Here is a 57,671-nt window from a genome sequence, read left to right on the forward strand (position 1 = left end):
CGGTCTCGACCACGTTGAGCGACAGCAGTCGGTCGTCCTCCTTGAACCGCATGCCCTGCACACCCGAGGTCGCCCGGCCCATGGGTCGCAGCGCCTCGTCGGTGGCCGAGAAGCGGATGGACTGACCCTTCGCGCTGACCAGCAGCAGGTCGTCCTCGGCCGAGCAGAGCACGGCACCGACCAGTTCGTCACCGTCGCGCAGGTTCACCGCGACGATGCCGCCGGAGCGGTTGGAGTCGAAGTCGCTCAGCTTGGACTTCTTGACCAGCCCGTTGCGGGTGGCCAGCACCAGGTACGGCGCATCCTCGTAGGTCTGCAGCTGGATGACCTGGGCGATGCGTTCCTCGGGCTGGAAGGCCAGCAGGTTGGCCACATGCTGACCGCGTGCGGTGCGCGAGGCCTCCGGCAGCTCGTAGGCCTTGGCCCGGTACACCCGACCCTGGGTGGTGAAGAACAGGATCCAGTCGTGGGTCGAGCAGACGAAGAAGTGGTTGACGATGTCGTCCTGCTTGAGCCCGGCGCCCTGCACACCCTTACCGCCGCGCTTCTGGCTGCGGTACAGATCGGTCTTGGTGCGCTTGGCATAGCCGGTCTCGGTGATGGTGACCACCACGTCCTCGCGGGCGATCAGGTCCTCGTCGCTGACCTCGCCGTCGGCGGGCACGATGCGCGAGCGCCGGTCGTCGCCGTACTTGTCGGCGATCTCCTTGAGCTCGTCGCGGACGATGGCACGCTGCCGTTCCGGCTTGGCCAGGATGTCCTCGAGGTCGGCGATCTCGGCCTCGATCTTGGCCAGATCGTCGACGATGCGTTGCCGCTCGAGCGCGGCCAGGCGGCGCAGCTGCATGTCGAGGATGGCCTGGGCCTGGATCTCGTCGACATCCAGCAGCTCGATGAGGCCCTGGCGAGCGATATCGGCGTTGGCCGAGGCCCGGATCAAGGCGATGACCTCGTCGAGGGCATCGAGGGCCTTGACCAGACCGCGCAGGATGTGGGCCCGCTCGTTGGCCTTGCGCAACCGGTAGCGGGTGCGCCGGTTGATGACGTCGAGTTGGTGTTCGACGTAGTAGCGGATCATCTGGTCCAGGCGCAGGGTGCGCGGCACCCCGTCGACGATGGACAGCATGTTCGCACCGAAGCTGGTCTGCAGCTGGGTGTGCTTGTAGAGGTTGTTCAGCACGACCTTGGCGACGGCATCGCGCTTGAGCTCCACCACGATTCGCAGGCCGACGCGGTCGCTGGACTGGTCCTCGATATTGGAGATGCCGGTCAGCTTGGCGTCACGCACCTGCTCGGCGATAGAGGTGATGAAGTTGTCGTGGTTGACCTGATACGGCAACTCGGTGATGACGATCGAGGTGCGCCCGCGCGAATCCTCTTCGATCTCGACGACACCGCGCATCCGGATCGATCCGCGTCCGGTGGTGTAGGTGTCGTTGATCCCTTGGGATCCCACGATCAGGCCGGAGGTCGGGAAGTCCGGACCCTTGACCCGTTCACAGCACGCGGCCAGCGTCGCCTCTTCGTCGGCCTCGTGATTTTCCAGGCACCAGTAGACGGCCTCGGCGAGCTCGCGCAGGTTGTGCGGCGGGATGTTGGTGGCCATACCGACGGCGATACCGCCCGAACCGTTGGCCAGCAGGTTGGGAAACCGGCTGGGCAGCACGGTCGGCTCTTGCACGCGACCGTCGTAGTTCGGGATGAAATCGACTGTCTCCTCGTCGATTTCACGCAGCATCTCCATGGCCAGCGGGGTCAGCCGCGCCTCGGTGTACCGCATGGCGGCCGGCGGATCATTACCGGGCGAGCCGAAGTTGCCCTGACCGTCGACCAATGGGTAACGCAGCGACCACGGCTGGGCCATCCGGACCAGGGTGTCGTAGATCGACGAGTCACCGTGCGGGTGATAGTTACCCATCGTCTCGGCAACCGAACGCGCGGACTTCGCGTGCCCGCGGTCGGGCCGGAACCCGGAGTCGAACATGGCGTAGAGCACGCGGCGGTGCACCGGCTTGAGGCCGTCGCGGACCTCCGGCAGCGCGCGGCCCACGATGACGCTCATCGCATAGTCGATATAGCTGCGCTGCATCTCCTGCTGGATATCGACAGGTTCGATGCGGTCGGTGGTTGCGCCGTCGTCACCAGGCGGCAGGGTGGTATCAGTCATCTATGGTTCCTAAACCTGGTATTCCTGGTTAAACGTCAAGGAAGCGAACGTCTTTGGCATTACGGGTGATGAAGCTGCGGCGTGCCTCGACGTCCTCGCCCATCAGAATGGAGAACAGCTCATCGGCCGCGGCTGCGTCATCGAGGGTCACCTGCCGCAGCACCCGCACGCTGGGATCCATGGTGGTTTCCCACAGTTCCTTGGCGTCCATCTCACCCAGACCCTTGTACCGCTGGATACCGTCTTCGGGGTTGATGCGCTTACCGGCCGCGCGACCGGCCTCGAGCAGACCGTCGCGCTCCCGGTCGGAGTAGGCGAACTCCGGCTCGCTGCGCTGCCACTTCAGCTTGTACAGCGGCGGCTGAGCCAAGAAGATATGACCGTTCTCGACAAGCGGTTTCATGAATCGGAACAACAGGGTCAGCAGCAGCGTCGAGATGTGCTGGCCGTCGACATCGGCGTCGGCCATCAGCACGATCTTGTGATAGCGCAGCTTGGCCAGGTCGAACTCGTCGTGGATGCCGGTGCCCAGCGCGGTGATGATGGCCTGCACTTCGGTGTTCTTCAACACCCGGTCGATACGCGCCTTCTCGACGTTGATGATCTTGCCGCGCAGCGGGAGGATCGCCTGGAACATCGAATCGCGACCACTCTTGGCCGAGCCACCGGCCGAATCACCCTCCACCACATACAGTTCGGACTTGCTGGGATCGGTGGAGCGGCAGTCGGCGAGCTTGCCGGGCAGTCCGCCGATATCGGTCGCACTCTTGCGCCGGACCAGTTCACGTGCCTTGCGTGCGGCGATACGCGCCTGAGCCGACGAGACCGCCTTGTTCACAACGGTTTTGGCCTCGGCAGGGTTGGCGTCGAACCAGTGCTGGAGCTCTTCGTTGCAGATCTTCTGGACGAAGGACTTCACCTCGGTATTGCCGAGCTTGGTCTTGGTCTGACCTTCGAACTGCGGCTGGGAGACCTTCACCGAGATGACCGCGGCCAGACCCTCACGGATATCGTCGCCGGTGAGGTTCGGGTCTTTCTCCTTGAGCAGCTTCTTGTCCTTGGCGTACTTGTTGACCACCGTGGTCAGTGCCGCCCGGAAACCCTCTTCGTGGGTGCCGCCCTCGTGGGTGTTGATGGTGTTGGCGAAGGTGTGCACCGATTCGGAGTATCCGGCGTTCCACTGCATCGCGATCTCGACCTCGTGCCCGGGACCCTTGCCCTCGAAGTCGATGACGCTGGGTTGGATCGCGGTCTTGGTGCGGTTGATGTGCTTGACGAAATCGACGAGGCCGCCGGGGTAGTGGAACACCCGGTGCTTCACCTTCTGCGGCGCGGCGTGTTCGGCGGCCTTCTCCTCGGCGGATTTCGGCGCTTCGGCGTGGTCGCTGACCACCTCGTCGACGACCTCTTCGGGTGCGACGCGCTCGTCGGTGAGTTCGATGGTCAGGCCCTTGTTGAGGAAGGCCATTTCCTGGAGCCGTCGCGCAATGGTCTCGAAGTCATAGGTGGTGGTCTCGAAGATGTCCGGGTCGGCCCAGAATCGGATCGTCGTACCGGTCTTCTTGGAGGGCCCGCCCTGGCGCAGGGTGCCCGGCACCGAGCGGTCATAGCTCTGGTGCCATTCGAAGCCGTCCTTGTGGATATCGGCCTCGAGCCTGGTCGACAGCGCATTCACCACGGACACGCCGACGCCGTGCAGACCGCCGGATACCTGGTAGGCGCCCTCCTCGAACTTGCCACCGGCGTGCAGCACGGTCATCACGACGTCGACGGTGGGGATGCCGGTGGAGTGCATCGCGACGGGAATGCCGCGGCCGTCATCGGTGACCTGAACGCCGCCGTCCTCGAGGATGCGGACGTCGACCTTGGTCGCGAATCCCGCCATCGCCTCATCGACGGCGTTGTCGACGACCTCCCAGATCAAGTGGTGCAGACCGCGCTCTCCGGTGGAGCCGATGTACATACCCGGCCGCTTGCGGACTGCTTCCAGGCCTTCGAGTACCTTGATCGAGTCGGCGCCGTATTCGGCCGGGGCATTCTTGTCTTGGGCAGCCACGTTGGACGCGTCTCCTTGGGGTTGCGCGCAGGTGGTTCTGTCACCGCCTGCAAAAGCTCCCCACAGTCTACCGCGACATACCGTCAGGACTGACTCTGCGCCGGTGTTTCCAGCCAGCTATCTGCGCCGTGCACGGAATTTCCGGCCCATCGGAAAGTCAGGACGCTCCAGACCCTTGATTTCTGGCGTCTCGACGTTCTCAGTCGACGGTGCCGAGCGTGCGCGAACTCGGCCGGAAGCCCGCGCGTCGGGCCGCAGACACGCACACTCGCCGGAATGGGGACTAGCCGTAGGTGTCGCGGGGGCCGCGGCCGGGCACGTTGAGCTTGCCTTTTCGCCAGGACGGCGCCGTCGGGCCCTGGATCTTCAGTGATGTCACGATCCCGTCGCCGACCGCCGCGGCGATCTTGGCCAACAACTGCGCCTGCACCATGCGCAGCTGCGTCGCCCAGGCCGTCGACTCGGCCGACACCGTCAACACACCGTCGCGCAGACCGGTCGGGATCGCGTGGTCGGCGATCTGATCGCCGACCACCGTCGTCCACTGGCCGAGCACCGCGCCCTCGGCGACCTGTCTGGTCCAGCCCCTCGAGCGGGCCAGATCACGAGTGGCGGCGCTGAAGGTCTGGGGGTCGCGGGCGTCGGGGCCCGGTCCCGACCAGCGGCGCCGGCCCGCCCCCGCCGGTTTTCGGGCGGCCGGCGCGGTGCGCCCGCGGCCGACATCCTTGCCCTGACTGCGTGCCGCGCCGCGGGCCTCCTCGAGTGCCCGGCGCACCATGTCCATGCCCGGCAGGCCCTCGAGGTGCTCTGGCGGTCCGTCCGACCGATCGTCTTGGTCGTTCACGTGATCACCTCCGACACCCTGCCTCCGTCGGCATCTCGCATCGTCACTTCCATCCGGCGGACATCCCAATCTGGCGGTAGATCCTCCGGGACAGCGGCGGTGACCAACACCTGCTCGGCCGAGCCGGCCACCTTGGCCAGGGCCCGACGGCGCGCACTGTCCAATTCGGCGAAGACATCGTCGAGCAACAGCACCGGGTCGGTGCCCTCGGATCGCAACAACTCATATGAAGCCAGCCGCAAACCCAATGCCATGGACCACGATTCACCGTGGCTGGCGAATCCTTTGGCCGGCTGATCGCCGAGTCGCAGCTCGAGGTCGTCACGGTGCGGTCCCACCAGGCAGACACCGCGTTCGAGCTCCGCGCTGCGCTTACGCCCGCATTCCTCGAGCAGTGCCGCCTCGTAGACCGTCGGGTCGACCGTGCCGTTTCCGGCCTCGGTTTCCACGACCTGCACGCCGCTGCGGTAGCCGATGGCCGCCGGTCGCGAGGCGGGCGCCAGCAACTGATAGGCCTTCTCCACCTCGGGGCCGAGCTGGTTGACAAGGTCCACGCGAGCCGAGATCAGCTGCGCGCCATGGGAAGCCAGGTGACCGTCCCAGATCTCGAGGGTGTCCAGGACGCTGGTGTCGCCGCGGTGGCGAGCAGGCCCTGCGGTCTTGAGCAACGCGGTGCGTTGGCGCAACACCTTGTCGTAATCGGCGCGCACCCCCGCGATCCGCGGTCGCAGCGAGGTCGCCACCTCGTCGAGAAAGCGACGCCGCTCCGATGGGTCGCCCCGCACCAACGCCAGATCCTCCGGTGCGAACAACACCGCGCGCAACACCCCGAGGATCTCCCTGGGGCTGCGCACCGGCGATCTGTTCAGCCGAGCCTTGTTGGCACGGCCGGTGGTGACCTCGAGATCGACGGCCAGCTCGCGACCATCGTTGACCACGACCGTCGACACCACGGCGCGATCGGCGCCCGCACGAATCAGCGGCGCATCGGTCGATACGCGATGTGAGCCCAGCGTCGCCGAATACCAGAGGGCTTCAAGGAGATTCGTCTTACCGAAGCCATTGGGTGCGACGAACACCGTGTGGCCGGGCTGCAGGTCGATCTCGGCCCGTGGCCACGACCTGAAGTCCGTCAATCCCAGATGCCGTACGTACAAAGCTATCCGGATTCCGAGATGCGCTTGACCGCATGTCCACCGAACTGGTTGCGCAGTGCGGCAACCGCTTTCATGGTGGGGGAGTCCTCCTGGCGGGAGAGGAACCGAGCGAACAGCGACGCCGCGATACTGGGTACCGGCACCCGGAGGCGGATCGCCTCTTCCACCGTCCAGCGGCCCTCACCCGAATCATCGGTGTAGCCGCTGATATTGGCCAGCTCGGGATCCTCTTTGAGCGCCTTGGCCAGCAGTTGCTGCAGCCACGACCGGACGACGGTGCCGTTGGTCCAGGCCTGATACACGGCTTGGGGATCACGCACCAGATCCTCGGCGGCCAGCATTTCGTAACCTTCTGCATAGGCCGTCATCAACGCGTACTCGACACCGTTGTGCACCATCTTGGTGAAATGGCCTGCTCCGACGGGACCGGCATGGACGAATCCGTCGGCGATATCGCCGGCCGGGCGCAGGGTGTCGAAGATCGGCATGGCCCGCGCGATGTCCTCGTCACTGCCACCGACCATCAGCCCGTAGCCTTCGGTCAAACCCCAGATGCCACCCGAGACACCGGCATCGATGAAGGAAATTCCCTTCTGGCCCAACAGATCTGCGTGCGGTCGATCCTCGGTGTACCGGGAGTTTCCGCCGTCGATCACCAGGTCACCGGGGGAGAGCACATCGGCGAGCTCGGCGATCGTCTGCCGGGTGACCTCACCGGAGGGCACCATCACCCACACCGTGCGCGGCGCTGCCAACGACTCGGCCAATGCCGCCAACGTCGGGACATCGGTGACCTCGGGGCGCGGATCGAAACCGATGACCTCGTGGCCTCCGGCACGCAGGCGCTCCCGCATGTTGAAGCCCATCTTGCCAAGACCGATCAAGCCCAGCTGCATCGCACGTACCTCCTTGGGCCGGTCAGCCAGGGAGCCGCACCGGCATCAACAAATAGACGTAGTCGGTCTGTGCCGCCGGGAACGGCCCGGTGGCATCTACATCGTTTCCAGTGTCCCCCGCCGGACGCAGAACCGCGGGACGGCTCGGTGTCGTGAAACCGAACGTCACCCGCTCCGAGTGCAGCGATCCCAGACCATCGGTGAGGTAGGTCGGGTTGAAGGCGATGGTCAGCGGCTCACCGACGAACTCGACCTGCAGGTCCTCTTCGGCACGGCCGACATCGTCGGCACCGGCGGACAATCGCAACCCGTCGACGCTGAATTCCATCCGGACCTGGGCACCGCGGTCGGCGACCAGGGCCACACGCTTGATCGCTTCGGTCAGTTCGGCCACCCCGACGGTCGCGATGGCGGTGTGCTCGGAGGGCAGCAACTGACGGAATTTCGGGAACTCGGCGTCCAGAAGTCGCGTCGTGGTGCGCTTGCCGTTGCTGCGGATACCGAGCAGCCCCTCCTTGCCGACGGCCGCGCCGGCACCCAGCGCAAGATGCACCTCGGTGCCGTCGGTGCCGGTCTTGGCTGCTTCGGACAACGTCTTCGCCGGCACCAGGACCGCAGCTTCGACTCCCGCCGAATCGGTCGACCAGGTCAGCTCGCGGACGGCCAGCCGGAACCGGTCGGTGGCCGCCAAAACGACCTTGTCGCCGGAAATCTCGACGCGGATGCCGGTCAGCATCGGCAGCGTGTCGTCACGGCCGGCAGCGACCGCGACCTGGCTGATCGCCTGGCCGAACAGGTCGGCCGAAACCACACCGGTTTCGTCGGGCAGCGCCGGCAGCGACGGGTAGTCCTCGACGGCCATGGTGGGCAGTGAGAACCGCGCGCTCCCGCAGGTCAGCGCGACTCGAGTGCCCTCCACGGTGACGTCGACGGGTTTGGCCGGCAGTGACCGGGTGATGTCGGAAAGCAACCGCCCGGACACCAAAACGCTTCCCGGAGAAGCGATTTCAGCGGCCACGCGCACCTCTGCGGAGGTCTCGTAGTCATAACCGGAGATGGTAAGGCCGTCATCGGAGCCGGTCAGCAGTACTCCCGCCAGTACCGGCACGGTCGGCCGGCTGGGCAGACTGCGGGCGACCCATGCCACGGCGTCGGCGAAATCCTCGCGTACCAGACGGAACTTTAAATCGGTGAGACCAACATTCGTCGTCACCACGTCCATAACGTCCCTTCGATCTACCGCGTCAAACGAGCATCAACCAGCGGATTCCCCGTGTACCCACCGAGCGTAGTCGCGATCTGACCCGCGACCGCAGGAGGGCGTATCGAATCACCACCGTAGAGCGTCGGCGGCGAACTTGAAAGCGATTCGCTCGGCGCCGACGGGACGGTGCCGAACCGCACGGAGGTGGGTGTTGATGCTCTGTCCCCACCGGCCTGTTTTCAGAAGATGAATCTCTAGAGATAAAAGCAACAGTATTAGGGGCTGTGCATTCTGTGGATGAACCCTGACAGTCGCTGGTCACCGGGCTCGAGGGCATGTGGGCAGATTGTGGAGGACCGGGCGGGTCGGCAGTGGACGAATGTGGAGAACATCCCGGGTGTGTAGTGGACGGGGGGTTGCCACGAGGTTTCTCCCAAGTTGTCCACAGGTGCGTCCACATCGTTCGGCTGTGATTCGGCGGACAGATGTGACAAAAGTTTTTCGGATCTGGGCGACCCATTACGGCGTTTCGTGCGCGTGTCGCGGGTACGACAAAGCTCGCCGGTGACACGGCGAAGGGTCTGCAAGGGCGGAATCAGCGCTTGGAGCGCTGCCGGATCCGGGTGGTGAGTTCCTTGACGTGATCGAAGATTTCGCGTCGTTCGGCCATGCCGTCGCGAATCTTGCGCTCGGCGTACATCACAGTGGTGTGGTCACGACCGAATGCTTCGCCGATGCGCGGTAGGGAGAGGTCGGTGAGCTCACGGCACAGATACATGGCGATCTGGCGGGCCTGTGCCAATGCACGGGTCTTACCCGGCCCCCGCAGCTCCTCGACCGATGTCTCGAAGTATTCGGCGGTGGCCGCCATGATCGTGGCTGTGCTGATCTGCATGGTGCCGGCATCGGCGATCAGATCACGCAGGACGATCTCGGCAAGCGATTTGTCGATCGTGGTCTTGCTCAGCGAGGCGAATGCCGTCACCCGGATCAGGGCGCCCTCGAGCTCGCGGATATTGCGCTCGATGCGGCTGGCGATGAGTTCCAGGACGTCATCGGGCACATCGAGGCGGTCCATCTGCGCCTTCTTGCGCAGGATCGCGATCCGGGTCTCCAGCTCGGGGGGCTGGACGTCGGTGATCAGACCCCATTCGAAACGTGTCCGGAGGCGGTCCTCGAGCGTCGCGAGCTGCTTGGGTGATCGATCCGAAGAGATGACGATCTGCTTGTTCGCGTTGTGCAGCGTGTTGAAGGTATGGAAGAACTCTTCCTGGATGCCGTCTTTACCCTCGATGAACTGGATGTCGTCGACCAGGAGGATGTCGACATCGCGATAGCTGCGCTTGAACGAGGCCTTGCGGTCGTCGCGCAGCGAGTTGATGAAGTCGTTGGTGAATTCCTCGGTGGAGACGTACTTCACCCGCATGCCGGGGAAGAGACGTTGGGCATAGTTGCCTGCGGCGTGCAGGAGATGTGTCTTGCCCAACCCGGATTCACCCCAGATGAACAGCGGGTTGTAGGCACGCGCCGGTGCCTCGGAAATGGCGAGCGTCGCGGCGTGGGCGAACCGGTTGGACGAGCCGATGACGAACGTCTCGAAGGTGTAGCGCCGGTTCAGCGTGACGGAGTTCGCGGCCTCCGGGGCCGGGGTCTGCGATCGTTTGAAGAACGTCGGCCAGCTGGCCTCGGCGCTTTCGATCGCGGCCAGATCGTCGTCGACCTCTTCGGTGTCCGCGGAATCCTGCGGAGTCTCGGGCTCGGTGTCGGTGTCGTCGTCGGGCGGGGGAGTGGCGATGCGGACACCGAGTTCGACTCGCTGTCCGAGCTGCCGACTGAGCGCCGCGATGATCGGCTCGCGAAGTCCGCGTTCGATCTCGTTCTGCACGAACGCCGTCGGCACCGAGAGCAGCGCGAACCCCTCGGTGATGACCAGCGGGCGGACCAGTTTCAGCCAGGCACGTTGCTGTGCGGTGAGGGTGGATTCGCGGGGTCCGCCGTTGACGGTCTCACCGAACGGGGTTTCACCGTTGAGCTCGGCGACGACGTTGTTCCATACCGTGACGAAGGAGGAGTCTGGGTCCGCGGTCAACGACGCCTCCCCCTTTTTTCGGATTCCTCGGGACTTCCCGGGGGCGACAGTAACAAACCATCCACATAGTTATCCACAGCCTGTGGAAAGCGCGCATGAGCTGCTGTCGCATTAAGTTGCGGCGTGGATGCCTGGTGTCGGAGCTCGGCACATCCCGTTCGATCGGTCTGTGGGCTCGCGGCCGGTGGTCGTCCCCGCTCTATGTCCGGCGCCGCCTCAGGTACGAAACGGCTCTGGCAGAAGCTAACAGTTTTCTCTCGGAGTGCCAACCGTTCGGCAACATTGCCGGCGTGATCTCTTGCGGCCGTGGATCGTCAGGGGCAGATGTGACTTCTGGGTTCGATGATGCGCAGTTCGGGGGCGGTGGTGACGGGTCCGACCAGGTTTGACCCAGACAATTCTCGTCAGTACCCTCGAACAGTCGCCCACACGTGGCGATACGGCCGGGCTCATACCCTCGAAGCAATTCGGGGCGGTGCCTCGGCTAAGTACGCAAGATCGATGAGCTTACCAACGGTGCTCGCATCTTCGGCTGTCATGACATGCATGGCGGTCGCGGGTGTCGACACCAGACCGAACGAGGAGAGACAGCCGTGGCCAAGGGCAAGCGGACTTTTCAGCCGAACAACCGCCGCCGGGCCCGTGTGCACGGATTCCGGTTGCGGATGCGGACGCGCGCGGGTCGCGCGATCGTTTCGGCACGCCGCGGCAAGGGTCGTCGCTCTCTCACTGCGTGATTCGACGCAGGGTCTGCGGCGGTGCTTCCGGCCCAGTACCGAATGACACGGTCCACGGATTTCAGTGTCACGGTGCGGCAAGGCGTCCGGGCGGCGCAGCCTGATCTGGTTGTGCACGCCTGGCGCGACGCGGCCGGCGACGAGAATGTCGTCGGCCCGAAGATAGGTCTGGTCGTGTCCAAATCGGTGGGGACAGCGGTGCAACGGCACCGCGTCGCGCGCCGGTTGCGGCACGCGGCCTATCGCATTCTCTGTGACGGTCAGTCCGGTCTCGACGCTGACGACCGCGTGGTCATCCGTGCGCTTCCCGGTAGCCGCGATGCGCTTTCGGCGCGATTGGAGACCGAGCTGCGCTCGGCCTTGACACGCACCCACATGTTGCAGCAGGCCCGATCGTGACGGGACTGCCGGCCAGGTGCGTGATTTTCGTTATTCAGCTGTACCGAACGATGATTTCGCCGCTGCGGCTGCCATCGTGCCGGTTCACTCCCACCTGTAGCGAGTACGCGGTGGATGCCTTGACCGAGTTCGGTCTGATCCGCGGAAGCTGGCTTGCTCTCGTCCGGCTTGCGAAGTGTGGTCCATGGCATCGCGGAGGATGGGACCCGATACCCGAGCGCGGCGAGAAGGCCGGCGATAAGACTTCGGGAGAAGTCGTCAGGAGCGATTCTGTTGTTTAACTGGTTCAGCCTCGACATCATCTATTACCCGGTGTCGGGGATCATGTGGGTCTGGTACAAGGCATTCGCTTTCCTGCTGGGACCGTCGAACTTCTTCGCCTGGGCCTTGTCGGTGATGTTCCTGGTCTTCACCCTGCGCGCGATCTTGTACAAGCCGTTCGTCAAGCAGATCCGCACCACGCGGCAGATGCAGGAACTACAGCCCCAGATCAAGGCTCTGCAGAAGAAGTACGGCAAGGACCGGCAGCGCATGGCGCTGGAGATGCAGAAGCTACAGAAGGAACACGGCTTCAATCCGATCCTGGGCTGTCTGCCGATGCTGGCTCAGGTTCCGGTCTTCATCGGACTGTTCCACGTGCTTCGTTCGTTCAACCGGACCCAGGGTGGCTTCGGTCAGATCAAGCTGTCGGTGGAACAGAACCGGGCGACCGGCAACTATGTGTTCAGCCCGACCGACGTCGCGCACTTCCTCGATGCGAATCTGTTCGGCGCTCCGCTGGGCGCGACCATGATCCAGAAGACGGGTCTGGACGCGTTCACCGAATTCAGCCGACTGGCTGTCATCGGCGTGGGTGTGCCCATCATGATCCTCGCCGGTATCGCGACCTACTTCAACAGTCGCGCATCCATTGCACGGCAGAGCCCGGAGGCGGCAGCCAATCCGCAGACCGCGCTGATGAACAAGCTCGCGCTCTATGTGTTCCCACTCGGCGTCGTCGTCGGCGGTCCGTTCTTGCCCCTGGCGGTGATCCTGTACTGGTTCGCCAACAACATCTGGACCTTCGGTCAGCAGCATGTGGTGTTCGGCAAGATCGAGAAGGAAGAGGAAGCCAAGAAGGCCCTCGAGCTCGAACGCCGGGCTGCCAACGCCCCCGCCCCAGGCGCGAAGCCGAGTAAGGGTCGTAAGCAACCGAAGGATGCCGCCGGCGGCGAGGACTCCGCGGCGACCAAGGCGCCAGGGGAGGCGGACTCGGATGACGAGGCCGACTCCGGTGCGGCTGAATCCAAGAGCCCCAAGAATCAGAACGCTGCGAAAAATGCCGCGCCCCGGACGGCTGGGAACACCCCGCGGCCGGGAAGCCGACCTAACAAGCGCAAGCGCTAGAAGCCAAGCCGAGAGAGCCGATGTACCCGGAAACAGACTCCGGGGGCGGCCACGGCGAAGTAAGGAGAACCGATATGACTGACGCAGAAACTGCCGATCGCACCGACGAGGTGTCCGACGAGTCCGTGACCGAGGAGAACGCGCCCGAGCCCGCCGAGGACGATCTGGAAGATCGACTCGTCGCCGAGGGCGAGATCGCCGGCGACTATCTGGAAGAGCTCTTGGATCTGTTGGACTTCGACGGCGATATCGATCTGGACGTCGAGGGCGACCGCGCCGTCGTGAGCATCGACGGTGGCAGTGATCTGAACAAGTTGGTGGGTCGCAAGGGAGAGGTCCTCGACGCCCTCCAGGAGCTGACCCGGCTTGCCGTGCACCAGAAGACCGGTGAGCGAAGCCGGTTGATGCTGGACATCGCGCGGTGGCGTCGTCGTCGTCGTGACGAGCTGGCAGCGCTGGGGGACAAGATCGCCCGCCGGGTCGTGGAGTCCGGTCAGCGCGAAGAGCTGTCGCCGATGACGCCATTCGAGCGCAAGATCGTTCACGACGCGGTGGCGGCCGTCGACGGTGTGCGCAGCGAGAGCGAGGGCGCCGAGCCGTCGCGCCGCGTTGTCGTGCTCCCGGCCTAGGCCGAGTTACACGGATGTAGTTCTAGCGAGAAGTTCAGGGCCGTCGGCCTGGGGCACTACCGGAGGATGTTTCACGTGAAACATGGTGAATTGAGTCCGGCGCCCCAGGCGGCGGCTCTTTGCTTTGGCGAGCGGGTTGCTGTCGCCGAACATTACGGACGGATCCTGGCCGGCGCCGGGATCGAGCGAGGTCTCATCGGACCGGCCGAGGTGGACCGGCTGTGGGAACGGCACATCCTCAACAGTGCCGCGATGGCGGAGCTCCTCGATCAAGGGGAGCGAGTGGCCGATATCGGAAGCGGAGCGGGACTGCCCGGTATCCCGTTGGCGATCGCTCGGCCGGACCTTCGGGTGACGTTGGTCGAGCCGCTGCTGCGTCGCAGTGAATTCCTGCGGGAGGCGATCGAGGAGCTCGGGCTTGACGTCGACGTCGTCCGCGGTCGGGCCGAGGACAAGGCGATTCGTGTGGAGGCAGGCGAGATGGACGCGGTGGTGTCCCGTGCGGTGGCTCCGCTGGACAAGCTGTCCCGGTGGAGCATCCCGCTGCTGCGCGTCGGTGGCCGGATGCTGGCCCTGAAGGGGGAGCGGGCCGTCGACGAGGTGGAGCAGCACCGGCGGACGTTGAGTTCGCTTGGTGCTTCGGAGGTAAGGGTGGTGAGATGTGGCGTGGACTTTTTGAATCCACCCGCCACCGTGGTCGAAGCACGACGCGGAGCGGTGGACACTCGGACGGGGCGACCCGGCAGGAGGAAACGATGACGGGCCAGCGTGATGTTTCACGTGAAACATGGACGGCTGAACCCGAGGCGTGGCCGACCATCGACACTCCTATAGCGGCCGAGGCGGAGCGGGCCAGCCGGCTGCTGCACAACCGCGAGCGAGGGCTGCCACGTCCCGCGCGTCAGCGCATCTTCACCATCGCCAACCAGAAGGGCGGCGTCGGCAAGACTACGACGGCGGTGAATGTGGCCGCGGCGCTCGCACGCCAGGGATTGCAGGTGTTGGTGATCGATCTCGATCCCCAGGGCAATGCCAGTACGGCCCTGGGCATCGAGCACCGTCAGGGCACGCCGTCGTCCTATGAGGTGCTGATCGGTGAGATCCCGCTTGCCGAGGCGCTCCAGCGCAGCCCCCACAACGACAAGCTGTACTGTGTGCCGGCCACCATCGACCTGGCCGGTGCCGAGATCGAGTTGGTCAGCATGGTGGCGCGGGAGGGCCGGCTGCGCGCGGCGCTGGCGGCCTTGCGTGATCACAGCTTCGACTACGTCTTCATCGACTGCCCGCCGTCGTTGGGTCTGCTCACCATCAATGCGCTCGTGGCCGCGCCCGAGGTGCTGATCCCGATCCAGTGCGAGTACTACGCACTGGAAGGTGTGGGGCAGCTGCTCCGCAATATCGAGATGGTCAAGTCCCATCTCAATCCCGAACTGAACGTCACGACCGTCGTCCTGACCATGTACGACGGCCGTACCCGATTGGCCGACCAGGTGGCCGAGGATGTGCGTGCACACTTCGGCGACAAGGTGCTGCGAACAGTTATCCCACGCAGCGTGAAGGTGTCGGAAGCGCCCGGGTACGGGATGACGATCCTCGATTATGACCCTGGCTCACGAGGAGCGATGAGCTATCTCGATGCCAGCCGCGAGATCGCCGAGCGCGGGCGATCGGCCAAGTGATCCAGGTAGTTCCCGAGCAGAAGATCAGCAGGAGAGGTCGATGAACCAGGCGAAGAAGCGCAGCGGACTGGGACGCGGACTGGCGTCGTTGATCCCGACCGGACCGGGCGAGGGGGAGGCGCTGGGCGCTCCGCGGATCGGCGACAGTGCTGCCGATGTCTTGATGGGGGGCGCGCCGAAAGCCGCCGCACCGGCACCGACGGCTGCCGAGGCAGCGTCCGTCGCGGAGTTCGGTGCGGTGTACCGAGAGATCGATCCGAAGTCCATCGATCCGAACCCGCGCCAGCCGCGGCAGGTTTTCGATGAAGAGGCGCTCTCCGAGTTGATCCACTCCATCAAGGAATTCGGCGTCATGCAGCCGATCGTGGTGCGCGCGATGCCGGCCGTCGACGGCGCCACGCGCTATCAACTGGTGATGGGGGAGCGACGCTGGCGGGCGTCGCAGGAAGCCGGACTGAGCGCGATCCCGGCGATCGTCCGAGAGACCGCAGACGACAGCATGCTGCGCGACGCACTGCTGGAGAACATCCACCGCGCTCAGCTGAATCCGTTGGAAGAGGCCGCGGCCTACCAACAGCTTCTCGAAGAGTTCGGGGTCACCCACGACGAGTTGGCGTCCCGCATCGGTCGATCGCGTCCGTTGATCTCGAACATGATCCGACTTCTGCGCCTGCCCATCGCCGTCCAGCGGCGGGTGGCGGCAGGTGTGCTGTCTGCCGGACATGCCAGGGCGCTGCTGGCCCTGGAGGGCGGTCCCGAGCGACAGGAAGAACTCGCGGCGCGGATCGTGGCAGAGGGTCTGTCGGTACGGGCGACCGAAGAGGCCGTCACCCTGGCGAACCGAAACGGTCCGGCGGACCCCCCGGCACCGCGACGTAAGCCGATCCAGATGCCGGGTCTGCAGGATGTCGCCGAACAGCTGTCGACGGCGTTCGATACGCGGGTCACCGTGAGTCTGGGTAAGCGTAAGGGCAAGATCGTGGTCGAGTTCGGCTCCGTCGATGATCTGCAGCGCATCGTCGAGCTGATGAACTCCGCCAAGTAATGATGGGGCAGTTTTCGCGCTGTTTTTCCACGACCGGGGACAAGGGCGAATTACGTCACTGTGACACTGACCGCTCCGGAACCCGACGCACATCGACCCAATTGCGGAGATCACATGTGTGACAACGTATTTGGTGCAGAGCATCGAATCGGCCGCATTTCTCCTATCCTGGAGGTCCGTGCGCTCTCCAGAATCGAAGGGTGAGGACTCGAAGTGTCAGCGCGAATCAGCTCGCTTCGGCTCGAGGCGTTCGATCAGTTGCCCAAGCACGCGCGACGCTGTGTGTTCTGGGAAGTCGACCCTTCGACGGTGCAGGGTGAGGACCACCTGGCCGACCCGGAGTTCGAGAAGGAAGCATGGCTGTCCATGGTCATGTTGGAATGGGGTTCGTGCGCGCAGGTGGCACTGGTGGGACCGGATGCTCCCGGCGAACAGGACTCCTCGGCGCTGACCATCGATGCCCCGTGCTCGGCATACGCCTTCTACGCACCGCCGGGTGCGGTACCGCGCGCCACCCGTTTCCCGACCGGGCCGGTGAGTGCCGACGCGGTCTTGCTGACCTCGCTGGGTGTCGACTCCGCCGAAGACGGCGACGACCTTTCTCGGGCATTGGTCGCGGCCGTTGCCGCCGATCTGATTCGGCGCGGGGTGCGCGCCCTCGAGGCATTCGGGCGGACGGCACTGGTCGATGACCTGCGCGCGGACGGTGCGACTGCGGAGCTGGCATCGGTGATCGAGGCGCTCGGCGATTGTTCGGCCGGGCAGTGCATCGTGTCGGCGGAGTTCCTCAGCGCGGTAGGTTTCGAGGTTGTCGCGCCCCATCCGTACTTCCCCCGGCTACGACTGGAGCTCGAGCAGGGACTGGGCTGGAAGGCCGATGTCGAGGCGGCCCTGGAACGGCTGTTGGAAAGCGCTCGCCTGCAGGTACCCGTCGGTGCCGCAGCCGCCGTCTGTTGAGCGGCGTCGCTCGAGGCGGCTGAAGCCGCAGAGGTCAGCTGGGGGCGACGCGGCCGGCCTCGACCGACAGCTCGTGGGCCAGTAGCTCGGCAAAGGTGAACGTACCGGTCGGGCGATCGTCCTTGCCCAGCAGGTACAGTCGCTTCACCGCGGCCAGCATGCCCTCGGCGATGGCATCGCGAGATGCAGCTGACGCCAATAGCGTTCGATCATGTGTGTTGGTCACATAGCCGAGATCGACCTGGACCGTGGGCATCCGGGTCAACCGCAGCAGGTCCCAGGTTCGGCCATGGACACGACAATCACGGGATCCGGTGCGCGCCACGAGTTCTCGTTGAATGAAATCGGCAAGATTGCGGCCGATGGTGGACACCGAGCCGTGCGAGTTGCCGAAATGGAACGAGGCGACGCCGCTGGCGGTGGCACTGCTGTGCGTGGTGGCACGCAGGCTGATCATCAGATCGGCGCCCACGGTGTTGGCGGTGGCGGCCCGTTCGGCATCGGAGGGACTGGTGGCGGCCGAGCGGGACAGGAAGGTGTCCATTCCGATGGCAGTCATCCTGCCTTCGAGTCGGCTCGCCAGATCCCACAGGATGTCGGCCTCGCTGATCGGGCCCTCGGGACCCTGGATGATCGCGCCCAGATCGCTGCCGCCACGGCCCGGATCGATGATGACCCGTTTACCGGACAGCCGCGGCCCCGAGCGGCGGACCAACTCCTCCTCGCGGATGGCGTGGGGCGAACCGCCGGTGACCCGGGAGCCGAGAAAGTAGAGCGACCGCAGTGTCTCCGGGCCACAGATACCGTCCGGGAACAGGCCGTACTCGCGCTGGAAGAACATCAGTGCGTTGTGCGTCTGCAACCCGAAATGTCCGTCGACCAGGCCGGTGTAGAACCCGAGATCCTGCAGTCTGGCCTGCAGGGTGGCCACATCGTCGCCGTACATCGGTGCGCCGAACTGGTGCGACAACGTACGCGCACCCAATTGATAGGAGGCTTCGCGCAAGGCGCGGGCGGTGGCCTCACCGACCAGTCCGTCGACGAGCAGGCCGCGGTGCTGCTGGAACGCACGCACGGCATGGTCGAGTTCGGCATCGAACAGATCGGCGACGATGTGCTTGCCGGTCGTCGGTTCGGCATCGGGGTGCTCGAGCATGCCCAAGCCGGCCAGTGCCGCTCTGATCTCGACGACCGCACTTCCGCGGTCGCCGCGACGCAGTATCGACATTCTTGGCCTTTCCGACATTGAGCACCCCACCCGAATAGACGGCAATGGCACTCCGGACAGACAATATTGTCTCAGATACCGCTTAAAATCCGGAAAACCTCGGCGTGTGATGCGCCGAACTGGCCTCAGGCGAGATCGTCGGCGATCTCGCGCAGCAGCGCCGCCTTACCCTTCGCGCCGACGATCCGCTTGACCGGCTGACCGTCCTTAAACAAGATCATCGTCGGGATCGAGACGACCTGGAAGTCACGCGCGGTCTCGGGGTTCGCATCGACGTCGAGCTTGGCGACGGTGAGCTCACCGGACTTCTCCGCGGCGATCTCCTCGAGCACGGGGGCGACCATCTTGCACGGGCCGCACCAGGTTGCCCAGAAGTCGACCAGCACCGGGGTGGAGCTGGACAGCACATCCTGGGTGAACGAATCGTCGGTGACCGTGACGGTCGCAGAGTTCTCAGCCATGAATATCTCCTAATCTTCGGTGGGAGCCGGGAATTCGGTGAGCCAGCGCTCGGTGTCGATGGCTGCCGAACAGCCGGAGCCGGCGGCGGTGATGGCCTGACGGTAGGTGTGGTCCACCAGATCGCCTGCAGCGAATACACCTTCGACCGACGTCGCGGTGCTACGCCCGATCACCTTGACGTAACCGTCGTCATCGAGGTCGACCTGGCCCTTGACCAGATCCGAGCGCGGGATGTGCCCGATCGCGACGAACACACCGGACACGGCGAGCTCGGATTCTTCACCGGTTACCGTGTTGCGCAACCGAATCCCGGTGACCTTCGGGTCACCCTCGATCTCTTCGACAGCGGTGTTGGTCAGGATGGTGATCTTCTCGTTGGCCTGTGCGCGCTCGAGCATGATCTTGGACGCCCGGAACTCGTCACGACGGTGGATCAGCGTGACGCTGCGGGCGAACTTGGTCAGGAAGATGGCCTCTTCCATCGCCGAGTCGCCGCCGCCGATCACGGCGATGTCCTGCTCGCGGAAGAAGAACCCGTCACAGGTGGCGCATGTGCTCACACCCAGACCGATGCGCTCCTGCTCGCCGGGAATCCCGAGCTGGCGTGCGGCGGCACCCATGGCCAAGATCACCGACTTCGCGCGGAAGGTCTCGTCGCCGACGGTCACCGTCTTGACCGGACCGCTCAGGTCCACCGAATCGACATCTTCCATGCGCAGGTCGGCGTCGAAACGCAGCGCCTGCTCGCGCATCTCCTCCATCAGATTCGGTCCGGTGATGCCTTCCCGGAAGCCTGGATAGTTCTCGACCTCGGTGGTGGTCATCAGCGCACCGCCGAAGGAAATGCCCTCGAACACCAACGGCTTCAGCTGCGCGCGGGCGGTGTAGACCGCCGCGGTGTACCCGGCCGGGCCGGATCCGATGATGATCACGTCGTGGATGGGGGACGTGTCCTCAGAAGTGGTGGACATCGTGGATATCCCAGCCTTTCTGCCGCATAAGCGGCGTGAGTTCAAACATCAGCGTAGGCCGCGGTGTTCCCGAGCGGCATGTGAGGGGCGCGGCAGCACCGAACTCGTCAGCAACCGCGGGTTCGTTGCGGGGCAGCGGTCCGCCACCACGACCGCGACCAGCTCATCCGGCGTGGTTCCGGGCAGCACCAGCAGCACGCCATCGGGCACCGGTTGGGCGCCGAGGATGGGCGTGTCGGCGGGGCGGCCGATCCCGGTCAGGCAGGCCGCAGTGTCCATCAGCGGTCCCAGCACCGGGGGACGGATGAGCAGGGCAGCGATGGCCTGGGACGGCAACGGCAGTCCCGACGGCGTGGACTGTTCGGTGAGTTGCCTGGCCGTCGTGTAATCCGCCCGCGTTCCGGTGGCCGGGCGGGGCTCGGTGTCGGGGAGCGCCAAACTCCCCAGAACGATCGCCACGCCGACCGCGAGCAGACCGCCGAACTGCCAGGTGCGCCGGTGGACCGACGGTCGGTCGGCGTGCCGCAACGGTTCCTCACCACCGGGTACCACCCGGTGGTTCCCGCGCAGTGCCGCGACGACGGCGGCGGTCACCTCCGGGGGCGGAGCGGGTGCCGGTGCCTCGGTGAGGTCGGCGAGCTCACGGCGGACCCAGGCGGTGGTCGCATCGTCGGGCTCGGTGGGCACTGCTCCATCATCGCGCCACCGATGCGCTCAGGTGGGCCAGGGTCGCCGCGAGTTTGGACCGGCCGCGCGCGCACCGACTCTTCACGGTGCCCTCGGGCACACCGAGCAGGGCGGCCGTCTCGGCCACCGAGAACCCCTGCATATCGACCGCAACGATCGCCGCGCGCTGGTCGATGGGAAGCCGCATCAACGCCTTCTCCACCACGATCGCGGTGTCCAATGCCGGGGTGGGGTCCGGGGCGTGACCGGCGAGTTCCGGATCCAACGGCGCGGTGGGGCGCGCCCTGTGCCGTCGCAGCCGGTCCAGGCAGGCGTTCACCACGATGCGGCGCAGCCAGCTCTTCACCGTGCAGTCATGACGGAACTGACCGGCCGCGCAGTGTGCCGAGAGCATCGCCTCCTGCAACGCATCGCGGGCGTCGTCGGGACAGCGGGTGGTGATGCGTGCCAGCCGGTACAGCTGGGGCTCGTAGCGGTGGAACAGCTCCTCGAAAGCGAACCGATCCCCGGCGAGATGCGCGGTCAGCAGTTGTTCGTCAGTGCGGTCGTCCGCCGTGATATCCCCCACAGCCGAACACTAGATTCCGCTGCGGCCACCGCCGGGCACCTCTTTGCCGCAACTCGCTGAACAGCACGATTGCCGAGAACAGCCTGGGGATAACTCCGCTCAGGAGCGGGCGGTGATCGTCACCTCGGAGATATCGGTGCGGCTCTTGCCGTCGACGGTGCCCAGCGTCGAGATCCACACCAGGACGTATGAGGTCGGTGCGGCCTCGGGAACGTCGATGGTGTTGGAACCCTTCTTCAGTGGTGTCGGCGGGGTCAGCTCGGTGGTATCGGCCAGGGTGGCCGGGTTGGCCGTGTCGGCGGAGCGGATCTGCACCGAGGTACCCACGCTGGAGACGTTGACGGTGACCGACCCGATATCGGTGGGTTTGGGCAACTGCAACATCAGGCCGACGCCGTTCTTGAAGCCGGGGAAGGGTGCCGGGTCGGAGTAGGTGTCGGTGGGCCACGCGGTCGCGGGGTTCCCGTCGATCGCCAGACCGGCCTCGTTGGGAGCGTCGGCACCACCCTCGGGGGAGAAGACGGTGGCCCGGATCGGTTTGACCGTTCCCCCGTCGGACTCGGCCGTGGTGGTGCTGCTGGGGTTGTTCAGGCCGAGCTCGTCGCGGTTGATCCCGCCGCCCACGTCACCGAAGATCCGGCTCAGCACGGTGACCAGCAGGACGAAGACAAGCACGACGACGACGCCGCCGACGGCGAGTCCGATGATCAGGCCCTTGCGGCGCCGCGCCACGGCGTCCGGGTCGGCCTCGGCGGCACCCGAACGCGCAGGCTGGTCGGCCGAGGACGCATCCAGCGGGGCGATGTATTCGGTACGGTCGGCCACCGCGGTGGCCTGCTGAAGCAGGTTCAGCAGCGTCGGCGCGCTGCGGATACCACCGTTTTCCTGCACCGCGCGGGCGGCTGCGGCGGAGATCTGGAAGGGAATGTCCGCATTGACCGTCTGCGGCTCGACCGGCTGGCCGACCGCGTCGAGGTCGGCGGGCTCCAGACCACTGGTGGTACCGGTCTGCGGTAGCGGCCAACGGTTGATCAGCAGGGCGTACAACGCGGCGCCGACGCCGCGGATATCGCTCTCGGGGTTGGCCTCGGGCAGCGTCGCCGGGAAAGCGAGCGCGACATCGCCCTCGATGCTGACCCGGATGCGACCCGGATCGTCCACCGACAACGAGACGCCCGCGCGGTGTGCGATATCGGCAGCGGCGGCCAGTGACTGGATGGCGCGCGCCCCGCCGATCGGGGAGGGCGAGGTCTCGGCGACCTCGGTCAGCGAACCACCGCGGATCCACTCCGAGATCACCAGGCCGCCGGATCCGGACCGGGTGACGTCCAGGATCCGGGCCAGCCCGGGGCTGTCGATCGCGGACAGCCGTTGCGTCCTGGCCAGGATGTCCTGCAGTTCGGACTCGGGCAGGGTGCCGTCGGGGTCGACGAAGGTCAGCGCGACCTGCCTGTCGAGTGCGGTGTCCAGGGCATGCCAGAACCGCAGCGTGTCGGTCCCGCCGTGGGAGACGAGCAACCGGTAGCGCCCGCCGATGATGGTCGCGCCCGGGATCAGGTGCAGTTCCTCACCGAGCGCGGCCTCGGCGGGACCTTCGCGCGGCGGGTCGAAGGCCAGCGGCTCGCGACTGGGATCGCCACCGTAGTCGGCCGGTGGCCGTGCGGTGAAACCACCGGTATCGGGTGCAAACGCATCAGCTTTGCCCTGCAACGGAATCCGGGTGGTGGCGCCGGTTTCGGAATCGGCTCCGGCGTCTGGCGCAGACCCGCTGCCGGGCGTATCGCTCACCGATGGTCCTTTCCGAGTGTGGCTCGTGGCAATCTGCGCCTGCGGTGCATACCGGCGGGCTGCCGGGGGGCGGCCGGGCCGCATCGGATGCGAATTGCTCCGATCAGGATACGGGACCGCCCCGCGGCCATGACCAGCATCGGTCCCGGTCGTGCGCCCGGGGGCCGACGGCGTGCGGCCCCGGAGTCGGGCCTGCACCGCGGCGACGGCCGACACCGCGTCGGGCACCTTGGCCCACCACAGCACCGCGCTCACGATCGGACCCATGATCAGCCCGATCACCATCAGACGCAGCAGCGACCCCGCACCGCCTCCGCGCTCGGTCAGGGCCTGCAGGCCGACGAGCTTATCGACGACATGGGCGACCAGACCGGCGAGCATGGACGCCGCGATCGTGACCAGAATGGTGCGCACCACCTCGATGCTGATCATCCGCCCGCCGCTGCCTGCCGGTATCAGGTTGGCACGCAACACCACGTATCCCACGGTGGCCCCGGCCAAGAACCCGAGGCCGTTGGCCAGCCCCAGATATCCGGCGACCATGCCCGGGTCGGCGACCAGATGCGGTACCGCCACCGAGGCCACGATCTTCACGGCAGTGATCACCAGGATCAGCACGATGGGCGTCCAGGGTTGTTGACGCGCGTAGAAGACCCGAAGCTGCAGCAACACCAGCGAATACGGGATCAGGGTGAAGGCAGACAGCGTGATCGCCATACCGAGGTAGCCGGCGTCGGTATCGCCGAAGTTGCCGTAGGCGAACAGCGCGCTGCCGATGGCCGGCCCACCGACGGTCATCACCGCGACCACCGGGATCAGGGTCAGCATGGTCAGTCGGGTGGCCAGGTTCAGATCGGCCAGCACGGCAGGCCCGTCCTCGGATGCGGCGTTGCGCGACAACCGCGGCATCACCACGGTGAGCACCGTCACGCCGATGATGCCGAACGGCAGCTGCAGCACCAGCCAGGTGTAGTTGTAGATCGCCGGACCGGATGCCGATGCGGCGCTGGCGATCTGGTTGCCGACGATCAGGCCGACCTGACTGATCAGGACGTAGAGCACCATCGCCAACGCCATCATCCCGAAGGTCTTGATCCGGTCGTCGATACCCCAGAGCGGTTTCATGCTGATCCGCTCGGCCCGCAGCGCGACGAACACGACGGCGGCCTGCGCCACCACGCCCAGGGTGGTCCCGATACCCAGCACCAGCAGCTTGGCGTTGCCCATCTCCACCGGGTTCACCGAGAGCTCGCCGGGGACCAGGAGATAGACGCCGATGGTGGCGATGGCCACCACGTTGTTGACCACCGGCGCCCAGGCCGGCGGACCGAAGATGTTGCGGGTGTTCAGGATTGCCATGAACACCGAAGAGAGCCCGTAGAAGATGATCTGGGGCAGGAGCAGGTAGGCGAACGCGGTGGTCAGTGGACGGTTCACCAGCGGTTCGGAACCGAGCATCAGGTCGGTCAGCAGCGGGGCGGCCAACGTGGAGGAGATGGTCGCCAACAGCAGCACCAGCGTGGCCAACGTGAGCAGCCTGCGGATGAATGCCGTTCCGCCGTCGGGATCCTCGCGTTCGGCGCGGGCCAGCACCGGCACGAAGATCGCGGTGAAGGTCGCCTCGAGGACCAGCGCGGCGATCAGGTTCGGCAGCTGGTTGGCCACCGAGAAGGCGCTCAGCAACGGCCCGCCGAGGATGATCGCCAGCAGCACCATCCTGGCGAACCCGGTGATCCTGCTGATCAACGTCGCCAGCGCCATCGCCCACGATCTGGAGACGACAGCCGAGTCCGACAACTCCTTGCGGGTGCCCGCCGCGGCGCTCATCGGGTTCGCTCCGGGCGCGCGGTGTCCTCGGCGGTGTGGGCCAGCGCGGTGTCCAACGGGTCGGGCCTGCGTGGCTCCCGGGTCGGCGGCACCAGATCCGCCCGGTCGGGCTCGCCGCGGAACCGGTGCCACAGCCGCCGACCGACCAGCAGCGCCAGGATCAGCCCGCCGGTCAGGGTGATGAAGAACAGCACCTTGCCGTAGGCGTTGGAATGCACCGACAACCGCACCGGGTCACCGAGGGCCATGCCATCGGCGGTGGTCAGGGCGACATCGACGGCGAAGCGCTGGGTGAAGTGCACCTCGATGGGCACCCGCACCGGCAGGAAACCCGGCGGCAGCTCGATCTCCCCGGGGTCGGTCACCGTCATCCCCGGCGGTGCGTCGATGCGCAGCCGGACCCGGATCGGCACCGGCAGGTCGTTGCGCAGTGCCAGCGGTAGCGGACTGCGCTCGGTGGCCAGCGTGTACGAGCCGCCGGGGTTCACCACGGTGACCGCGCCGAACAGATCGGCGACGGTACGGCTGACCGTCGAAAGGCGTTGCTGGGCGGCACCATTGCGCGACTGCGCCGGTATCGACTGGCTCACGGCGCGCAACATGTCCTCACGTAGTGGGGCGGTGTACTGGTTACCGGTCAGGCCGGTGCGTTCGTCGACGGTCAACGCCGCGGTCAGCCCCCACAGCCGGCCGGTGACCGCGCCGATCCCGGAGGTCACGCCGTTGTCGAAGGTGCCCGCGGCATCACCGGACCACGGCGGGACAGCGCTGGAATCGAAGGGTGCCAGCGCGGGTGTCTGCTGCAGCACCACCGGCAGTGGCCGCGGCACGGCCAGCCCCGCCCTGATCGCGGTCGCCACCGCGGTCAGCACGCTTTGGGCTTCCTCGGGATTGAGATCCCAGGTCAGCGGCGGCACGACGAGCTGCGAGCGTCCCTGCTCCTCGGGCCGCAGACCACGCCACTGCAGTGCGCCGAGCGCATCCTGCAGGCGGGCCACCCGTGAATCGTGTTCCAGCGGGATGTCCAGTCCGGTGTCCAGATACGTCGGCGTGCGCGGGTTGGCCCCGACTCCGGCCAGCGCGGCGCCGAGGGCCGGATCGAACGGTGCGACCACCACCTGCTGGGCGTATCGCTGCGGAGAGACGTCGGCCGGGCCGCTGTCGGTCGGGGTCAGTGCGGCGGCCGAGACCGCGACGGTCGGGTTCTGCCCGGCCAGCAGCGCCACCGCACCGTCGGTCAACGGGCCGTCGCCGATCAGGGTCGCCCCGCGCACCGACCGCACCCCGAGGATCTGGTCGACGATATCGGCGGCCGCGCCGGTCGCGACGGTGCTCAGCCCGCGGTCGCCGACGCGGTGCAGCGCATCCAGGTCGGCCTGCGCGTACACCGTCGGTGTGACGCACAGTCGCTGGGCCAGTGCCTTGAGCCGGTTGAGCCATCCGACGGCCGCATCCTGGCCGGTGCCCGGATGCGTCGGGGCGTTGAGGCCACCGGCCGGATCGTCACTGACTACGTAGCCTGCCGTCATCGCGTTGACGGTGATCAGCAGGTCGGGATCGACGGCAAGGCACACGGCAGCGCGGACCGCGCCGTCGGCGTCGACCGGGGCGCTGGTGGCGAAATCGGCCGCCGACAGCAGAGTGTCCAGTCGACCACCCGGTGCCAGGGAAGTCGCCAGATCGTCGTCGAGCAGCCGCACCGGGGTGGTGCCGCCGGGGATGCCTGCCGCCAGCCGGGGGCGGTCGGCCAGCGGCCACAGCACCGTCGTGGCCACCGGACGCGAGGTATCCGGTGGGACCACCGCCGACAATCCCTGGTTTCCCGCGTCGTCACCGCTGACGGGGTCGGGCGGTACGCCGAGCACCGGGAGCAGCATCCGCGCGTCGTCGAGGCGGGCCGGTGCACCATAGTCCGGGGTGCCGTTGACGTTGACCAGCAGTGGATAGACGCCGGGCTGCTCGATCTGCAGGGTCGGTTGCCCGTCCCCGCGGACCGGATAGGACAGTGTGAACGGAACCTGTTGTCCGCGTTGCAGTTCACCGGAGACGGTGATGAACGGGCCTACCGGGGTGTATTGATCGAGATTGCCGGTCAGGTTCGTCCGCAGCCCCGCCGATCCGGTGACCGCGGGGGCGTGCTCGAGGCGGACGACGACATCGCGGACGGGCCGGTCCCCGGTGTTGCGGACCGTCCCGGCGACGGTGACCACCGAGCCGCTGGTGGTGGTGACGGTGTCGGGGCTGACCCGGTCGATGTGCAACTGCAGGAACGTCGTCTCGCCGGGTTGGGCGGCCGCCGGCACCGGGCCGGCGAACAGCAGGACGAGCAGTGTGGCGATGAGGACGCGAAGGAGCACCCTCGCCTGTCTCATTGGCCGGGTCCGCAGCCGTTCGCCCGCCGCGGGGGCGACTCCTCCGGGCGACGGTTGCGGGTGTGCGAATGGGTCTGTGGGCGGCGCCGAGGAGCGCTGGGCGGCAGCGGTGGAAGGGCGTCCTCACCGTCGGTGTGCAACTTGTCGATGAGCTCACCGGCGACCACCGCGAGACGTCGTTCGTCGGCGTAGGCCAGCCTGGCGGGCAGATCACGCAGCGGGACCCAGGCCACCTCGGTGACCTCCATGTCCTCGTCGGAGAGGTCGCCGCCGAGGAAACGCATCAGGTAATGGTGCACGGTCTTGTGGACGCGGCGGCCCTCGGTCACGAACCAGTAGTCGATGCTGCCCAGTGCGGCCAGCACGCTGCCCTGGATCCCGGTCTCCTCGGCGACCTCGCGGATCGCGGTCTGCTCGGCGGTCTCACCGACCTCGATATGACCCTTGGGCAGTGACCACAACATCCGGCCGCGCCGGTCGACCCGGCCGATCAGCGCCGCGACCTGAGTCTCCTTGGGGCCGTCGATACCGTCGATGACCAGACCGCCCGCCGAGGTCTCGTGCACGGTGCGCAGCCGGTCGGGGGCTCTGCGGTCGGGCCGCGGCCTGCGATTCTGGCCGGGTTTGGCCTGCTTGGACTCCCCATTGGCGACGGGTGCCGCCGCGCCGTTGCTCGACGTCGAGCCGGCTTGGGCATCGGCTGCGGGCGGACCGGCAGCCCGGCGGCCGCGGCGACGCCCTCGGCGCCGTCGCGGTTTGGCCTGCTCGCCGTCCGACACCCAAGCGATGATAGTTGCCGTCGGTTCACCTGCTCGCCACACGCGCCCGTCGTGGCCGGGCTGTCGCCGGGTCGTTACCACCCCGGTGGCGTCACTAGACTCCCCGAACGTGCCCGACCACCAGACCCCAGACGCCGCCGATGCCGAACTGCTGGCGGGTGCGTTTGTGGCGTTGAGCGAGTACGGACCGGTGCTCACCGAACTGGGCGCGCGCTTCGCCGAGGCAGGCCACCAGCTCTACCTGGTCGGCGGGAGCGTGCGCGATGCGCTGCTGGGCCGGCTGGGCAACGATCTGGATTTCACCACCGACGCGCGACCGAAGCAGATGCAGAAGCTGCTGCGCGGGTGGGCCGACGCGCTCTGGGAAACGGGGATCGAATTCGGGACGCTCGGCGTGGGCAAGGCCGGATACCGGATGGAGATCACCACATTCCGGGCCGACAGCTACGACCAGGTCTCCCGGAATCCCGAGGTGCGCTTTGGTGATCGCCTGGAGGACGACCTGGTCCGTCGCGATTTCACGGTCAACGCGATGGCGGTGCGGATCCACCCCGATGCCCCTGGCGGGCTCGCCGAGTTCTGCGATCCGCTCGGCGGGATCAAGGCGCTGCGCGAGCGGATACTCGACACACCCGCCGAACCGCAGGTGTCCTTCGGTGATGATCCGCTGCGGATGCTGCGCGCCGCGCGTTTCGTCTCCCAGCTTCGCTTCGCGGTGGCGCCGCGGGTGCTGGAGGCGCTCATCGAGATGGCGCCGCAGTTGGGCCGGATCACCGCCGAAAGGGTCGCCGCCGAACTGGACAAGCTGATCACCGGTGCCGATCCGGTGGCCGGGATCGACCTGATGGTCCAGACGGGACTGGGCGATGTGGTGCTGCCCGAGGTCGGCGAGATGCGGATGGCCATCGACGAACATCACCAGCACAAGGACGTCTACTGGCACTCGCTGACGGTGCTGCAGCAGGCCATCGATCTGGAAGCCGACGGTCCCGATCTGGTGTTGCGGTGGGCTGCGCTGCTGCACGACATCGGTAAGCCGGCGACCCGTCGGCACGAGTCCGATGGTGGGGTGAGCTTCCATCACCACGAGGTGGTCGGGGCCAAGATGGTGCGTAAGCGGATGCGGGCGCTCAAGTACTCCAAGCAGATGGTCGACGACGTCTCGCAGCTGGTGTACCTGCATCTGCGTTTCCACGGCTACGGCGACGGCAAGTGGACCGACTCCGCGGTGCGTCGCTATGTCACCGATGCCGGGCCGCTGCTGGACCGGTTGCACAAACTGGTCCGCGCGGACTGCACCACCCGCAACAAGCGGCGTGCGGCGCGATTGCGCGCCAACTACGACGATCTCGAGGCCCGGATCGCGGAGATCGCGGCCAAGGAGGATCTTGGTCGGGTGCGGCCCGACCTGGACGGCAACGAGATCATGGCCATCCTGGACATCCCGGCCGGACCGCTCGTCGGCAAGGCCTGGAAGTACCTGAAGGACCTGCGTCTGGAACGTGGTCCGCTGGAGCATGACGAGGCGATCGCCGAGCTCAGAAAATGGTGGAACGCCCAGCAGTCCTGATGCGTCTGAGGAGGTATGGACTACTGCCTCTCCGACGGCGCCGGTGGCGCCGATATCTGGTCGGCCGATCCCACCGTCGACCTCGACGGTGACGGGGTGCTCGACGCCTTCGGCCTGGATCTCGACGGGGACGGCCACGCCGATGACGCACTGGCCGATCTGGACGGTTCGCCGGGCGATGGGCTGGCCGATCACGCCGTGCACAACCGCGACGGGCCGGCGCCGGCCTACTTCACCGATGACGGCTCGGGCACCTGGGCGGTCGCGGTGGACCGGGCGGGACAGTTGCGCTGGTTGGGTCTCGACGGCGCGGAGGCCTTCGGCGGGCCCGTCGTGGATTTCGACGGGGACGGTTCGCCGGGGGAGCGGTTGGTCGATGTCGACGATGACGGGCTCGCCGATCGGGTGCTCGGTCCCGGGTTCGCCTTCGCCGACCGCGACGGTGACGGTCGCTGGGATCTGCGGCTCACCGATGCCGACGGGGACGGGACGGCCGATGCGGTCAGCGACCTGCCGTGAGCCGTAGTAGTTCGGCGGCCTCGGACTCATAGGCGTGTTCGGCCCATTCACCGGGCGTGGCGTCGAATCGGGTGTCGCGCAGTGCGGGATCCGCGCCGGCGTCCAGGAGGCGCCGGATCAACGTCAGGTCACCGGACCACGCGGCGTGGTGCAGGGCGGTCGCCCCGTCGGCGTCACGTTGATTCGGGTCGTCGGGCAGTTCGCGGGTCGCCGGCTGAGCTCCGCCGGTGTCGATACCGTGCCGGGCCAGCAGTGCCAGGGGGTCGGCGAAACCGTTGTCGGCGGCCCAGGAGATCTGCCGTTGCCACATCTGCTCGCGCGTCTCCATGGCCTCACCGAGGCGGCGCTCCCACGGACTCGGACCGGCGTCGGCGAGCCCGTGCTCGAACAGCAGGTACAGGTGTGCATCGTCGGGCCGGAACATCCGGTTGTAGAGCGTCTGTTGGTCCACCGGGTGCGCGCCGCGACGCAGCAGCAGGGCGGCCAGGTCGTCGGCGGCCGGGTGTCGTGGCTGGCGCCGCGGCCCCTGCTCGCCCTCGCCGAATACACCGGTCAACACCGTGAAGGGCGTCGACATCCCACGCCACAGATACCCGGCATCGGGGTCGGCACCGGCATCGAGCAGCAGTTGGGCGGCGGCGATGCTGTCCCCACCGGGCACCCGGGCATAGGCCAAGTACATCAGCGGCGGCCACCCGAAGGGTCCGCCCGGGGTCGATGCCACGCCGGGGTCGTCGCGCAGCTGGGCGGACAGCGCGCGGACATCGGTTGCGGCGGCGGCCGCCCAGGGGTGGCCGCCGACCAGGCCGGGGTGGGTGCGCAGCAGCTCGGCGGCCGCCTCGCGACGCGGGGGCGCATCGGTTGCGTCGTAGCGCAGGCAGGCCAGCGCACAGAACCGGTCGCCGAGGCTGGCGGTGGACTCGTCGAAGCGGGCCGGGTCGGTGCCCAGCTCGGTGACGGCTTCGAGATAGCGCACCAGGGCGGGCCACCCACTGAACCCGTACCGCCGGGCGGTGGTCAGCTGGGCGTCGTGCAGTGCGACAGGGCGGTCGACGACGACGCGGTCGGGTCGGGGGTGGTGAGCGCGGATCAGCGCGAGCGCGCTGGAATCTCCCGCCGTCGCCCGTCGCTGGAGATCACGCGCGGCGACGCGCAGACGGGACAGCGAAGGATTGTCGGGCAGCGAACTGGCCATGACGGCCTCCTCTCAGATGCCCGCCGTCCGCGAAGCCGGGCTGAGAAGAGGTCGTTGAAGGACGACTACGGCAGGAGGGCTGAGCCCCTTCGAGCGGACGTCGGGCGATCCTGCGCGCCCGGATCCATGCTACTCGGGCCGGTTATCCACGGCCCTTGCCCGGTGGCCCGGCGAAGGCCTGGGCGATGGTCAGCCACTTCTGGGCGTCGGGGCCGGTCGCCACGATATCGAGATCGCCCGGGGCTCGGCGTTGGGTGACCAGCATGCAGAAGTCCTCGGCGCTGCCGGTCACGGTCTGGGCGGCGTCTTCGGGTCCCCAGGCCCACAACTGCCCGTCCGGAGCGCGTAGTTCCACGTGAAACATTTCCGCCGGCGGGGTGAGTCCGTGCACAGAGAACGCGAAATCCCTTGTGCGATAACCGATATGGGCAATCGATCGGAGACGGCCGGTGCCGGGCCTGCGGATCCCCAGCGCATCGGCGACATCGAGACCGTGGGCCCAGGTCTCCATCAGGCGCGCGGTGGCCATCGATGTCGGGCTCATCGGGGGGCCGAACCAGGGCAGCTTTCGGCCGTCGGGGACCCCCAGCAGCGCATCGTGCAACCGCGCACGGTCGGCCCGCCAATTGGCCAGCAACTCGGCCGGGGGAGTGGCCGCCAGTTGCTCGGCGCCGGCGTCGACGAACCCCAGCGGGTTCTTACCGGCCTCGGCGAGCACGGCGCCGAAGGCGGACTCGTCGGTTGCCGACGCCCAAGCCACCCGGTCGGTCCACCACAGGTGGGCGATCTGGTGGGCGATGGTCCACCCCGGGGCGGGGGTGGCGGTGCGCCATTGCTGGTCGGACAACTCGGCAACCATGCCGTCGAGCTCGGCGCTCTCGGCGCGCAGATCGGCCACCACCGGCCCGGCATCAGCCATGTCTGAACTCTAGACTGGCCGGGTCCGCCTGCCGAGGCGGGCGTGCGCGGCCAATCCCACCAGGTAGAGCGCGGACCCGAGGAGCACCAGCGGAACCGACCGGCCGTCGGTCGGGATGAGCGCCGCCGCCAGCGCGATCGCCGCGACGAAGGTCACCCAGAACAACGCGTCCTGCACCGTGAACACATGCCCGCGCAACGCGTCGTCGACATCGATCTGCATCGCGCTGTCCGCGCACAACTTCACCACCTGCCCGGCCGCGCCGAGGACGAAGCCGCAGGCGATCATCACCGGCATGTACAGTCCCGCGGCCAGCAGCTGGATCAGCGCCGCCAGGACCAGGGCACCGTTGGCCGTGCGGTAACGACCCCACCGCAGGACAGCGGCAGGAGTGAGCACGGTGGACAGAAACGACCCGGTACCGGTCGCGGCGACGAACAACACCGCGGTGCCCAGGCCCAGCCCGGCGACCTCCTGATCGCCGGTGTGGCGCACCATCACCAACACCAACAGGGTGTTGATCCCGAACACCATCCGGTGGGCGGCCAACCCGCTGAGGGTCGCCGCGACGGTGGGCACGGCGGCGACCGTCCTGGCGCCGTGCACCCACCCGGTGGACACCGCATAGGCCACCGAACCGTGCACGGCGCGGGCGCTGTCGTCGGGACCGAGGGCGCGGGGGGCGAACCGCACCGACAGCACCAGGGCCAACGCCACCGGGATCGCGGCCAAGAAGATCACCACCGAGGCGCCACCGTCATCGGCACCGAGCAACCACCGCGGCAGCAGCATGAAGTTCGCACCGAGGAAGGTCGCCAGCGCGCCCGTCGCGGTGGCCACCGAGTTCATCGTCAGCACGTGATCGCGGGGAACCACGTGCGGTAGCGCCGCCGAGAGCCCGGACGAGACGAAGCGGGTGAACCCGTTGACGATCAGCGCGCCTGCCAGCAGCGTCAGATCCCCCGAGCTGACCGCCAGGGCCGCGCCGACGGCGAGCATCAGCACCAGGCGCCCGGCGTTGGCGCCGATCAGCACCGTCCTGCGGTCCCAGCGGTCCAACAGGGCGCCGGCGAACGGCCCGAGTGCGGAGTAGGGCAGGAACAGCACAGCGAACGCCCCGGCGATGGCCCACGGATGTGCGGCGCGCTCCGGATTGAACAGCAGTGCACCGGCCAATCCGGCCTGGAACAGCCCATCCCCGAATTGGCTGACCGCCCGCAACTCGAGCAGCCGCCGGAATTCGGGCAACCCGCGCACCGTGTGCCACGTGCCCCCGGGAGTGCCGGTGTCAGTCATCAGATCGGGTCCTGTCCGGGCCGGCGAGTTATGACCCCGATCCACCCTACAAATATCTCGGCGAGCCGGTGAGCATGGCGCCGTGCTGGTGACATGATTGACCGATGGCGCATCCCGACGAACCGGAGGATTACCCGACGCCGACGGCACCGCGGGTGCGGGCCGGGACGCTGCTGCTGGCCGAAACCGACCTGCTGGAACCGACATTCCGGCGCACCGTCATCTACATCGTCGAACACAACGAGGGCGGCACGCTGGGCGTGGTGCTCAACCGGCCGAGCGAGACCGCGGTCTACAACGTCCTGCCGCAGTGGGCAGGGCTGGCGATCAAGCCCAAGACGATGTTCGTCGGTGGTCCGGTGAAGCGTGATTCGGCGTTGTGCCTGGCCACCGTCCGGGTCGGCGTCGACATCACCGGCGTGCCCGGCTTGCGTCACGTCCAGGGTCGGGTCTGCATGGTCGATCTGGACTCCGATCCGGAGAACATCGCGCCGGTGGTCGAGGGTGTACGGATCTTCGCGGGATATTCGGGCTGGACCGTCGGGCAGCTCGAGGGTGAGATCGAGCGCGACGACTGGATCGTGCTCTCGGCATTGCCCTCGGATGTCCTTGCCGAACCGCGGGTCGACCTGTGGTCCCGAGTGCTGCGGCGTCAACCGCTACCGCTGGCGATGCTCGCGACGCACCCCATCGACCTGAGCCGAAACTGACCTGACGCCACTCAGCACGAGAGCGTGCACGAGGCGCACGAGCCGGCACAACCCCCACCGGCGTCGCGGGCAGCGGCCTGGGCGGCTTCCTTGCGGGCCACCACCTTGGCGCTCTGCCAGCATCCCGCGGCGACCGTCCCGATCGCGCCGATGACGCACACCGGCAGCAACAGCGTGGCCATCGTCGGCGCGGCGATGGCCACCGCACTGCCGGCACCCAGCATCGCTGCGGCGGCGAACTGCGTCGGCGCCACGGCGCGCAACACCTGACGCACGGGATCGTCGGCGAAGGGTTGCTTCAAGGACCACACAGCCGCGCCGGCGGTGGCGACGGCCACGACCAGGCACAAAACCGCGGCAACAAGCATGGCTTCAGGATACGAGGCGGACGGGCTTCGGTGTTAGTTGGGGACGACCGGCCCGGTACCGAGGCTGACCGGGATGGCGGACGGTGCTGCCGCGGCGGGCGCAGGGACGACCGGTGCCGCGGCGGCGGGTGCGGCGGCAGCACCTGGAGCCGGAGCGGCGGGTGCGGGTGCGGCGGGTGCGGAGACCCGGAAGCCGTTGATGATCGCGTCGGTGGCGTCCGCGGCGGCCACGGATTGCGATTCGGAGGTGGTCACCGACAGCGACACCAGGAAGCGGTCGGCGCCGGAGGTCGCGATGATGTGGCGCCGCGAGGTGTTCAGGGTCATGTTGTTCTCGCGGTAGGTGCCCTCGATGATCGACGTCGGTACGCCGGCCACCTCGGCGATCGACCCTCCGGTCGCCCGCCATGCCGTCAGCTGCTGGCTGTCGACGAATCCGTGCCGGATCGCTTCGCGCTGGTCGAAGTTCCCGACCAGCTTGTAGACGACCACCTGGGCGTTGTTGCTGTACAGCCCGTCGCCGCCGACGCGGTCGGCGATGACGGCGAAGGCATCGGGGACATTGGGATCGGGCACCTGGGTCCAGCCGGTGGGCCGGGGCAGCACGATGTTCAGTGCGGTGAACCCGGCCGGGGTCTGAGGCTCCAACGTCACGTTCTGACTGGTCAGGTAGTCACGGATGGTGCCGGACGGATTCGGTGACAGCGGCACCGTCACCGGTCGCGGGGTGGCAGCGGTGGAGGTCGCCGAGCCGAGCAGCGGGGCAGCCCCCGGGACGGCCGGCACAGCGGGCACAGCGGGGACGGCGGCCGGGGCCACCGGGCCACCTGCCGCTATCGGCTGGGCGGGCGCGGCAGCGGCCGGGATCAGCGGCGCTGCCTGCGGCGCGACGGTGACGGTCTGGGTCACGGTGACCGGTGCGGGCGGCACGGGATGAGGGGGCAGCGGCTCGGCGTTCGCGGGGGTGGCGGCCAGGCTGACGACACCGGCCAGTCCGGCGGCGGTCCCGGCGATGACAATCCGCCAGCGGCGCGCGTGCTCGTTCATCCTGACGTCGGTCCTTCCGGTTCGTTCGGTGCGTGGCGGGATTCGATGTGGCGGGAATTCGATTCCGGCGGGTCAGGGGCCGACTGTAACCATGTCGACGGGGCATCCGACAGCGTCGGGACCGAGCTGCAACCGGGTTCTGACCACCCTGCAACGCAACCTTTATCAACCCGTGGCCGAAGGGCGCGCGAGCGGCGCTTATACCCTGTTCGACGTGACAGATCCCTCGGTCGACCCCGCCGACGCACCGCAGCACCGCTACTCCGCCGCGCTGGCCGGTGATATCGAGCTGGCCTGGCAACAGCGCTGGCAGCGTCTGGGCACCTTCCACGTGCCCAACCCGGTGGGATCGCTGGCACCCACCGATTCCTCGGCCGTCCCGGCGGACAAGATGTTCGTCCAGGACATGTTTCCCTACCCATCCGGGGACGGCCTGCACGTCGGGCACCCTCTCGGCTATATCGCCACCGACGTCTACGCCCGCTACTTCCGGATGACCGGCCGGAATGTCCTGCACGCCTTGGGTTTCGATGCCTTCGGGCTTCCTGCCGAACAGTATGCCGTGCAGACGGGCACCCACCCGCGCACCCGCACCGAGGCCAATATCGTCAACTTCCGCAGGCAGTTGGGGCGCTTGGGCCTGGGCCACGACTCGCGGCGCAGCTTCTCCACCACCGATGTCGACTTCTACAAGTGGACGCAGTGGATCTTCCTGCAGATCTACAACGCCTGGTTCGACCCCGAGCTCAAGCGTGCCCGCCGCATCGAGGAACTGATCGAGGAGTTCGCCGACGGCACCCGGGCCCTGCCCGACGGCCGGACCTGGGCGGAACTGACCAAGGCCGAGCGCGCCGATGTCATCGACGGCCACCGGCTGGTGTACCGCGCCGACTCGGTGGTCAACTGGTGCCCGGGGCTGGGCACGGTCCTGGCCAACGAGGAGGTCACCTCCGATGGCCGCAGCGACCGCGGCAACTTCCCGGTGTTCCGGAAGCGGTTGCGGCAGTGGATGATGCGCATCACCGCGTATTCCGATCGACTGCTCGACGACCTGGACGTGCTGGACTGGCCCGACAAGGTCAAGGCCATGCAGCGCAACTGGATCGGCCGCTCCGTCGGCGCACAGGTCCGGTTCGGCACGGCCGCCGGTGCCATCGAGGTGTTCACCACCCGGCCCGACACCCTCTACGGCGCGACCTACCTGGTGCTGGCCCCCGAGCACGAGCTGGTCGACGCGCTGACCGCGGCCGCCTGGCCCGATGGCACCGACGACCGGTGGACCTACGGCGGCGCAACCCCGGCCGAGGCCATCGCGGCCTACCGGTCCGATATCGCGGCCAAGTCCGACCTGGAGCGCCAGGAGAACAAATCCAAGACCGGCGTGTTCACCGGTGCCCATGCCACCAATCCGGTGAACGGGGCCGATGTGCCCATCTTCATCGCCGATTACGTGCTGGCCGGCTACGGCACCGGTGCGATCATGGCGGTGCCCGCCGGGGATCAGCGCGACTGGGAGTTCGCGAGCGCGTTCGGGCTGCCCATCGTCGAGGTTGTCTCGGGTGGGGATGTCACCGTAGCGGCCTACAGCGGCGACGGTGTGATGGTGAACTCCGGCGAGCTGGACGGCTTGACGGTCGCCGCGGCCAAGGAGGCGATCATCGCCCGGCTGGAGGCAGACGGTACCGGCCGGGCCCGGGTCGAGTACAAGTTGCGGGACTGGCTGTTCGCGCGGCAGCGGTATTGGGGTGAGCCGTTCCCCATCGTCTACGACGCCGACGGCAGAGCCCACCCGCTGCCGGAATCGGCTCTGCCGGTGGAGCTCCCGGACATCCAGGACTACGCGCCGGTGATGTTCGACCCCGATGATGCCGACAGTGAACCCTCGCCGCCGCTGGGCAAGGCAACCGAATGGGTGCAGGTCGACCTCGACCTCGGAGACGGGTTGCAGGCCTACACCCGGGACACCAACGTGATGCCGCAGTGGGCGGGCAGCTCGTGGTACGAGCTGCGCTATGCCGACCCACACAACTCGGAAGCGTTCTGCGCCAAGGAGAACGAGGCCTACTGGATGGGTCCGCGGCCGGAGATCCACGGCCCGCAGGATCCCGGCGGGGTCGATCTGTACGTCGGCGGTGTCGAGCATGCGGTGCTGCACCTGCTGTACTCCCGGTTCTGGCACAAGGTGCTGTTCGATCTCGGTCACGTTAGTTCGTCCGAGCCGTACCGCCGCCTGGTCAACCAGGGCTACATCCAGGCGTTCGCCTACACCGATGCCCGCGGTTCCTACGTTCCCGCCGCCGAGGTAGTCGAACGCGACGGCAAGTTCTTCTACCCGGCACCGGAGGGGGAGATCGAGGTCAACCAGGAGTTCGGCAAGATCGGCAAATCGCTGAAGAACTCGGTCTCCCCGGACGAGATCTGCGACGAGTACGGCGCCGACACCCTGCGCGTCTACGAGATGTCGATGGGACCGCTGGAGGCCTCGCGGCCGTGGGCGACCAAGGACGTCGTCGGCGCGCACCGGTTCCTGCAGCGGGTGTGGCGGGCCGTCATCGACGAGACCACCGGCGCGGTGCGGGTCACCGACGAGCAGGTCGGCGACGAGACCCTGCGCGCGCTGAACAAGACCATCGCCGGGGTGGCCGAAGATTATGCGGCGCTGCGCAACAACACGGCGGCGGCCAAGCTGATCGAGTACACCAACCACATCACCAAGGCGGCGGTGACGGCGCGGGCGGCCATCGAGCCGCTGGTGCTGATGGTGGCCCCGCTGGCCCCGCACCTGGCCGAGGAACTGTGGCGCCGGCTGGGCCACGAGGCATCGCTGGCCCACGGACCCTTCCCCGAAGCCGACGAGCGCTATCTGGTCGACGACACCGTCGAGTTGCCGGTTCAGGTCAACGGCAAGGTGCGCGGCAAGATCACGGTCGCCGCCGATGCGGACCGGGCGGCCCTGGAGGCGGCCGCGCGTGCCGACGAGAAGGTGCTGGCCTTCCTCGACGGGGCCACGCCCAAGAAGGTCATCGTGGTTCCCGGCAAGCTGGTCAACCTCGTCGTCTGAGGGCCCCCGACCAACGGTGGGGCTCGATCCCCACCGTTGGTCTAGTTTCCTGATGGGGTCCCGACGTATGCCGCTTCGTGCATACCGGCGTGCGGATACTGGATGCCAGGGCCGCAGCGTGGCGGCGGAGATCCCGTCTGTGAGAACGCTTCACCAAAAATTGCGGCCCGGTTTGGAGCGCGCAATGTCGGATAACCGGATCGTCGTCTACAAAGGCCCCGGCCAGGTGGCCGTGGAGACCCTGCCCTATCCCAAACTCGAGGTGCCCGCCGAGGTCGCGAGCGCGATGGGGATGAGCCGCAAGGCCGACCACGGGGTCATCCTCAAGTGTGTGTCGACCAACATCTGCGGTTCTGATCAGCACATGGTCCGCGGCCGGACCACCGCGCCCGTCGGCCAGACACTCGGCCACGAGATCACCGGCGAGATCGTCGAAAAGGGTTCCGACGTACAGTTTCTCGAAGTCGGGGACATCTGCTCGGTGCCGTTCAACATCGCCTGCGGCCGCTGCCGGAACTGCCGCGAGGGGCAGACCGGCATCTGTCTGAACGTCAACCCGGCCAGGGCCGGCTCGGCCTACGGTTATGTCGACATGGGCGGCTGGCTCGGCGGCCAGGCCGATTACGTGATGGTCCCCTTCGCCGACTTCAACCTGCTGAAGTTCCCGGACCGCGATGCCGCACTTGCCAAGATCCGTGACCTGACCATGCTCTCGGACATCTTCCCGACCGGCTATCACGGGGCCAAGACCGCCGGTGTCACCACCGGGTCGGCGGTCTACGTCGCCGGCGCGGGCCCGGTCGGGCTGGCCGCCGCGTACTCGGCGCACCTGCTGGGGGCGGCGGTGGTGATCGTCGGTGACCTCAATGCGGACCGGCTGGCCCAGGCCCGGTCGTTCGGTTGCGAGACCGTCGACATCAGTGCCGACGCGACCCTCGAGGAGCAGATCGCCGAGATCCTGCACACCGACGAGGTCGACTGCGCGGTGGATGCGGTGGGCTTCGAGGCGAGCGGTCACGGCCATGATGCCGGTGAGCAGCCCGCTGCGGTGCTGAACTCGATCATGAACGTGACCAGGGCCGGCGGATCGCTGGGCATTCCCGGTCTGTATGTCACCGGCGATCCCGGCGGCACCGATGACGATGCCAAGCACGGCACGCTGAAGGTCCGGCTGGGCCTCGGCTGGGCCAAGAGCCACAGTTTCTACACCGGACAGTGCCCGGTGCTCAAGTACAACCGCGGCCTGATGATGAGCATCCTGCACGACAAGGCGCATATCGCCGATGCGGTGAACGCGACGGTGATCGGCCTGGAGGACGCGCCCGACGGGTATGCCGCGTTCGACTCGGGGGTGGCGCAGAAGTTCGTGCTCGATCCGCACGGGATGGTGCCTGCCTAGCGGGTGTTGATTTCGGCGCGCTCACGCTCGCTCACCGAGCGCGAGCGCGCCGAAATCACGGGTTCGGGCGGACCGTGAGCTCGTGGATGTGACCGTCCCTCGGCGCGTTGATCGCCTGGGCGACCAGCAGTCCCACCGTGGCGGGACGCAGGAAGCGGTCCGGGTCGTAGGTCTTGCCCTCGTAGGCCACCAGGTCGCGCTGCATCTCCGAATCGGTGCGCCCGGGGAAGACCGAGGTGACCCGCAGGGTCGGTTCGTCGGTCCGCAGCGAGTCGGCGAACGCGCGGAGCGCGAACTTGCTCGCCGAATACGAAGCCATGTTGGCCGAGACCTTCTGTCCGGCGCCCGAGTTGATGAACACCACGTGCCCGTCCGCGGCGCGCAACGCCGGCAGCAGGGCCAGCGTCAACGCGACCGCACCGGTGACATTGACCTCGAAGCTCGCCCGCCACTGCTCGGCGGTGGACTCGGCGACGGGTCCCGGGTAGAGCACGCCGGCGTTGTGCACCAGCACATCGAGTTCGGCGAGCACCTCGGCGGCGGCTTCGATGGACTCGGGATCGGTCAGGTCCAACGGCCAGGTGGGGGCACCCAGCCGTTCGGCGACGGCGTCGAGCCGCGCCGACGGTCGCCCCGCGAGCAGCAGGGTGTGCGTCGGGGCGAGGGCATCGGCGATGGCCGATCCGATCCCGCCGCCGGCGCCGGTGATCAGAGCTGTGGGCACAGGAAAAACAGTACCGACACTGCACGCTCGCCCGCGGCGTCGCATTATTGATGCGATGCCACCGGACCCAAGCTTCGCCCCCACCCAGCTCGCGGCGCGAGCGGCCTATCTGCTGCGCGGAAACGACCTGGGTGTGATGACCACTGCTGCCCCGCTGCTCTACCCGCACATGTGGAGCTGGGATGCGGCATTCGTGGCCATCGGACTGGCCCCGCTGAGCGTCGAGCGCGCCGTCGTCGAGCTCGACACCCTGCTCTCGGCTCAATGGGGTAACGGGATGATCCCGCACATCGTGTTCGCCAACGGTGTCGACGGGTACTTTCCCGGTCCGGCGCGCTGGGCGACCTCGGCGTTGGCCGTCCATGCCCCGCGCACCCGGCACACCTCGGGGATCACCCAGCCGCCGGTACACGCCATCGCGGTGCAGCGCATCCTGGACCGTGCCAAGGCGCGCGGCCGCTCGACCCGGGCGGTGGCCGAGTCGTTCCTGGACCGGCGATGGAGTGATCTGGTGCGGTGGCACCGGTGGCTGGCCGAGGCGCGCGACCCGGACCAGCGCGGCCGGATCACGCTGTACCACGGGTGGGAGTCCGGCATGGACAACTCACCGCGCTGGGACAGCTCCTATGCCAACGTGATTCCCGGGACCGTGCCGGAGTATCAGCGCGAGGACAACAAGATCAACACCGATGCGACCCAGCGCCCGTCCGACAGCGAGTACGACCGCTACCTGTGGCTGCTGGAGGAGATGAAGTCCGTCCGCTACGACGACGAGCTGTTGGCCAAGACGATGAGCTTCGCCGTCGAGGACGTGTTCGTCTCGGCGATCTTCTCGGTGGCCTGCCGGGTGCTGGCCGAGATCGGTGAGGACCATCGGCGGTCCCCGGCAGATATCCGTGACCTCTATTCCTGGGCCGACCGTTTCCGCGCCGGTGTCGTCGAAACCACCGATGTACGAACCGGTGCGGCAAGGGATTTCGATGTGCGCGCCGGTTCATGGGTTGCGACCGAGACCATCGCCCAGTTCGCCCCGCTGCTGTGCGGCGGACTTCCACACGACAAGGAACGTGCGCTGCTGCGCCTGTTGGACGGCCCGCGCTTCAGCAGCCACCCGGACCTGCGCTATTCGCTGATCCCGTCCACCTCACCGGTTTCCCGCGACTTCCGGGCCCGCGAGTACTGGCGCGGCCCGGTCTGGCCGGTGACGACGTGGTTGTTCTCCTGGTGTTTCGCCCGCCGTGGCTGGGCCGAGCGTGCGCTGACCCTGCGCCAAGAGGGACTGCGTCAGGCCAGCGACGGCACCTTCGCCGAGTACTACGAGCCGTTCACCGGTGAGCCGCTGGGCAGCATGCAACAGTCCTGGACCGCGGCCGCGGTGCTGGACTGGTTGGGCTGAGTCAGGTCGAGGACTGGTCGGCCAGGCGGTCGAGTGAGCCCAACGCCGCTGTCAGCGTTGCCTTGTCTTCGGCACTGAGCCCTTCGAGCAGGCCGCCCAGGAACGCGCGTCGCGCCTCGAGCGCCTCGCGGTGCTGCACCAGCCCGCGCGGGGTCACCTCGACGAGCACGGCCCGCAGATCCGACGGGTCACGCGAACGCTTGACCAGACCGAGCTTCTCCAGTCGCCGGATGGCCACGGTGGTGGTGGGCGTACGAACCCGTTCGTGGGCGGCCAGTTCCGTCATCCGGATCGGACCACAATCCAGCAGCGTCAACAGGATCGAGAGCTGGGCGAGGGTAAGGTCGGCACCGGGGGAGTTCCCCGCACCGCGATTGTCGCCACGGCGCAGCACGGAGAACAGCTTGGAGAGCACACGTTGGAGCTCCCCGGCCAGTTCCTCGGTCTGCGGTTCGGTCTCGACCATAATTTCGCAAGTCTAACCTGTCTGTCTCGGACGGGCGGTAATGCGCGAGATTCGGTCGCGGGTCACAACACCTGATCCAGGAACCGGCGCAACCGCTCGGTTTCGGCGCTTTCGAAGATCTGCTCGGGCGGGCCGGACTCGACGACCTTGCCTTCGTCCATGAACACCACGGCGTCGGCCGCCGAACGGGCAAAACCCATCTCGTGGGTGACCACGACCATGGTCATGCCGGTGGACCCCAGATCGGCGATCAGCTCCAGGATCCCTTTCACCAGTTCGGGATCCAGCGCCGAGGTCGCCTCGTCGAAGAACATCACCTGGGGGGCCATCGCCAGCGCGCGGGCGATGGCGACCCGCTGCTGCTGGCCACCGGACAGCGTGGACGGACGGACATCGGCCTTGTGCCGCAACCCGACCCGATCCAACTGGGTCAGTGCGAGCTCACGGGCCTCCTCGGCGGAGATCCCCTTGAGCCGGCGCGGTGCCATCGCGACGTTCTCGACCACGGTGCGGTGCGGGAACAGATTGAACTGTTGGAAGACCATGCCGATGCGCTGGCGGAGCTTGTCGGGATTGTCACCGAGCACCGATCTACCGTCGAGCAGGATGTCGCCGCGGTCCGGCTCGTAGAGCCGGTTCAGGGTGCGCAGCAATGTCGACTTTCCCGATCCGGAGGGGCCGATGACCGCGGTGGTGGTCCCGGCCGGTACCGCGAGATCGATACCGCGTAGCACCTGGTTCGGACCGAAGGACAGGTGAATATCGTTGGCGGCCAGTGATACTGCCTGCAGCTGCGGGCTTGCCATCAGATCATCTCCTGCTGGACGGGGGCGGGCTGCTTACCGGTGCGCAACCGGGCGTCGATCACGTTGACCAGGTGGGTCAACGGGATCGTCAGCGCGAGATAGAACAGCCCGGCGGCCACCAGCGGTGAGAGATTTCCGGTCTGCGCGTTGAGGTCTCGGCCCACCTGGAACAGTTCGCGCTGGTTGGCGACCAGACCAAGGAAATACACCAGCGATGAGGCCTTCAGCAGGGAGATGAACTGGTTGACCAGCGCAGGCAGGACCCGTCGGATGCCCTGCGGGATGATGACCAGTTTCATGGACTCCGAATAGCTGAAACCCAGTGCGCGCGAGGCCTCCATCTGTCCGGTCTCGACGCTCTGGATTCCGGACCGGAAGATCTCTCCGACGTAGGCCGCCGACATCAGCCCCAGCGCGGCGATACCGAGCGGATAGGGGTTGTTGCCCGTCAGTTCGCCGACGATGGGCCCGATACCGAGACCGATGATGAGGATGATCACCACCTCGGGAAGCCCGCGGAAGATATCGGTGTACACCCGGGCGGGCCAGCGCAGCAAGCGGGACCGGGAGATACCGGCGACGGCAAGCAACAGCCCGAGTACGACCCCGATCACGGCCGCACCGGCGGTGAGCAGCAGGGTGTTCGGCAGGCCGGTCTTGAACAGGTCGGGGATGGCCTGGCGGTAGAGATCCCAGTCGAGGAAGGTGTCGGCCAGCTGCGCCAGCACGGATTTGCGGGCCGCCGGCGCGGCCGGTTCGGTCGGTGCCCGCTCGGCGGCGACCTGTGCGAAGTCGGGAAGTTGCGGCTCCGGTGCGGCCTTGGATCCCGGTTTCCACCCCGGCGGCAGGGCGCGGGGCACCCAGTCGGTGTACAACCGCGCCCACGTACCGTCGGCGATGACGGCGTCGAGTCCGGCGTTGAGCGCGTCGATCAGCGGCCGGTTCTCCTTGGCCACCGCATAGGCGACGAAATTGTCCAGACTGAAGGTGTTTTCGATGATCGTCGCCGGATCGCCGGGCTGCACGGTGCCGACCGCCTGCTGCGACGGCGCCACCCAAGCATCGATCTGGCGGGTCTTGAGGCTGCCGTAGACGGTGTTGTAGTCGGGGAACTTCACCGGGTCCAGGCCGAGGGTGTCGACGACGTAGGCCTCCTGCACGGTGCCCTGGACAACGCCGATGCGTTGTCCAGGTCCGAGTTGGGAGAAGCTGGTGATCGAAGAGCCGGCCGGCACGACGAGGGAGAAGTAGCCGAAGTCGTAGCCGTTGGTGAATCCGACGGTCTTGCGCCGGGCGTCGGTGGTGGTGATCGACGACGAGCCGACGTCGAAACGCCCCGAGGCGACCTGGGCCAGCAGCCCGGAGAAGTCGGTGCCGACGAAGTTGACCCGCAGACCCAACTTCTCGGCGACCGCGCGCAGCACCTCGTTGTCGAAGCCGGTGAACTGCCCGCCCGCGTTGATGCAGATGCTGGGCGGGGCATCCGAGAGCGTGCCGACCGTCAGCACCCCCGGTGTGCCTAGCCCCAGCGCGTTGACGTCGATCCGATCAAGCGGTTCGACATCGGCGGTGGTGTATTTGTCGGCGCCGGGCCCCTGCGCTGCGGCGGCCAGGTTGGTCGGCAGTGCGCTGGCACTGTCGACACCCGGTGGCGCACATTGGTCGGCGCCCGCCGGAGCGGCCAGGCCTACCGCGCACACCAGAAACGTCAGCACCAGAGCGAGCACCAGGTGCCCGGTTCGGCGGAGCATCGAGGTCATGGGTGCCCAAGGTAGCCGCTGCGCCCGCGTGGGCGAAGTCTTCAACTCATTCCGACAGCAACGGGCGACCGGGCCCGATCAGCCCTGCGCCCGCTCATCTCGCCACCGCACCAGCGCTTCGGCGAGGCTCAGGTCGTAATCGGGTCCGTTGACGCCGACGGTCAACAGGGTGACCCCCAGCCCGACGAGGGCTTCGGCGCCCTCTAGCGCCGCCTCGATGCTCTTTTCCGGAACCCCGGACGAGCGCTCGATGGCACTTGGATCGCGACCCACGTCGCCGCAATGGGAGTCCAGGACCTCGGCCAGACCGGGGTAGGTGCCGGCATCGGTGAAGCCGTGCCAGATATGGGCGTGCTCAGCAACCAGGCGCAGCGTCTTGCGCTTGCCCTGGCCACCGATCAAGATCGGGATCTCGCGCAGCGGTGCGGGGTTCAGCTTGGCCAGCCGAGAACGGATCCGGGGTAGGTCCGCGGCAAGGTCATCCAGCCGGCTGCCCGCGGTGCCGAACTCGTAGCCGTACTCGTCGTAATCCTTCTGTTTCCAGCCCGATCCGATGCCCAGGATCAGCCTGCCGTCGGAGATGTTGTCGACGGTGCGCGCCATATCGGCCAGCAGCTCGGGATTGCGGTAGGAGTTGCAGGTGACCAGTGCGCCGATCTCGATGCGGGAAGTCTGTTCGGCCCAGGCGGCGAGCATCGTCCAGCACTCGTAATGCGCACCGTCGGGATCGCCGTACAGCGGGAAGAAGTGGTCCCAGTTGAAGGCGATGTCGACGCCCAGGTCCTCGGCCCGCCGCACGGCGTCACGGATATGGCCGTAACCGGGCGAGTGCTGGGGCTGTAGCTGCACGGCGATGCGCACGGGGCGCTCGGCGGAAGTCGGCTCGGTAGACGTCATGGTCCATCAGTACCCCGTGTGCGGTGATTACACGCCGATATTGCCGCCGTCGCGCCAGACCGCCACCACCGAGGGCTTGGCGGTGCCGTTGCCGCCCTCGGGCCACCGCGACAGCGGATCGTCGATGCTGTTGTCGTCGTTCTCGCCCGGGTGCTGCACGCACACGGTGACCAGGTCGTCGGTGATGACCGGCCCGCAGGTCTCGGCTCCCAGCGGCACCGTCAGGAACTGCTTGGTCAGTCCGCGGCTGGGCCCATCCAGGGAGACCGCGAACAGTCCGTCGTTGGAGTCCAGTGCGTTGCCGTCGGTGGATATCCAGAGGTTGCCGTGGCTGTCGAAGGCCAGGTTGTCCGGGCACGAGATCGGGCTGACCTTGGTCTTGTCGAAACCGCCGAAGTAGCTGTCGGCCGCCTCCGGATCACCGCAGACCAACAACAGCTCCCAGGTGAAATCGGTCCCGGTGTGGTTGTCGGTGATCTCCAGAACCTGGCCGTTCTTGTTGTCGTTGCGCGGGTTGGCCGCGTCCGGCCCCGCCTTGCCGTCGGCACCCCGGTTGCTGTTGTTGGTCAGTGCGACATAGACCTTGCCGCTCTTGGGGTTGGCCTCGAAGTCTTCGGGTCGATCCATCTTGGTGGCCCCGGCCTTGTCCCCGGCGAAGCGGGTGAAGACGGCTACCTCCTCGGCGGACATGCCGTCGACCAGGGACTGGGCCGTCCCGCCGGGGCCGGAGCGCAACAGCGGAATCCAGGAACCGGTGCCCGCGAACCTCCCGGCGGCCGGCAGGGCGCCGGAGCCGTCGATCTGGTCGGCCGGGATCTCGCTGGACAGCTTCGCGACGTACAGCGTGCCCTCGTCCAGGATGGTCATGTTGTGCGCCATGTTGCCGGGCTGAATCTTCTTGGCGGAGACGAACTTGTACATGTAATCGAAGCGCTCGTCGTCGCCGGTGTACGCGACGACGGTGCCGTCGTCGGCGACGTGGATGGTGGCGGCTTCGTGTTTGAAGCGACCCAGCGCGGTGTGCTTGATCGGTGCCGATGCCGGGTCCCACGGGTTGAGTTCGACGACGTAGCCGAACCGGTGCAATTCGTTGGGAGTCTTGCTGATGTCGAAGCGCGGGTCGAAGTTTTCCCACTTGCGTTCGGTCGGTTCGGATTCGACGCCGTAGCGCTTCAGCCGGTCGGCGGCCGTGCCGGTCGGCGCCGGCGCCCCGGCGGGCGCGCCGAAGTAGGAATTGAAGTTCTCCTCACCGGAAAGCACGGTGCCCCAGGGCGTCACGCCGCCCGAGCAGTTGTTGATGGTGCCCAGCACCTCGCGGCCGCTGGTGTCGGCGGCGGTCTTGAGCAGGTCGGTGCCCGCGGCAGGCCCGACAATGGTGAACGGGGTGTCGGCCGTGATCCGGCGGTTGTATCGACCGAGTACCGGACGCAGGCCGTCGGCGGTGCGCTGCACCTCGACAACCGAAAGGCCATGTGCGGCAACGCCGATCTCGAACTGTTCACGGGTCGGGTTGTCGGCGTCATAGCCCGGGTGCATGAACTGCTCGGTGGTGTACTCGTGGTTGGTCACCAACAGGAATCGGTCGTTGCTGCCCTCGATGGGCAACAGGCCGGCGAAGTCGTTGTTGAATCCGAACTGTTGACGCTGCGCCGCCGCACTCTGCCGGTTCACGTCGAAGACGGGCGCGCCGGGCAGTACGGGATCACCCCAGCTGATCACGACCGACTGTCGGTAGCCGTCGGGGATCACGACGGCGTCCTCGCTGTTGGGGGCCACCGCGGTGAAGTTCATCCCGGTCGGTGTCGGCGGCTCCGCGGGTGTGGCCGATGACGATGTCGCCGCGGTGTCGGATCCGTTGCTCGAGCAGGCGGCCAGCGCCGAGCCGGCGCCGACCGCCAGGACGGCCATACCGGCGGTTTTGAGCGCCGACCGGCGCGACACCGCGGCCAGCACCTCGCCGAAGTACTCGTTGTCGCTGGTGTTAGGCACCGGCTTGGAGCAGGCATCGCCGCAGCGGTAGCGGCAGGTGACATGTTGGCGCGACGACCGACCGTCGTGTGCGACAAAGAGGTTCAGCGGGATGAGCGCCATGGCGTGCGAGGATCCTTCCACCCGAAGAGACCGCTCGTGGGCTGGACGAACGGTTCGCGGCAGAAAGCTACGGCAGCCGGGCTAGCAACGGGCAAGCAGCAGGTTAACGGGAGTCAACAACTCTCACCGCGCCAGCACCCCGCGCAGGATCTCGATCAGCTTGACCGGCTGGTCGCCCTGTACGGAGTGTCCGGCGTCGGCGACGATGTGGGTCTGCCGGAAGCCGGGGGCGTTGGCGGCGAACGCCTCGGCGTCCTCGTCATTGACGAAATGGGAGTTGGCTCCGCGCACCAGAGTGGTCGGCATGGTGATCGATTCGACATCGTCCCAGAGACCCTGGAAGGAGGCGGGCATTCCGGAACCGTCGTCCCCGGCGGGCCTGCGCATCGTGTCGTAACGCCACGTCCAGGTGCCGTCCTGGAGACGCTTGGCGTTGTGAAAGACGCCGCGGCGCAACGATGTACGGTCGCGATGTGGGGCCGCGGCGATGGTGACATCGAGCATCGCCTGAAACGACGGGAAGGTGCGCTCACCCTGTACCAGGGCCACTGCGCCGAGCTGCGCCTTGGACATCTGCTCGTGGCGCTCGGGGGCCGAGGGCGTGACATCGACGAGGACCAGTTCCTTGACCAACCCCGGCTCGGTGGCCGCGATGCGCAGCGCGGTCAGACCGCCGAGTGACATACCGACCACCAATCGTGCGTCGGGCGCGTGTTCGCGCAGCACCGGCGCGATGATGTCGGCGTTGATCTTGGGTCCGTAGTCACCGTCGGTGCGCCAGGCCGAGCGCCCGTGCCCGGGCAGGTCGATCGCCAGGGCGGACAGCCCGAGTCCGAGAATCACGGTGTCCCAGGTGTGGGCGTTCTGGCCGCCCCCGTGCAGGAAGACCACCTGGGGGCTCTCGTGCCCCCACTTGATGGCGCTGATCTCGCCGAGGTCCAGCCGGCCTGCGCTGGGCAGCGGCCCGGACACCCCGGCCTGTTCGGCGTTCTCGGGCAGCAGGGCGAACTCGTCGAGTTCGAGCAGGTCGTCGTCGGTGAAGGCCATGAGGTGGACCCTACAACGCACATGACTCTGCGTTCAGGGTGCGAATGTGCGAGAAGCACACACCCTGAACGCAGAGTCAGCGTAGGTCCAACCCGTTTAGCCCTCGATGAAGGCTTCCAGCTGGGTGCGGGCGACATCGTCGGCCAGCTGCTTGGGCGGGCTCTTCATCAGGTAGGCCGAGGCGGGCAAGATCGGGCCACCGAGGCCGCGATCCTTGGCGATCTTGGCCGCGCGCACGGCGTCGATGATGATGCCTGCGGAGTTGGGGGAGTCCCAGACCTCGAGCTTGTACTCCAGGTTCAGCGGCACGTCACCGAAGGCGCGGCCCTCGAGGCGGACGTAGGCCCACTTGCGGTCGTCGAGCCAGGCGACGTAGTCCGACGGTCCGATGTGGACGTTCTTGTCGTAGACCTTGTCGGCCAGCGAGCCGCTGAGATTGCTGGTGACGGCCTGGGTCTTGGACACCTTCTTGGACTCCAGGCGCTCACGCTCGAGCATGTTCTTGAAGTCCATGTTGCCGCCGACGTTGAGCTGGTAGGTGCGGTCCAGGGTGACGCCGCGATCCTCGAACAGCTTGGCCATCACGCGGTGGGTGATGGTGGCACCGACCTGGCTCTTGATGTCGTCGCCGACGATCGGCACGCCGGCGTCTTCGAACTTCTTGGCCCACACCGGGTCCGAGGCGATGAACACCGGAAGGGCGTTGACGAAGGCGACCTTGGCGTCGATGGCGCACTGGGCGTAGAACTTGTCGGCCTCTTCGGAACCGACGGGCAGGTAGGAAACCAGGACGTCGACTCGTGCGTCCTTGAGCACCTTGACGACGTCGACGGGATCGGCATCGGAGACCTCGATGGTCTCGGAGTAGTACTTGCCGATGCCGTCGAGGGTCGGGCCGCGCTGGACGATGATGTCGGTCGGCGGGACGTCGGCGATCTTGATGGTGTTGTTCTCCGAGGCCGAGATCGCCTCGGACAGATCGAAGCCCACCTTCTTGGCGTCGACGTCGAATGCCGCGACGAACTTCACGTCGCGGACGTGGTACGGGCCGAACTTGACGTGCATCAGGCCCGGTACGGAGGCGTTCTCGTCGGCGTCGCGGTAGTACTGCACACCCTGGACCAGAGAGGATGCGCAGTTGCCGACTCCGACAATCGCGACCCTGACCTCGGTGGGCGCGGTGGTCTCGGACATGGGTGTTCTCCTTCTCCTGCTGAAATTCCGGTGCTGGTTAGGGCTGCGGTTCGGGCGGGCTCTGTGCGACGCGTTCGGCCGCGATCAACTCGTTGAGCCATTTCACTTCGCGTTCACTGGACTCCAGGCCCAGCTGGTGAAGCTGCTTGGTGTAGCGGTCCAGTGATGTGCTGGCCCGTGCGATCGCCTCGCGGAGGCCTTCGCGGCGTTCTTCGACCTGCCGCCGGCGGCCTTCCAGGATGCGCATGCGTGCTTCGGCCGGGGTCCGGTTGAAGAACGCCAGGTGGACGCCGAACCCGTCGTCGGTGTAGTTCTGCGGCCCGGTGTCGGCGACCAATTCGGTGAAGCGCTTCTTTCCCGCATCGGTCAGCTGATAAACGCGGCGTGCCCGACGCATCTTCGGGGTGCCGTCCGGTGCCGCGTCCTCGACGATGAGGCCATCGGCCTGCATGCGCCGAAGGGCCGGATACAGCGAGCCGTAGGAGAACGCCCGGAACGCGCCCAACAGACCTGTCAGGCGCTTGCGAAGTTCGTACCCGTGCATCGGCGACTCCAGCAGGAGGCCCAGAACGGCGAGCTCCAGCATCGAATCACCTCCCCAGACGGCCGACCGCTACGACGGATCGACACCTCGGCAAAGTGTATCGCGCCGATATAACCGACGCCACTGGGACATGACGATGAGGCGATCGCAGGGGATCGCCTGGGTGCCTTTCGGGGGAACTACCCGGCGGAATCGCCCGCCGTCGCGCGGTCTAGGAGCTCGGGTAGTTGATGCGCTTGACGGTGGCATCGCCGTTGAACTCGATGTACCCGCTGTTACCGAAATTCGGTGTCACGTAAATGCTGATCTCGATGCTCTCCGGCGGCGCGGTCATATCGGTGTTGGGACCGATGCTGACATGCAGCGATTTCACCTCGGCCGGATCGATGCCGAGGGTCTGCGGGGCGCCGCGGATGAGGCCGACGAACTTCGGGACGTCGAACGCCGCAAGGTCCACCACCCGGGCGTCGCTGCCGGTGCTGGTCTCGGACGGGTCATCCCACCCGCCGCGGTAGCTGTAGCTGAGCACCCTGCGTGGTTCGTTGGGATCGGGGCGTTCCAGCGACGCATAGTCGGCGAAGATCGTCAGGTCGTAGCCGTTGGTGTCGCCGAACTTCTGACGCATCTGTTCGAAGAGCCCGTTCAGCCCACCCAGGGACTGCAGCTGGCGCGGCGCGGTCAGCACCGTCGCGGGGATGCCGTCGGCCTTCGCGCCGGGGTCGGTCTGGAAACTGAACGGCGACGAGGTGTTCCCGTACAGCCCCCAGCCCACCGCGATGCCGAAGATCACCAGTACCGCCGCGGCCGCGGCGCGGATACTCCAGCCCGCTCCTGCACCCATCGCCCGAGCGGTCCGTTCGGGTTTCAGGTCGGGCAGTTTGACCGGTGAGCTGCCTGTTTGCAGATCGCTCACCAACGATTGCAGCTCGCCGAGGGTCGCGGCGGTGGTGGCGGCGGCCACCCGCTGGCGGTGTTCCTCCATGGACAGCTGTCCCTCGGCCATCGCAGTGTCGAGCACCTTGCAGGTGTCGTCACGGTCGGAGTCCCTGGCCCGGGTTCCCGCAGTCTGTCGTGTTGGCACGAGAGGATCGTAGAACTCAGCTGGGCTTTTCCACACGGAGCACGGTGCCGGCCGGGTCGAGGTAGACATAGCCGTTGGTGCCGCTGTCGGTCGACACCCGGATCAGCAGCTCCAGGGCGCCGGGGCCACCGTCGGGGTTGTTGACGTGGTCGACGTCGAGGTAGGTGTCCAGCACATCGGCGGGGGCGATGCCCAGCGTCGCCGGGGCGGCGTTCCACGCGGCGATCGCCGCGGGGACGTCGAAGGCCGCCAGATCGGTCAGGTCGTCGCCATCGGAACGCGCTCTGCTCGACGGTTCGCCCCAGCCGCCCTGAAATGTGTAGAGCAGCCGTTTCTCACCGGTGGGGTCGGGAACCGCCAGGTACGCCCGGCCCGGATTGAAGGCCAGCTCGTAGCCAATGGTGCTACCGAACCTTGCGCGGATCTCCTCCAGGAGTCCGGTCATGCCCTCGACGGTGTTCATGTACCGCGGCAGGTTCAGCACCAGCGGGGGCGGCTCGTCGACGGCCGGTACGGCACCGGTGGTCACCGGCGGCGGGATCAGCACCTCGGGGGCGGCGGCCAGGGGGTGGTCCTCGGGCGCGGCGTCGTCGCGGGAACCGGAGAACAACAGCGCGCCGAGCACGCCCAGCCCGACGACGGCGGCAGCGCCGGCGATGACGAGATTCCTGGTCCGGTGCGGTCGCTCGGGTTCCTGCTCGGCGCGGGGCCCGGCATTGTGTTGCAGGTCAGCGGTCAGCTCATCGAGCTCTCCGAGGGTGGTGGCAGCCATGGCGTCCGTGATGCGTTGCTGGTGCTCGACCATGGAGAGCTGGCCTTCGCTGTGTGCCGCGTCGAGCAGCGCACAGGTGGCATCACGGTCGCTGTCCTTCGCGCGTGTTCGCCCTGTGATTCGTGCCGCCACGACAAGAGATCGTAGGAGTTCGGGCGCGGTTGCGCTGCCGTCGCGCCTCGGTAGCCAGGGGGCCGACGTACTCTGGTGATCGTGCGATTGCAGCGACAGGTGGTGGATTACGCCCTCCGGCGTCGATCCCTGCTGGCCGAGGTGTATTCCGGGCGTACCGGTGTCACCGAGGTGTGCGACGCCAACCCCTATCTTCTGCGGGCCGCCAAGTACCACGGCAAGCAAAGCTCGGTGACGTGCCCGATATGCCGGAAGGAACAGCTGACGCTGGTGTCATGGGTGTTCGGTGAGCACCTTGGTGCGGTATCGGGTTCGGCACGCAACGCCGAGGAATTGGTCCTGCTCGCGACACGCTTCGACGAGTTCGCGGTTCACGTGGTGGAGGTTTGCCGCACTTGCAGTTGGAATCATCTGGTGAAGTCATACGTGCTCGGTTCGCCGCGGCCCAAGGACGGGACGCAGCGGCCGAAGGGCACTCGGACGGCGCGCTCCGGCGCGCGTACGGCCAGTGAATAGCGAAGGGCGCCACAGCAATCCGACGGGCGGTGCCGATTCTGGGCGGCCCGTCGGTGCCGGCCGCCCCCCGAATCCGACTCCGCCCGATGCGCGCCGTCAGCCGCCCGAACCCCCGCCCGCCCGTCCGCGCACAGGCAGCGGGATTCCCGATGACCGTAAAACTGCGCTGATCCCCCCGGTGCGCGCGGACGTGGCGCCGCACCTGCGGGATCCGATCGATGTCGTGAAGGCGGCACTCGACGGTGCCCCGCCGCGCAAGCCGCCACCTCCGGTCGGTCCCGGCGGCCCGGGAGGCCCCGGCGGGCCGTCTGGTCCGTCCGGACACCGACGCCCCGGTGCGCGCCGCTTCCAGTGGAAATGGGTTCGCCGGGCGGTCTATGCCGCGCTGGTGGTCTTCCTCGTGCTGCCCGCGGTGACCTTCGGGATGGCCTACATGATCGTCGAGGTTCCCAAGCCCGGCGACATCCGGACGGCGCAGGTGTCGACCATCCTGGCCAGCGACGGAAGCGAGATCGCCAAGATCGTTCCGCCGGAGGGCAACCGGGTGGACGTGAAGATCGACCAGATCCCGGTCCACGTCCGCGACGCGGTGATGGCAGCCGAGGATCGCGACTTCTACTCCAACCCCGGTTTCTCGTTCACCGGTTTCGCGCGCGCGTTCCTGAACAACCTGTTCGGCGGTGGCGGCGGTCTGCAGGGTGGTTCGACGATCACTCAGCAGTACGTCAAGAACGCGCTCGTCGGCGACGAACGTTCGGGTGTCGGCGGCCTTGTGCGCAAGGCCAAGGAGCTGGTCATCTCGACGAAGATGGCGGGCGAGTGGTCCAAGGACCAGGTGCTCGAGTCCTACCTCAACATCATCTATTTCGGACGTGGCGCCTACGGCGTCTCGGCGGCCGCCCAGGCCTATTTCGGCAAGCCCGTCGAACAGCTCAACGTGGCCGAGGGTGCGCTGCTCGCGGCGCTCATCCAACGGCCTTCGACCCTGGATCCGGCCGTGGATCCCGAGGGTGCCGCCTCCCGGTGGAATTGGGTGCTCGACGGCATGGTCGAAATCGGCGCGCTGTCGCAGACAGATCGCGATGCCCAGGTCTTCCCGCCGACGGTGCCACCGGATTTCGCCAGCCAGGCCAACCAGACCACCGGGCCCAACGGGCTGATCGAGCGCCAGGTCACCAAGGAATTGCTCGACCTGTTCGATATCAACGAGCAGACCCTGAACACCGAGGGTCTGAAGATCACCACCACGATCGACCCGGAGGCGCAGAAGGCCGCCGAGGAGGCGGTCACCAAAACGCTGGACGGTCAGGACCCGGACATGCGGTCGGCGGTCGTGTCCATCGATCCGAAGACCGGCGGGGTGAAGGCCTATTACGGCGGTTCGGATGCCAACGGCTTCGACTTCGCGCAGGCCGGACTGCCCACCGGGTCGTCGTTCAAGGTGTTCGCGTTGGTGGCCGCGCTGGAACAGGGCATCGGGCTGGGCTACAACATCGACAGCTCGCCGCTGGAACTCAACGGCATCAAGATCACCAACGTCGAGGGCGGCAGTTGCGGTAACTGCAATATCGCCGAGGCGCTCAAGCGCTCACTCAACACCAGCTACTACCGCCTGATGCTCAAGCTGCAGAACGGTCCGCAGGATGTGGCCGATGCCGCGCACCAGGCCGGTATCGCCGAGAGCTTCCCCGGCGTCGACCACACCCTCAGCGAGGACGGCCAGGGCGGACCGCCCAACAACGGCGTCGTCCTGGGTCAGTACCAGAGCCGTGTCATCGACATGGCCTCGGCGTACGCCACGCTGGCCGCCTCCGGGGTCTACCACCGGCCGCACTTCGTGCAGAAGGTCGAGGACTCCTCGGGCAACGTGCTCTTCGACGCGTCCCAGCAAGGCGACGACGGTGAGCAGCGCATCCCGGCCGACGTCGCCGACAACGTGACCGCCGCCATGCAGCCGATCGCCGCCTACTCCAACGGTCACAACCTGGCCGGTGGCCGCGCGTCGGCGGCCAAGACCGGGACCAACCAGCTCGGCGACACCGGTGCCAACCGGGACGCCTGGATGGTCGGTTACACCCCGTCGCTGTCCACCGCCGTCTGGGTCGGCACCACCGGCGGGGACAAACCGCTGGTGAATCAGTGGGGTGGGCCGGTCTACGGATCGGGTCTGCCGTCCGACATCTGGAAGGCGACCATGGACGGTGCGCTCGAGGGCACCGACAACGAGACCTTCCCGAAGCCCACCGAGATCGGCGGGTATGCCGGACCGCCCGTGGCCGCGCCGGCCCCGCCGCCGCCCCCGGACACCCCGGTCCCGCCGCTGCCGTCGGAGACGGTGATTCAGCCGACGCTGGAGATCGCACCCGGCCTGACGATCCCCTGGGGACCGCCGACCACCGTGCCGATCGGCCCGCCGCCACCCGGTGATCCCAACGCTCCCGCGCCGCCGCCCGGTCAGCCACTGCCCCCGGGACCGCCGGGCGCCCCGCCCCCGTGACGGCTGGGGACATGACGCCAGAGCCAGCCGGGACCGTATCGCCGGCGCCGCTGGCCGGGACTGTATCGCCAGCACCGCTGGCCGGGACTGTATCGCCAGCACCGCTGGCAGAAGACCTGCGCAGCGCCGACAATCGTGACCTGCCCAGCCGCAACGACGTCCTCGGCGGAGCGCTGTCGGGGACCGTCGGCGGCCCCGTCGGCAGGCACGCGCTGATCGGGCGGACGCGGTTTCTCACCCCGCTGCGCGTGATGCTGCTGATCGCGCTGGTGTTCCTGGCGCTCGGCTATTCCACGAAGGCCGCCTGCCTGCAGTCCACCGACACCGGGACCGCCGCGCAGCGGGTCGCGAACTGGGAGAACCAGCGCGCCTACTACGAGCTGTGCTATTCCGACACCGTCCCGCTATACACGGCAGAGCTGTTGAACCAGGGCAAGTTTCCCTACAAGTCGAGCTGGATAGAGAAGGACGGCGACGGTAAGCCGCACGTCGTCTACGACGGCAGCGAGCCCGTCCGGTACATGGAGTATCCGGTGCTCACCGGGATCTATCAGTACCTCTCGATGACGTTGGCCAAGACCTATTCGGCGTTGACGACGGTGGTCTCGGTGCCCCTGGTCGCCGAGGTGGTGATGTTCTTCAACATCTCGGCCTTCGGGCTGGCACTGGCCTGGCTGGTGACGGTGTGGGCGACGGCGATGTTGGCCGGTCGCCGTATCTGGGATGCCGCGTTGGTGGCCGGCTCCCCGTTGTTGATCTTCCAGATCTTCACCAACTTCGACGCGCTCGCGGTGGCGTGCGCGACGGCCGCGATGCTGGCGTGGGCGCGGCGAAAACCGGTGTTGGCCGGTGTCCTGATCGGTGTGGGTGTGGCGCTCAAGCTGTACCCGGCGTTCCTGCTCGGTCCGCTGCTGGTGCTGTGCCTGCGGACCGGGCGGATGCGCGAGTTCGCCAAGACCGCGGGTTCCGCGGTGCTGACCTGGGCACTGGTCAACCTGCCTGTGCTGCTGCTCTTTCCGCGAGGATGGTCGGAATTCTACCGGCTCAACTCGCGTCGCGGTGACGATATGGACTCCATCTACAACGTGGTGAAGTCCTTCACCGGCTGGCAGGGGTTCGACCCGGGCCTCGGGTTCTGGGAGCCGCCGACGGTCACCAACACCGTCTCGGCCGTGCTGTTCCTGGTGTGCTGCGCCGCCATTGCCTACCTGGCGCTGACCGCCGCGCGCCGCCCACGATTCGCCCAGCTGGCCTTCCTGGTGGTGGCGGCCTTCCTGTTGACCAACAAGGTCTGGAGTCCGCAGTTCTCGCTGTGGCTGGTGCCGCTGGCGGTCCTGGCATTGCCGCATCGACGAATCCTGCTGGCGTGGATGACCATCGACGCGCTGGTGTGGGTGCCGCGCATGCTCTATCTCTACGGCGAGCAGAATCGGGGCCTGCCCGAACAGTGGTTCACCACAACGGTGTTGCTGCGCGATATCGCGGTGGTGGCGCTGATGGTCCTGGTGGTGCGTCAGATCCGCCGCCCACAGTCCGATCTCGTGCGCGGCCACGGTGTCGACGATCCGTCCGGTGGCGTGTTCGACCGGGCGCCCGATGACCCGCCGCGCTGGCTGCCGTCATGGCTGCGGCCCGCGGCTCCGGTCGTGGCGCCCGTCGATCCAGCGCCCACGGCCCCCGTTGACTCTGCGCCCACGGCGACAAAGGTCGAGTAGCCACCGCCGGCACCGCAGAGTC

At 67.2% G+C, this 57,671-nt stretch carries 49 protein-coding genes and 1 pseudogene (1 of these 50 running past the window's edge); 18 read left to right on the plus strand and 32 right to left on the minus strand.

Going from position 1 to position 57,671, the window contains the following annotated elements; all coding sequences use genetic code 11:
• The 7 genes from gyrA to dnaA form a co-directional block, all read right to left on the minus strand.
• Window positions 1–2,167, minus strand: partial view of a DNA gyrase subunit A gene (gene gyrA / locus FBY28_RS14010; RefSeq protein WP_019511950.1) — the 5' portion only. The gene continues 386 nt to the left of window position 1, outside the view; 2,167 of the gene's 2,553 nt are visible here — the first part of the coding sequence; the start codon lies at window positions 2,165–2,167; its stop codon lies off the left edge, out of view.
• A gap of 28 nt (window positions 2,168–2,195) precedes the next feature.
• Window positions 2,196–4,223 (minus strand): DNA topoisomerase (ATP-hydrolyzing) subunit B, encoded by a 2,028-nt coding sequence (gyrB, locus tag FBY28_RS14015; protein WP_141867697.1) that lies wholly within the window; start codon window positions 4,221–4,223, stop codon window positions 2,196–2,198.
• A gap of 283 nt (window positions 4,224–4,506) precedes the next feature.
• Window positions 4,507–5,067 (minus strand): DUF721 family protein, encoded by a 561-nt coding sequence (locus FBY28_RS14020; RefSeq protein ID WP_141867699.1) that lies wholly within the window; start codon window positions 5,065–5,067, stop codon window positions 4,507–4,509.
• Entirely contained in the window at window positions 5,064–6,224 is a 1,161-nt protein-coding gene (recF, locus tag FBY28_RS14025; protein WP_141867701.1) for a DNA replication/repair protein RecF, read from the minus strand. The genes FBY28_RS14020 and recF overlap by 4 nt, the downstream gene beginning before the upstream one ends.
• A 2-nt stretch (window positions 6,225–6,226) precedes the next feature.
• Window positions 6,227–7,150, minus strand: coding sequence for a phosphogluconate dehydrogenase (NAD(+)-dependent, decarboxylating) (gene gnd / locus FBY28_RS14030; RefSeq protein WP_286178498.1), 924 nt, complete (start codon window positions 7,148–7,150; stop codon window positions 6,227–6,229).
• Entirely contained in the window at window positions 7,143–8,333 is a 1,191-nt protein-coding gene (gene dnaN / locus FBY28_RS14035; protein ID WP_286178057.1) for a DNA polymerase III subunit beta, read from the minus strand. The genes gnd and dnaN overlap by 8 nt, the downstream gene beginning before the upstream one ends.
• 586 nt (window positions 8,334–8,919) lie before the next feature.
• Window positions 8,920–10,413, minus strand: a complete 1,494-nt coding sequence (dnaA, locus tag FBY28_RS14040) for a chromosomal replication initiator protein DnaA (RefSeq protein WP_141867707.1) — start codon at window positions 10,411–10,413, stop codon at window positions 8,920–8,922.
• Between the two features lie 593 nt (window positions 10,414–11,006).
• On the opposite strand from dnaA, the gene rpmH reads away from it, so the two are divergent.
• The 9 genes from rpmH (at window position 11,007) to FBY28_RS14085 (ending at window position 17,245) form a co-directional block, all read left to right on the plus strand.
• Window positions 11,007–11,150, plus strand: coding sequence for a 50S ribosomal protein L34 (gene rpmH, locus FBY28_RS14045; RefSeq protein WP_073695092.1), 144 nt, complete (start codon window positions 11,007–11,009; stop codon window positions 11,148–11,150).
• A 21-nt stretch (window positions 11,151–11,171) separates the two neighbouring features.
• On the plus strand, window positions 11,172–11,549 hold the full coding sequence (gene rnpA / locus FBY28_RS14050; protein WP_141867709.1) for a ribonuclease P protein component: 378 nt from the start codon (window positions 11,172–11,174) through the stop codon (window positions 11,547–11,549).
• Window positions 11,550–11,569: 20 nt separating this feature from the next.
• Entirely contained in the window at window positions 11,570–11,830 is a 261-nt protein-coding gene (gene yidD, locus FBY28_RS14055; protein ID WP_286178499.1) for a membrane protein insertion efficiency factor YidD, read from the plus strand.
• Window positions 11,823–12,935: a membrane protein insertase YidC gene (gene yidC, locus FBY28_RS14060; protein WP_141867713.1), complete on the plus strand. Its 1,113-nt coding sequence runs from the start codon at window positions 11,823–11,825 to the stop codon at window positions 12,933–12,935. Before yidD ends, yidC begins: the two co-directional genes overlap by 8 nt.
• Window positions 12,936–13,009: 74 nt before the next feature.
• Window positions 13,010–13,564 (plus strand): Jag family protein, encoded by a 555-nt coding sequence (locus FBY28_RS14065; RefSeq protein WP_141867715.1) that lies wholly within the window; start codon window positions 13,010–13,012, stop codon window positions 13,562–13,564.
• Between the two features lie 75 nt (window positions 13,565–13,639).
• Window positions 13,640–14,323 carry a 16S rRNA (guanine(527)-N(7))-methyltransferase RsmG gene (gene rsmG / locus FBY28_RS14070; RefSeq protein ID WP_286178060.1) on the plus strand — a complete coding sequence of 228 codons (684 nt, stop codon included), beginning with the start codon at window positions 13,640–13,642 and terminating at the stop codon, window positions 14,321–14,323.
• On the plus strand, window positions 14,320–15,243 hold the full coding sequence (locus tag FBY28_RS14075; RefSeq protein WP_141867719.1) for a ParA family protein: 924 nt from the start codon (window positions 14,320–14,322) through the stop codon (window positions 15,241–15,243). The genes rsmG and FBY28_RS14075 overlap by 4 nt, the downstream gene beginning before the upstream one ends.
• Before the next feature lie 40 nt (window positions 15,244–15,283).
• Window positions 15,284–16,288, plus strand: coding sequence for a ParB/RepB/Spo0J family partition protein (locus tag FBY28_RS14080; protein WP_141867721.1), 1,005 nt, complete (start codon window positions 15,284–15,286; stop codon window positions 16,286–16,288).
• A 213-nt stretch (window positions 16,289–16,501) separates the two neighbouring features.
• A complete protein-coding gene (locus FBY28_RS14085; protein ID WP_141867724.1) occupies window positions 16,502–17,245 on the plus strand; it encodes an acetyltransferase in 744 nt (247 codons plus the stop codon).
• Window positions 17,246–17,279: 34 nt separating this feature from the next.
• On the opposite strand, the gene FBY28_RS14090 is transcribed toward FBY28_RS14085, so the two are convergent.
• The 8 genes from FBY28_RS14090 to FBY28_RS14125 form a co-directional block, all read right to left on the minus strand.
• The gene (locus FBY28_RS14090) at window positions 17,280–18,473 is read right to left on the minus strand and encodes an N-acetylmuramoyl-L-alanine amidase (protein WP_141867726.1); all 1,194 of its coding nucleotides are present in this window, start codon (window positions 18,471–18,473) and stop codon (window positions 17,280–17,282) included.
• 125 nt (window positions 18,474–18,598) lie between these two features.
• On the minus strand, window positions 18,599–18,934 hold the full coding sequence (trxA, locus tag FBY28_RS14095; RefSeq protein WP_141867728.1) for a thioredoxin: 336 nt from the start codon (window positions 18,932–18,934) through the stop codon (window positions 18,599–18,601).
• Between the two features lie 9 nt (window positions 18,935–18,943).
• Window positions 18,944–19,906, minus strand: a complete 963-nt coding sequence (gene trxB, locus FBY28_RS14100; RefSeq protein ID WP_141867730.1) for a thioredoxin-disulfide reductase — start codon at window positions 19,904–19,906, stop codon at window positions 18,944–18,946.
• A 48-nt stretch (window positions 19,907–19,954) separates the two neighbouring features.
• Entirely contained in the window at window positions 19,955–20,593 is a 639-nt protein-coding gene (locus tag FBY28_RS14105; protein WP_141867732.1) for a hypothetical protein, read from the minus strand.
• A gap of 7 nt (window positions 20,594–20,600) precedes the next feature.
• A complete protein-coding gene (gene sigM / locus FBY28_RS14110) occupies window positions 20,601–21,161 on the minus strand; it encodes an RNA polymerase sigma factor SigM (protein ID WP_141867735.1) in 561 nt (186 codons plus the stop codon).
• A 99-nt stretch (window positions 21,162–21,260) separates the two neighbouring features.
• Window positions 21,261–24,776 (minus strand): murein biosynthesis integral membrane protein MurJ, encoded by a 3,516-nt coding sequence (gene murJ, locus FBY28_RS14115; RefSeq protein ID WP_141867737.1) that lies wholly within the window; start codon window positions 24,774–24,776, stop codon window positions 21,261–21,263.
• Window positions 24,773–27,133: a hypothetical protein gene (locus tag FBY28_RS14120; protein ID WP_141867740.1), complete on the minus strand. Its 2,361-nt coding sequence runs from the start codon at window positions 27,131–27,133 to the stop codon at window positions 24,773–24,775. Before FBY28_RS14120 ends, murJ begins: the two co-directional genes overlap by 4 nt.
• 11 nt (window positions 27,134–27,144) lie before the next feature.
• Window positions 27,145–27,927, minus strand: coding sequence for an NUDIX hydrolase (locus FBY28_RS14125; protein WP_141867742.1), 783 nt, complete (start codon window positions 27,925–27,927; stop codon window positions 27,145–27,147).
• 109 nt (window positions 27,928–28,036) lie between these two features.
• Here FBY28_RS14125 and FBY28_RS14130 point away from each other — a divergent pair, with 109 nt between their 5' ends.
• Both FBY28_RS14130 and FBY28_RS14135 read left to right on the plus strand, forming a co-directional pair.
• Window positions 28,037–29,497, plus strand: coding sequence for a CCA tRNA nucleotidyltransferase (locus FBY28_RS14130; protein WP_141867744.1), 1,461 nt, complete (start codon window positions 28,037–28,039; stop codon window positions 29,495–29,497).
• A gap of 15 nt (window positions 29,498–29,512) precedes the next feature.
• Window positions 29,513–30,016, plus strand: coding sequence for a pullulanase (locus FBY28_RS14135; RefSeq protein WP_141867746.1), 504 nt, complete (start codon window positions 29,513–29,515; stop codon window positions 30,014–30,016).
• Here FBY28_RS14135 and FBY28_RS14140 read toward each other — a convergent pair.
• The 3 genes from FBY28_RS14140 to FBY28_RS14150 all read right to left on the minus strand — a co-directional run bounded on the left by FBY28_RS14140 (window position 30,000) and on the right by FBY28_RS14150 (window position 33,426).
• Window positions 30,000–31,211: an ankyrin repeat domain-containing protein gene (locus FBY28_RS14140; protein WP_141867747.1), complete on the minus strand. Its 1,212-nt coding sequence runs from the start codon at window positions 31,209–31,211 to the stop codon at window positions 30,000–30,002. The two genes, FBY28_RS14135 and FBY28_RS14140, sit on opposite strands and share 17 nt — an antisense overlap.
• 142 nt (window positions 31,212–31,353) lie before the next feature.
• The gene (locus tag FBY28_RS14145; protein ID WP_141867749.1) at window positions 31,354–32,130 is read right to left on the minus strand and encodes a TIGR03084 family metal-binding protein; all 777 of its coding nucleotides are present in this window, start codon (window positions 32,128–32,130) and stop codon (window positions 31,354–31,356) included.
• 9 nt (window positions 32,131–32,139) lie between these two features.
• Complete coding sequence (locus FBY28_RS14150) at window positions 32,140–33,426, minus strand: MFS transporter (RefSeq protein WP_141867751.1); 1,287 nt, start codon at window positions 33,424–33,426, stop codon at window positions 32,140–32,142.
• A 104-nt stretch (window positions 33,427–33,530) separates the two neighbouring features.
• Here FBY28_RS14150 and FBY28_RS14155 point away from each other — a divergent pair, with 104 nt between their 5' ends.
• The gene (locus FBY28_RS14155; RefSeq protein WP_019511977.1) at window positions 33,531–34,136 is read left to right on the plus strand and encodes a YqgE/AlgH family protein; all 606 of its coding nucleotides are present in this window, start codon (window positions 33,531–33,533) and stop codon (window positions 34,134–34,136) included.
• A gap of 11 nt (window positions 34,137–34,147) precedes the next feature.
• Here the strand turns inward: FBY28_RS14155 and FBY28_RS14160 are convergent, their stop codons facing one another.
• Window positions 34,148–34,504 (minus strand): hypothetical protein, encoded by a 357-nt coding sequence (locus FBY28_RS14160; protein WP_141867753.1) that lies wholly within the window; start codon window positions 34,502–34,504, stop codon window positions 34,148–34,150.
• A gap of 33 nt (window positions 34,505–34,537) precedes the next feature.
• On the minus strand, window positions 34,538–35,551 hold the full coding sequence (locus FBY28_RS14165; protein WP_141867756.1) for an LpqN/LpqT family lipoprotein: 1,014 nt from the start codon (window positions 35,549–35,551) through the stop codon (window positions 34,538–34,540).
• A 214-nt stretch (window positions 35,552–35,765) separates the two neighbouring features.
• On the opposite strand from FBY28_RS14165, the gene leuS reads away from it, so the two are divergent.
• Both leuS and fdhA read left to right on the plus strand, forming a co-directional pair.
• Window positions 35,766–38,612, plus strand: coding sequence for a leucine--tRNA ligase (leuS, locus tag FBY28_RS14170; RefSeq protein WP_141867758.1), 2,847 nt, complete (start codon window positions 35,766–35,768; stop codon window positions 38,610–38,612).
• Between the two features lie 184 nt (window positions 38,613–38,796).
• The gene (fdhA, locus tag FBY28_RS14175) at window positions 38,797–40,011 is read left to right on the plus strand and encodes a formaldehyde dehydrogenase, glutathione-independent (RefSeq protein ID WP_141867760.1); all 1,215 of its coding nucleotides are present in this window, start codon (window positions 38,797–38,799) and stop codon (window positions 40,009–40,011) included.
• Between the two features lie 55 nt (window positions 40,012–40,066).
• On the opposite strand, the gene FBY28_RS14180 is transcribed toward fdhA, so the two are convergent.
• Window positions 40,067–40,735 carry an SDR family oxidoreductase gene (locus FBY28_RS14180; RefSeq protein ID WP_141867762.1) on the minus strand — a complete coding sequence of 223 codons (669 nt, stop codon included), beginning with the start codon at window positions 40,733–40,735 and terminating at the stop codon, window positions 40,067–40,069.
• A gap of 55 nt (window positions 40,736–40,790) precedes the next feature.
• Between FBY28_RS14180 and ggh the strand changes: the two genes are divergently transcribed.
• Window positions 40,791–42,131 carry a glucosylglycerate hydrolase gene (ggh, locus tag FBY28_RS14185; RefSeq protein ID WP_141867764.1) on the plus strand — a complete coding sequence of 447 codons (1,341 nt, stop codon included), beginning with the start codon at window positions 40,791–40,793 and terminating at the stop codon, window positions 42,129–42,131.
• A 1-nt stretch (window position 42,132) separates the two neighbouring features.
• Here ggh and FBY28_RS14190 read toward each other — a convergent pair whose 3' ends face one another.
• From FBY28_RS14190 to FBY28_RS14235, 11 genes and pseudogenes are all read right to left on the minus strand, one after another.
• Window positions 42,133–42,597 (minus strand): MarR family winged helix-turn-helix transcriptional regulator, encoded by a 465-nt coding sequence (locus FBY28_RS14190; RefSeq protein ID WP_141867766.1) that lies wholly within the window; start codon window positions 42,595–42,597, stop codon window positions 42,133–42,135.
• Between the two features lie 62 nt (window positions 42,598–42,659).
• Window positions 42,660–43,403 carry an amino acid ABC transporter ATP-binding protein gene (locus tag FBY28_RS14195; protein ID WP_141867768.1) on the minus strand — a complete coding sequence of 248 codons (744 nt, stop codon included), beginning with the start codon at window positions 43,401–43,403 and terminating at the stop codon, window positions 42,660–42,662.
• Window positions 43,403–44,131 (minus strand): amino acid ABC transporter permease, encoded by a 729-nt coding sequence (locus FBY28_RS26045; RefSeq protein ID WP_216848094.1) that lies wholly within the window; start codon window positions 44,129–44,131, stop codon window positions 43,403–43,405. The genes FBY28_RS14195 and FBY28_RS26045 overlap by 1 nt, the downstream gene beginning before the upstream one ends.
• Before the next feature lie 141 nt (window positions 44,132–44,272).
• Window positions 44,273–45,163 (minus strand): annotated as a pseudogene (locus FBY28_RS26050) (ABC transporter substrate-binding protein); the annotation flags it as partial.
• Between the two features lie 78 nt (window positions 45,164–45,241).
• Complete coding sequence (locus FBY28_RS14205; RefSeq protein WP_174241629.1) at window positions 45,242–46,060, minus strand: LLM class F420-dependent oxidoreductase; 819 nt, start codon at window positions 46,058–46,060, stop codon at window positions 45,242–45,244.
• Between the two features lie 27 nt (window positions 46,061–46,087).
• Window positions 46,088–48,151 carry a PhoX family protein gene (locus tag FBY28_RS14210; protein ID WP_141867770.1) on the minus strand — a complete coding sequence of 688 codons (2,064 nt, stop codon included), beginning with the start codon at window positions 48,149–48,151 and terminating at the stop codon, window positions 46,088–46,090.
• A gap of 123 nt (window positions 48,152–48,274) precedes the next feature.
• Window positions 48,275–49,198, minus strand: coding sequence for an Rv0045c family esterase (locus tag FBY28_RS14215; RefSeq protein ID WP_141867772.1), 924 nt, complete (start codon window positions 49,196–49,198; stop codon window positions 48,275–48,277).
• A 96-nt stretch (window positions 49,199–49,294) separates the two neighbouring features.
• Complete coding sequence (locus FBY28_RS14220) at window positions 49,295–50,392, minus strand: inositol-3-phosphate synthase (RefSeq protein ID WP_141867774.1); 1,098 nt, start codon at window positions 50,390–50,392, stop codon at window positions 49,295–49,297.
• 37 nt (window positions 50,393–50,429) lie between these two features.
• Window positions 50,430–50,978, minus strand: a complete 549-nt coding sequence (locus tag FBY28_RS14225; protein ID WP_019512173.1) for a PadR family transcriptional regulator — start codon at window positions 50,976–50,978, stop codon at window positions 50,430–50,432.
• 169 nt (window positions 50,979–51,147) lie between these two features.
• Window positions 51,148–52,017: a DUF1707 SHOCT-like domain-containing protein gene (locus FBY28_RS14230; RefSeq protein ID WP_141867776.1), complete on the minus strand. Its 870-nt coding sequence runs from the start codon at window positions 52,015–52,017 to the stop codon at window positions 51,148–51,150.
• A gap of 16 nt (window positions 52,018–52,033) precedes the next feature.
• Entirely contained in the window at window positions 52,034–52,921 is an 888-nt protein-coding gene (locus tag FBY28_RS14235) for a DUF1707 domain-containing protein (RefSeq protein WP_160145485.1), read from the minus strand.
• 81 nt (window positions 52,922–53,002) lie between these two features.
• Here FBY28_RS14235 and FBY28_RS14240 point away from each other — a divergent pair, with 81 nt between their 5' ends.
• From FBY28_RS14240 to FBY28_RS14250, 3 genes are all read left to right on the plus strand, one after another.
• Entirely contained in the window at window positions 53,003–53,437 is a 435-nt protein-coding gene (locus FBY28_RS14240) for a DUF5318 family protein (RefSeq protein WP_023985108.1), read from the plus strand.
• A 178-nt stretch (window positions 53,438–53,615) separates the two neighbouring features.
• Entirely contained in the window at window positions 53,616–55,934 is a 2,319-nt protein-coding gene (locus tag FBY28_RS14245) for a transglycosylase domain-containing protein (protein WP_286178063.1), read from the plus strand.
• Between the two features lie 11 nt (window positions 55,935–55,945).
• Window positions 55,946–57,649, plus strand: coding sequence for a glycosyltransferase family 87 protein (locus tag FBY28_RS14250; protein WP_216847688.1), 1,704 nt, complete (start codon window positions 55,946–55,948; stop codon window positions 57,647–57,649).
• Window positions 57,650–57,671 lie beyond the last annotated feature (22 nt).

The organism is Arthrobacter sp. SLBN-53 (genome assembly GCF_006715585.1).
GTDB lineage: Bacteria > Actinomycetota > Actinomycetes > Mycobacteriales > Mycobacteriaceae > Mycobacterium > Mycobacterium neoaurum_A.

What these genes read in the sequence shown, in the direction of transcription:
- FBY28_RS14220 (WP_141867774.1), bottom strand. Translation starts at nt 50,392, where the DNA reads ATGTCCGAGACCACCGCGCCCACCGAGGTCAGGGTCGCGATTGTCGGA.
- FBY28_RS14140 (WP_141867747.1), bottom strand. Translation starts at nt 31,211, where the DNA reads ATGGCCAGTTCGCTGCCCGACAATCCTTCGCTGTCCCGTCTGCGCGTC.
- FBY28_RS14195 (WP_141867768.1), bottom strand. Translation starts at nt 43,403, where the DNA reads ATGGCAAGCCCGCAGCTGCAGGCAGTATCACTGGCCGCCAACGATATT.
- FBY28_RS14075 (WP_141867719.1), top strand. Translation starts at nt 14,320, where the DNA reads ATGACGGGCCAGCGTGATGTTTCACGTGAAACATGGACGGCTGAACCC.
- murJ (WP_141867737.1), bottom strand. Translation starts at nt 24,776, where the DNA reads ATGAGCGCCGCGGCGGGCACCCGCAAGGAGTTGTCGGACTCGGCTGTC.
- trxA (WP_141867728.1), bottom strand. Translation starts at nt 18,934, where the DNA reads ATGGCTGAGAACTCTGCGACCGTCACGGTCACCGACGATTCGTTCACC.
- FBY28_RS14065 (WP_141867715.1), top strand. Translation starts at nt 13,010, where the DNA reads ATGACTGACGCAGAAACTGCCGATCGCACCGACGAGGTGTCCGACGAG.
- FBY28_RS14090 (WP_141867726.1), bottom strand. Translation starts at nt 18,473, where the DNA reads ATGTCGATACTGCGTCGCGGCGACCGCGGAAGTGCGGTCGTCGAGATC.
- FBY28_RS14160 (WP_141867753.1), bottom strand. Translation starts at nt 34,504, where the DNA reads ATGCTTGTTGCCGCGGTTTTGTGCCTGGTCGTGGCCGTCGCCACCGCC.
- FBY28_RS14135 (WP_141867746.1), top strand. Translation starts at nt 29,513, where the DNA reads ATGGACTACTGCCTCTCCGACGGCGCCGGTGGCGCCGATATCTGGTCG.
- ggh (WP_141867764.1), top strand. Translation starts at nt 40,791, where the DNA reads ATGCCACCGGACCCAAGCTTCGCCCCCACCCAGCTCGCGGCGCGAGCG.
- FBY28_RS14155 (WP_019511977.1), top strand. Translation starts at nt 33,531, where the DNA reads ATGGCGCATCCCGACGAACCGGAGGATTACCCGACGCCGACGGCACCG.
- FBY28_RS14205 (WP_174241629.1), bottom strand. Translation starts at nt 46,060, where the DNA reads ATGACGTCTACCGAGCCGACTTCCGCCGAGCGCCCCGTGCGCATCGCC.
- fdhA (WP_141867760.1), top strand. Translation starts at nt 38,797, where the DNA reads ATGTCGGATAACCGGATCGTCGTCTACAAAGGCCCCGGCCAGGTGGCC.
- FBY28_RS14215 (WP_141867772.1), bottom strand. Translation starts at nt 49,198, where the DNA reads ATGGCCTTCACCGACGACGACCTGCTCGAACTCGACGAGTTCGCCCTG.
- FBY28_RS14150 (WP_141867751.1), bottom strand. Translation starts at nt 33,426, where the DNA reads ATGACTGACACCGGCACTCCCGGGGGCACGTGGCACACGGTGCGCGGG.
- FBY28_RS14145 (WP_141867749.1), bottom strand. Translation starts at nt 32,130, where the DNA reads ATGGCTGATGCCGGGCCGGTGGTGGCCGATCTGCGCGCCGAGAGCGCC.
- FBY28_RS14210 (WP_141867770.1), bottom strand. Translation starts at nt 48,151, where the DNA reads ATGGCGCTCATCCCGCTGAACCTCTTTGTCGCACACGACGGTCGGTCG.
- FBY28_RS14080 (WP_141867721.1), top strand. Translation starts at nt 15,284, where the DNA reads ATGAACCAGGCGAAGAAGCGCAGCGGACTGGGACGCGGACTGGCGTCG.
- trxB (WP_141867730.1), bottom strand. Translation starts at nt 19,906, where the DNA reads ATGTCCACCACTTCTGAGGACACGTCCCCCATCCACGACGTGATCATC.
- FBY28_RS14190 (WP_141867766.1), bottom strand. Translation starts at nt 42,597, where the DNA reads ATGGTCGAGACCGAACCGCAGACCGAGGAACTGGCCGGGGAGCTCCAA.
- FBY28_RS14225 (WP_019512173.1), bottom strand. Translation starts at nt 50,978, where the DNA reads ATGCTGGAGCTCGCCGTTCTGGGCCTCCTGCTGGAGTCGCCGATGCAC.
- FBY28_RS14165 (WP_141867756.1), bottom strand. Translation starts at nt 35,551, where the DNA reads ATGAACGAGCACGCGCGCCGCTGGCGGATTGTCATCGCCGGGACCGCC.
- FBY28_RS14250 (WP_216847688.1), top strand. Translation starts at nt 55,946, where the DNA reads ATGACGCCAGAGCCAGCCGGGACCGTATCGCCGGCGCCGCTGGCCGGG.